This is a genomic window from Bradyrhizobium sp. 179 (assembly GCF_023073535.1).
Lineage (GTDB): Bacteria > Pseudomonadota > Alphaproteobacteria > Rhizobiales > Xanthobacteraceae > Bradyrhizobium.
The window spans coordinates 1-46851 of sequence record NZ_JADPJR010000161.1; the positions used below are offsets into that span (position 1 = coordinate 1).

General features: G+C 64.8%; 52 protein-coding genes. 21 read left to right on the plus strand and 31 right to left on the minus strand.

Features of this window, described 5'->3' with window-relative positions; genetic code table 11:
* Window positions 1–117: 117 nt before the first annotated feature.
* The 10 genes from serA to IVB12_RS37710 form a co-directional block, all read right to left on the minus strand.
* On the minus strand, window positions 118–1707 hold the full coding sequence (gene serA / locus IVB12_RS37665) for a phosphoglycerate dehydrogenase (RefSeq protein WP_247308167.1): 1590 nt from the start codon (window positions 1705–1707) through the stop codon (window positions 118–120).
* A 140-nt stretch (window positions 1708–1847) separates the two neighbouring features.
* Complete coding sequence (locus IVB12_RS37670; RefSeq protein ID WP_247308170.1) at window positions 1848–3020, minus strand: phosphoserine transaminase; 1173 nt, start codon at window positions 3018–3020, stop codon at window positions 1848–1850.
* 79 nt (window positions 3021–3099) lie between these two features.
* Window positions 3100–3291, minus strand: a complete 192-nt coding sequence (locus IVB12_RS37675; RefSeq protein WP_247308172.1) for a hypothetical protein — start codon at window positions 3289–3291, stop codon at window positions 3100–3102.
* A 173-nt stretch (window positions 3292–3464) separates the two neighbouring features.
* On the minus strand, window positions 3465–3929 hold the full coding sequence (locus IVB12_RS37680; RefSeq protein ID WP_247308174.1) for a GNAT family N-acetyltransferase: 465 nt from the start codon (window positions 3927–3929) through the stop codon (window positions 3465–3467).
* A 16-nt stretch (window positions 3930–3945) separates the two neighbouring features.
* Window positions 3946–4536 carry a glutathione S-transferase family protein gene (locus IVB12_RS37685; RefSeq protein ID WP_247308176.1) on the minus strand — a complete coding sequence of 197 codons (591 nt, stop codon included), beginning with the start codon at window positions 4534–4536 and terminating at the stop codon, window positions 3946–3948.
* A 69-nt stretch (window positions 4537–4605) separates the two neighbouring features.
* Window positions 4606–5421: an outer membrane beta-barrel protein gene (locus tag IVB12_RS37690; RefSeq protein WP_247308178.1), complete on the minus strand. Its 816-nt coding sequence runs from the start codon at window positions 5419–5421 to the stop codon at window positions 4606–4608.
* Between the two features lie 231 nt (window positions 5422–5652).
* Window positions 5653–6495 carry an outer membrane beta-barrel protein gene (locus IVB12_RS37695; protein WP_247308200.1) on the minus strand — a complete coding sequence of 281 codons (843 nt, stop codon included), beginning with the start codon at window positions 6493–6495 and terminating at the stop codon, window positions 5653–5655.
* Window positions 6496–6733: 238 nt separating this feature from the next.
* The gene (locus tag IVB12_RS37700; RefSeq protein WP_247308202.1) at window positions 6734–7978 is read right to left on the minus strand and encodes an MFS transporter; all 1245 of its coding nucleotides are present in this window, start codon (window positions 7976–7978) and stop codon (window positions 6734–6736) included.
* Window positions 7979–8247: 269 nt separating this feature from the next.
* On the minus strand, window positions 8248–9591 hold the full coding sequence (gene glmM, locus IVB12_RS37705; RefSeq protein ID WP_247308207.1) for a phosphoglucosamine mutase: 1344 nt from the start codon (window positions 9589–9591) through the stop codon (window positions 8248–8250).
* A 221-nt stretch (window positions 9592–9812) separates the two neighbouring features.
* The gene (locus IVB12_RS37710; protein WP_247308210.1) at window positions 9813–9980 is read right to left on the minus strand and encodes a hypothetical protein; all 168 of its coding nucleotides are present in this window, start codon (window positions 9978–9980) and stop codon (window positions 9813–9815) included.
* Window positions 9981–10083: 103 nt separating this feature from the next.
* Here IVB12_RS37710 and IVB12_RS37715 point away from each other — a divergent pair, with 103 nt between their 5' ends.
* On the plus strand, window positions 10084–11226 hold the full coding sequence (locus IVB12_RS37715; protein ID WP_247308213.1) for an alpha-hydroxy acid oxidase: 1143 nt from the start codon (window positions 10084–10086) through the stop codon (window positions 11224–11226).
* 183 nt (window positions 11227–11409) lie between these two features.
* Here the strand turns inward: IVB12_RS37715 and IVB12_RS37720 are convergent, their stop codons facing one another.
* The 7 genes from IVB12_RS37720 to IVB12_RS37750 all read right to left on the minus strand — a co-directional run bounded on the left by IVB12_RS37720 (window position 11410) and on the right by IVB12_RS37750 (window position 19439).
* Window positions 11410–12036, minus strand: coding sequence for a hypothetical protein (locus tag IVB12_RS37720; protein ID WP_247308215.1), 627 nt, complete (start codon window positions 12034–12036; stop codon window positions 11410–11412).
* Between the two features lie 56 nt (window positions 12037–12092).
* Complete coding sequence (locus IVB12_RS37725; protein ID WP_247308218.1) at window positions 12093–12926, minus strand: shikimate dehydrogenase; 834 nt, start codon at window positions 12924–12926, stop codon at window positions 12093–12095.
* A gap of 92 nt (window positions 12927–13018) precedes the next feature.
* Window positions 13019–14761, minus strand: coding sequence for a SulP family inorganic anion transporter (locus IVB12_RS37730; protein ID WP_247308220.1), 1743 nt, complete (start codon window positions 14759–14761; stop codon window positions 13019–13021).
* 93 nt (window positions 14762–14854) lie between these two features.
* Window positions 14855–15127, minus strand: coding sequence for a helix-turn-helix transcriptional regulator (locus IVB12_RS37735; protein ID WP_247277510.1), 273 nt, complete (start codon window positions 15125–15127; stop codon window positions 14855–14857).
* Window positions 15128–15325: 198 nt separating this feature from the next.
* Complete coding sequence (locus IVB12_RS37740; protein WP_247308224.1) at window positions 15326–17374, minus strand: elongation factor G; 2049 nt, start codon at window positions 17372–17374, stop codon at window positions 15326–15328.
* Window positions 17375–17597: 223 nt separating this feature from the next.
* On the minus strand, window positions 17598–18077 hold the full coding sequence (locus IVB12_RS37745) for a DUF992 domain-containing protein (RefSeq protein WP_247308227.1): 480 nt from the start codon (window positions 18075–18077) through the stop codon (window positions 17598–17600).
* Between the two features lie 159 nt (window positions 18078–18236).
* On the minus strand, window positions 18237–19439 hold the full coding sequence (locus IVB12_RS37750) for a pyridoxal phosphate-dependent aminotransferase (protein ID WP_247308230.1): 1203 nt from the start codon (window positions 19437–19439) through the stop codon (window positions 18237–18239).
* A 625-nt stretch (window positions 19440–20064) separates the two neighbouring features.
* Here IVB12_RS37750 and IVB12_RS37755 point away from each other — a divergent pair.
* The 5 genes from IVB12_RS37755 to IVB12_RS37775 all read left to right on the plus strand — a co-directional run bounded on the left by IVB12_RS37755 (window position 20065) and on the right by IVB12_RS37775 (window position 22766).
* A complete protein-coding gene (locus IVB12_RS37755) occupies window positions 20065–20715 on the plus strand; it encodes a glutathione S-transferase family protein (RefSeq protein WP_247277514.1) in 651 nt (216 codons plus the stop codon).
* A 156-nt stretch (window positions 20716–20871) separates the two neighbouring features.
* A complete protein-coding gene (locus tag IVB12_RS37760; RefSeq protein ID WP_247308233.1) occupies window positions 20872–21048 on the plus strand; it encodes a hypothetical protein in 177 nt (58 codons plus the stop codon).
* Between the two features lie 73 nt (window positions 21049–21121).
* A complete protein-coding gene (locus IVB12_RS37765; protein WP_247277516.1) occupies window positions 21122–21280 on the plus strand; it encodes a hypothetical protein in 159 nt (52 codons plus the stop codon).
* A 128-nt stretch (window positions 21281–21408) separates the two neighbouring features.
* Window positions 21409–22221 carry a PAS-domain containing protein gene (locus tag IVB12_RS37770; RefSeq protein ID WP_247308237.1) on the plus strand — a complete coding sequence of 271 codons (813 nt, stop codon included), beginning with the start codon at window positions 21409–21411 and terminating at the stop codon, window positions 22219–22221.
* An 89-nt stretch (window positions 22222–22310) separates the two neighbouring features.
* On the plus strand, window positions 22311–22766 hold the full coding sequence (locus IVB12_RS37775) for a GNAT family N-acetyltransferase (protein ID WP_247308239.1): 456 nt from the start codon (window positions 22311–22313) through the stop codon (window positions 22764–22766).
* Between the two features lie 168 nt (window positions 22767–22934).
* On the opposite strand, the gene IVB12_RS37780 is transcribed toward IVB12_RS37775, so the two are convergent.
* From IVB12_RS37780 to IVB12_RS37790, 3 genes are all read right to left on the minus strand, one after another.
* Window positions 22935–23258, minus strand: a complete 324-nt coding sequence (locus IVB12_RS37780; protein ID WP_247308328.1) for an antibiotic biosynthesis monooxygenase — start codon at window positions 23256–23258, stop codon at window positions 22935–22937.
* Window positions 23259–23383: 125 nt separating this feature from the next.
* Window positions 23384–24601: a DUF1501 domain-containing protein gene (locus IVB12_RS37785; protein WP_247308331.1), complete on the minus strand. Its 1218-nt coding sequence runs from the start codon at window positions 24599–24601 to the stop codon at window positions 23384–23386.
* 2 nt (window positions 24602–24603) lie between these two features.
* Window positions 24604–26160 (minus strand): DUF1800 family protein, encoded by a 1557-nt coding sequence (locus tag IVB12_RS37790; RefSeq protein WP_247308241.1) that lies wholly within the window; start codon window positions 26158–26160, stop codon window positions 24604–24606.
* 114 nt (window positions 26161–26274) lie between these two features.
* Between IVB12_RS37790 and IVB12_RS37795 the strand changes: the two genes are divergently transcribed.
* Window positions 26275–26475, plus strand: coding sequence for a cysteine-rich CWC family protein (locus tag IVB12_RS37795; protein ID WP_247308244.1), 201 nt, complete (start codon window positions 26275–26277; stop codon window positions 26473–26475).
* A gap of 164 nt (window positions 26476–26639) precedes the next feature.
* Here IVB12_RS37795 and IVB12_RS37800 read toward each other — a convergent pair whose 3' ends face one another.
* The 3 genes from IVB12_RS37800 to IVB12_RS37810 all read right to left on the minus strand — a co-directional run bounded on the left by IVB12_RS37800 (window position 26640) and on the right by IVB12_RS37810 (window position 28533).
* Window positions 26640–27338: a glutathione S-transferase family protein gene (locus tag IVB12_RS37800; RefSeq protein WP_247308248.1), complete on the minus strand. Its 699-nt coding sequence runs from the start codon at window positions 27336–27338 to the stop codon at window positions 26640–26642.
* A gap of 188 nt (window positions 27339–27526) precedes the next feature.
* Window positions 27527–27757, minus strand: a complete 231-nt coding sequence (locus IVB12_RS37805; protein ID WP_247308251.1) for a hypothetical protein — start codon at window positions 27755–27757, stop codon at window positions 27527–27529.
* Window positions 27754–28533, minus strand: a complete 780-nt coding sequence (locus IVB12_RS37810; protein ID WP_247308255.1) for a sulfite exporter TauE/SafE family protein — start codon at window positions 28531–28533, stop codon at window positions 27754–27756. Before IVB12_RS37810 ends, IVB12_RS37805 begins: the two co-directional genes overlap by 4 nt.
* A 192-nt stretch (window positions 28534–28725) precedes the next feature.
* Here IVB12_RS37810 and IVB12_RS37815 point away from each other — a divergent pair, with 192 nt between their 5' ends.
* The 4 genes from IVB12_RS37815 (at window position 28726) to uvrB (ending at window position 33302) form a co-directional block, all read left to right on the plus strand.
* The gene (locus IVB12_RS37815; protein ID WP_247308258.1) at window positions 28726–29643 is read left to right on the plus strand and encodes a LysR substrate-binding domain-containing protein; all 918 of its coding nucleotides are present in this window, start codon (window positions 28726–28728) and stop codon (window positions 29641–29643) included.
* 103 nt (window positions 29644–29746) lie between these two features.
* Complete coding sequence (locus IVB12_RS37820) at window positions 29747–29971, plus strand: hypothetical protein (RefSeq protein ID WP_247308260.1); 225 nt, start codon at window positions 29747–29749, stop codon at window positions 29969–29971.
* Window positions 29972–30018: 47 nt separating this feature from the next.
* Window positions 30019–30231: a hypothetical protein gene (locus IVB12_RS37825; protein WP_247308276.1), complete on the plus strand. Its 213-nt coding sequence runs from the start codon at window positions 30019–30021 to the stop codon at window positions 30229–30231.
* 92 nt (window positions 30232–30323) lie between these two features.
* Entirely contained in the window at window positions 30324–33302 is a 2979-nt protein-coding gene (gene uvrB, locus IVB12_RS37830) for an excinuclease ABC subunit UvrB (protein WP_247308279.1), read from the plus strand.
* Between the two features lie 86 nt (window positions 33303–33388).
* On the opposite strand, the gene IVB12_RS37835 is transcribed toward uvrB, so the two are convergent.
* Window positions 33389–33775, minus strand: a complete 387-nt coding sequence (locus IVB12_RS37835; protein WP_247308281.1) for a hypothetical protein — start codon at window positions 33773–33775, stop codon at window positions 33389–33391.
* 322 nt (window positions 33776–34097) lie between these two features.
* Between IVB12_RS37835 and IVB12_RS37840 the strand changes: the two genes are divergently transcribed.
* From IVB12_RS37840 to IVB12_RS37855, 4 genes are all read left to right on the plus strand, one after another.
* A complete protein-coding gene (locus tag IVB12_RS37840; protein WP_247308284.1) occupies window positions 34098–34538 on the plus strand; it encodes a nuclear transport factor 2 family protein in 441 nt (146 codons plus the stop codon).
* 254 nt (window positions 34539–34792) lie between these two features.
* On the plus strand, window positions 34793–35704 hold the full coding sequence (locus IVB12_RS37845) for a hypothetical protein (protein ID WP_247308287.1): 912 nt from the start codon (window positions 34793–34795) through the stop codon (window positions 35702–35704).
* 321 nt (window positions 35705–36025) lie between these two features.
* On the plus strand, window positions 36026–36448 hold the full coding sequence (locus IVB12_RS37850) for a hypothetical protein (RefSeq protein WP_247277532.1): 423 nt from the start codon (window positions 36026–36028) through the stop codon (window positions 36446–36448).
* A 320-nt stretch (window positions 36449–36768) separates the two neighbouring features.
* Window positions 36769–36906 (plus strand): hypothetical protein, encoded by a 138-nt coding sequence (locus IVB12_RS37855; RefSeq protein ID WP_247277533.1) that lies wholly within the window; start codon window positions 36769–36771, stop codon window positions 36904–36906.
* Window positions 36907–36943: 37 nt separating this feature from the next.
* Here IVB12_RS37855 and IVB12_RS37860 read toward each other — a convergent pair whose 3' ends face one another.
* From IVB12_RS37860 to IVB12_RS37870, 3 genes are all read right to left on the minus strand, one after another.
* Complete coding sequence (locus IVB12_RS37860) at window positions 36944–37090, minus strand: hypothetical protein (RefSeq protein ID WP_027545961.1); 147 nt, start codon at window positions 37088–37090, stop codon at window positions 36944–36946.
* A 198-nt stretch (window positions 37091–37288) separates the two neighbouring features.
* Entirely contained in the window at window positions 37289–37771 is a 483-nt protein-coding gene (locus IVB12_RS37865; protein ID WP_247308292.1) for a MaoC family dehydratase, read from the minus strand.
* The gene (locus IVB12_RS37870; protein WP_247308294.1) at window positions 37771–38223 is read right to left on the minus strand and encodes a MaoC family dehydratase; all 453 of its coding nucleotides are present in this window, start codon (window positions 38221–38223) and stop codon (window positions 37771–37773) included. Before IVB12_RS37870 ends, IVB12_RS37865 begins: the two co-directional genes overlap by 1 nt.
* 183 nt (window positions 38224–38406) lie before the next feature.
* Here IVB12_RS37870 and IVB12_RS37875 point away from each other — a divergent pair, with 183 nt between their 5' ends.
* Window positions 38407–38703 carry a DUF4282 domain-containing protein gene (locus IVB12_RS37875; protein ID WP_247308298.1) on the plus strand — a complete coding sequence of 99 codons (297 nt, stop codon included), beginning with the start codon at window positions 38407–38409 and terminating at the stop codon, window positions 38701–38703.
* 123 nt (window positions 38704–38826) lie between these two features.
* Here IVB12_RS37875 and ychF read toward each other — a convergent pair whose 3' ends face one another.
* From ychF to IVB12_RS37895, 4 genes are all read right to left on the minus strand, one after another.
* Window positions 38827–39924 carry a redox-regulated ATPase YchF gene (gene ychF / locus IVB12_RS37880; protein ID WP_247308301.1) on the minus strand — a complete coding sequence of 366 codons (1098 nt, stop codon included), beginning with the start codon at window positions 39922–39924 and terminating at the stop codon, window positions 38827–38829.
* A 5-nt stretch (window positions 39925–39929) separates the two neighbouring features.
* A complete protein-coding gene (gene pth / locus IVB12_RS37885; protein WP_247308304.1) occupies window positions 39930–40535 on the minus strand; it encodes an aminoacyl-tRNA hydrolase in 606 nt (201 codons plus the stop codon).
* 58 nt (window positions 40536–40593) lie between these two features.
* Window positions 40594–41316 (minus strand): 50S ribosomal protein L25/general stress protein Ctc, encoded by a 723-nt coding sequence (locus IVB12_RS37890; protein WP_247308307.1) that lies wholly within the window; start codon window positions 41314–41316, stop codon window positions 40594–40596.
* Between the two features lie 181 nt (window positions 41317–41497).
* Window positions 41498–41758 carry an accessory factor UbiK family protein gene (locus IVB12_RS37895; protein WP_247308310.1) on the minus strand — a complete coding sequence of 87 codons (261 nt, stop codon included), beginning with the start codon at window positions 41756–41758 and terminating at the stop codon, window positions 41498–41500.
* Between the two features lie 198 nt (window positions 41759–41956).
* Between IVB12_RS37895 and lgt the strand changes: the two genes are divergently transcribed.
* The 5 genes from lgt (at window position 41957) to IVB12_RS37920 (ending at window position 46569) form a co-directional block, all read left to right on the plus strand.
* Window positions 41957–42802 carry a prolipoprotein diacylglyceryl transferase gene (lgt, locus tag IVB12_RS37900; RefSeq protein ID WP_247308313.1) on the plus strand — a complete coding sequence of 282 codons (846 nt, stop codon included), beginning with the start codon at window positions 41957–41959 and terminating at the stop codon, window positions 42800–42802.
* A 21-nt stretch (window positions 42803–42823) separates the two neighbouring features.
* Window positions 42824–43942, plus strand: coding sequence for an SAM-dependent methyltransferase (locus IVB12_RS37905; RefSeq protein WP_247308316.1), 1119 nt, complete (start codon window positions 42824–42826; stop codon window positions 43940–43942).
* Window positions 43939–44706 (plus strand): peptidoglycan editing factor PgeF, encoded by a 768-nt coding sequence (pgeF, locus tag IVB12_RS37910; RefSeq protein WP_247308319.1) that lies wholly within the window; start codon window positions 43939–43941, stop codon window positions 44704–44706. The genes IVB12_RS37905 and pgeF overlap by 4 nt, the downstream gene beginning before the upstream one ends.
* Before the next feature lie 99 nt (window positions 44707–44805).
* Complete coding sequence (locus tag IVB12_RS37915; RefSeq protein ID WP_247308322.1) at window positions 44806–45420, plus strand: hypothetical protein; 615 nt, start codon at window positions 44806–44808, stop codon at window positions 45418–45420.
* A gap of 195 nt (window positions 45421–45615) precedes the next feature.
* Entirely contained in the window at window positions 45616–46569 is a 954-nt protein-coding gene (locus IVB12_RS37920; RefSeq protein ID WP_247308325.1) for a ribose-phosphate pyrophosphokinase, read from the plus strand.
* Window positions 46570–46851: the final 282 nt, after the last annotated feature.

Genomic DNA, 46851 nt, shown 5'->3' on the forward strand with positions numbered 1-46851 from the left:
GATATCGCCGAATGACATTCAAAGCTCCTACCGCACCGGTCAAAGCTTTGAATCACATCCAGAAATCGCTGGGAATCACTTTCGGGCATCCCGTAGCCCTACGGGAGAGGTGAAGGATCAGAACGTCAGCGCCTTGGCCTGCTTGACCTGCGGCAGCGCCTGCACCTTGGCGAGCAAATCGGCCGGCACGGCGCCGTCGACCTCGACCAGGGCAATGGCATCGCTGCCGGGCGCGACGCGGCCGAGATGGAACGTGGCGATGTTGATCTTGGCGTCGCCGAGCAGGCTCGCGAACTTGCCGATGAAGCCCGGCTTGTCCTCGTTGGTGACGTAGATCATCGACTTGCCGAACTCGGCATCGACGCGGATGCCCTTGATGTCGACGAGGCGCGGCTTGCCATCGGCATAGACGGTGCCCGAGACCGACCGCTCCTGCCGCTCGGTGGTGACGGTGACGGTGATCAGGCTCTCATAGTCGCTCTGCGCTGCGCGCACGATCTCGTCCACCACCATGCCGCGCTCCTTGGCGACGACCGGCGCGGACACCACGTTGACCTCGCCCAGCATCGGTCGCAGCAGACCCGAAAGCACCGCGGAGGTGATCGCCTTGATCTTCATCTCGGCGACGTGGCCTTCATAGGTGATCTCGACCTTGAGGATGCCGCTCTCGGTGAGCTGGCCCGCGAACGAGCCGAGCTTCTCGGCGAGCGCGATGAACGGCTTCAGCTTCGGCGCTTCTTCCGCGGTGATCGAGGGGAAGTTGACCGCGTTCGAGATCGCACCGGTGAGCAGATAGTCCGACATTTGCTCGGCGACCTGGAGCGCAACGTTCTCCTGCGCTTCCGTGGTGGAGGCGCCGAGATGCGGCGTGCAGATTACGTTAGGATGGCCGAACAGCACGTTCTTGGTTGCGGGCTCCTCGACGAAGACGTCGAAGGCGGCGCCGGCGATGTGCTTGGAATTGAGCGCATCGACCACCGCCTGCTCGTCGACGAGGCCGCCGCGGGCGCAGTTGATCAGGCGCACGCCCTTCTTCATCTTGGCGATCGCGGCCGCGTCGATGATGTTCCTGGTCTTCTCGGTGAGCGGGGTGTGCAGGGTGATGAAGTCGGCGCGCTTGAGGAGATCGTCGAGCTCGACCTTCTCGACGCCGATGTCCTTGGCGCGCTCCGGCGACAGGAACGGATCGAAGGCGATCACCTTCATGCGCAGGCCGAGCGCGCGATCGGCCACGATCGAGCCGATATTGCCGCAGCCGACGACGCCTAACACCTTGCCGGTGATCTCGACGCCCATGAAGCGGTTCTTCTCCCACTTGCCGGCCTGGGTCGAGGCGTCGGCCTGCGGGATCTCGCGGGCGAGCGCCAGCATCAGGGTGATGGCGTGCTCGGCGGTCGTGATCGAATTACCGAACGGCGTGTTCATCACGATGATGCCCTTGGCCGTGGCGGCGGGAATCTCGACATTGTCGACGCCGATGCCGGCGCGGCCGATCACTTTCAGCCTCGTCGCCTTCTCGATGATCTTGGCGGTCGCCTTGGTCGCGGAGCGGATCGCAAGGCCGTCGTAATTGCCAATGATCTCGGCGAGCTTGTCCTTGTCCTTGCCGAGGTTGGGCTGGAAGTCGACGTCGACGCCGCGGTCCTTGAAGATCTGCACGGCGGCGGGAGAGAGCGCGTCGGAAATGAGAACTTTGGGTTTAGTCATGGGTGTGATCCGTGGGTGCGGGCTGCATTTACGGAACGTCATCCGCGGGCTTGACCGGCGGAGCCATCTCTCTTGATCGATGGATGGCCGGGTCAAGCCCGGCCATGACGAGTTGAGATAACGCGACGAGTGAAACCTGCTCACGCCGCCTTGGGCAGAGCGGCCTTGGTCTCGGCAAAGGCCCAGTCGATCCACTGCGTCAGCAGCTCGACGTCCTTGGCTTCGACGGTGGCGCCACACCAGATGCGCAGGCCGGCCGGCGCATCGCGGTAATAGGCGAAGTCGTAGCCTGCGCCTTCCTTCTCGACCAGCGCGACCAGCTTCTTAGAGAACTCGGCCTGCGCGTCCTCGGAGAGCGAGGTGATCGCGGGATCGGTGAACTTGAGGCACACCGAAGTGTTGGAGCGGATCGAAGGATCCTTCGCCAGGAAGTCGATCCAGGGCGTCTTCGCCTTCCAGTCGGCGAGCACCTTGGTGTTGGCGTCGGCACGCGCGATCAGCGCCTTGAGGCCGCCGATCGACTTGGCCCAGTTCAGCGCGTCGAGATAATCCTCGACGCAGAGCATCGAGGGCGTGTTGATGGTCTCGCCGACGAAAATGCCTTCGTTGATCTTGCCGCCCTTGGTCATGCGAAAGATCTTCGGCAGCGGCCAGGCCGGCTTGTAGGTCTCGAGCCGCTCCACCGCACGCGGCGACAGGATCAGCATGCCGTGGGCGGCTTCGCCGCCGAGTGCCTTCTGCCAGGAGAAGGTGACGACGTCGAGTTTTGCGAAATCGAGCGGCTGCGCGAATGCGGCCGAGGTCGCGTCGCAGATCGTGAGTCCTTCGCGAGTGGCGCTGATCCAGTCCGCGTTCGGCACGCGCACGCCTGACGTGGTCCCATTCCAGGTGAAGACGACGTCGCTCTTGGGATCCACCTTGGAGAGATCGGGGATCTCACCATAGGCTGCGTTCAGCTTGGTGACGTCCTTGAGCTTCAATTCCTTGACGATATCGCTGACCCAGCCCTCGCCGAAGGATTCCCAGGCAAGCGTGGTGACGGGCCGCGCACCAAGCAGCGACCACAGCGCCATCTCGACCGCGCCGGTATCCGAGGCCGGCACGATGCCGATGCGGTAATCGGCGGGGACCTCGAGCACTTCGCGCGTCAGATCGATCGCGAGCTTGAGCTTGGCCTTGCCCACCTTCGCGCGATGCGAGCGGCCGAGGGCTGCGTCCTTGAGATTTTGGGCGTTCCATCCGGGGCGCTTGGCGCAGGGGCCGGAGGAGAAATGCGGCACGTTCGGCCGCGAAGCGGGCTTCGCTACAGTCATAATCTACCCTTCCAGATAGTAAGCCTCCCGTTGGGGGGAGGTGTCCCGCCGCGGCTGATACGGGAATCGGGCAGACCAGTCAAGGAAGTTCCGGCGTCTCACGGCGGAGTGAAGGCGCCTCCGGCGCAAGATCAGGGGATTCGACGGCAGCGAGCGCATTCAGCAAGTCCGTGGCTTCGCTGATCAATTGCGCGGCTCTGCGGCGGCTGCCGACCTTCAAAATGCATTTGTCATTGGCCTGCACGACATAGTCGTTGCCGACCTTGATCATCGAATAGCTTGTCATCGAAATCCCCGAACCGACCGAGCTCGGTGTCTGACGCTGCCGTAGCACCGTTCGTTCCTTCATCAATGTGAACGACGAACGCGTAGTTTACCGGCTCTTAACACGAACGAATGCGCGATCCGATTCCGCTGATCGCGCAACGCCTGCGTCACGCTGCGTCAAAAGCGGACAGTCATACCGACATGACTCGCCGTGAAGCCGAGCCGCTTGTAGAAGCGCTGCGCATCGACGCGCGTCTGATGCGTCAGCAGTTCGACGAGATTGCAGCCGCGTGCTTTTGCTTCCGCAACCGCCCATTGCACCAACCGCTCGCCGATACCGCGGCTGCGACAATCGGAAGCAACGCGGACGTCTTCGAGCAAACCGCGCACGCCGCCTTGCGAGCTGATGCCGGGCAGGATCGCGAGTTGCAGGCAGCCGACCACCCTGCCCTCGCTCTCGGCGACCACAAGCGTCAGATTGGGATCGCGCTCGACCCGCGCGAATGCTGCGTAATAGGCGGCGGGCAGCGGATCCTCCACGCGCTCGCGCGCGCGTCCGAGATGATCATCGGCGAGCATTGCAACGATCACGGCGACGTCGTCGCGGCGCGCGCGGCGAATGGAGACGGCTTCGGCGTTCATGCGCGATACTCCAGACTCAGCGCGCCGGCGCAAGGCCGAGAAAGGCCTCAGTCTGGTCGATCCAGCGGCGGACGGCCGCAAAGCGGCCGAGATCGAAGCCGCCCTCATGCGCAACGCGGGTATAGGCGAGCAGCGAGACATCCGCGAGCGAAACCGCCTCACCGGCGAGGAAGCGGCTGGCCGCTAGATGCTGCTCCATGCGGTCGAGCGCCGCATAACCGCGCTTGACCTTCTCAGGATCGAGCTCGGACGCCTGCTTGCCGAGATAGACCAGGAGGAAGCGGCACACAGCGATATAGGGCTCGTGGCTGTACTGCTCCCAGAACAGCCATTCGTCCATCTTGGCCGCGATGAAGGCGTCGCGCGGAACGAGGGCGCTGTCGCGTGCGAGATAGCGGATGATGGCATTGGATTGCGCCAGCGTGCGGCCGTCGTCGAACGCGACGGTGGGCACCTGGCCGGCGCCGTTCATCTTCAGGAATTGCGGCGTGCGCGTCTCGCCCTTGCGCGTGTCGATCTCGATCCACTGATAGGGCAATGCGAGATGATCGCAGACCCACTTCACCTTCAGACAATTTCCGGAATTGCTATCGCCATAGATCTTCATCGCTGCCGCCCTGCTCTGGAGCCACAGAGCATCAGGAGGCGAGAAAGTTGTCAACCGAAGGCGCGAGGATCAGAACTTGTAGCCGGCACCCACGCGGAAGTTGTTCAGGCCGACGGAAATGTCCTTCACGTTCGAGAAGCCGACGTGCTCCCATTCGGCGCGAAGGAGGAAGTTGCTGTAGATCGCGTATTCGACGCCTATACCGGCGGTCCATCCGTACATGAATGCGTTCACGCGCTGCTCAGCGCTCAACCAGGCGCCCGTATCAATCGTGTCCTGATGATGCGTCGTGGCGGTGACACCGCCCACTGTGACGGACGTATCGTAGTCGTCATGCTTGATGTAGGACACAGTCGCGAATCGCGAAACTTCGGCGCGCCCGATTGCCAGACCGGCAAAGGCATAGGGCATGAAGTCACCACCATCCCATCCGATTCGGCCGCGGAATGTGGCATAATCCTTCAGCTTCAGCGAAGCGCCACCACCGAGCGAGGTGACATAGGTATAGGTATGGCCCGCCGGAGCTGTCTCACCGTCGAGAATGCGCGTCATGGAGTCGCTGGCCGAACTCGATATTTTGTTCATATAGCTGTAATTGGCTTCGATGCCCATCAGGGCATCATAAATCTGCCAGTTGCGACCCACATATGCGCCGAACCCGGTCGACTGCACGTGGTTCTTCGGCAGCAGCGACCATCCGCCGACCGGCGCTTGAAGGATGCTGTTGCGCAGCATGAAGTCGGTCATCGATTTCGGCGCGTGGCTGAAATCGATGTCGGTCGTGGCGAAACCGAACTGGCCGCCGACATAAAAGCCATCCCAATGATAAGATGACTTCGACAGGCCATCGGTGAAGCCGCCGCGCAGGATCGGCAGGTCCGGCATGTCGGCCGCCTGCGCGGCAGACACCGTCCCCAACATCACCGCTGCCCACAAAAGCCCACGCATTGCAACGCTCCATCGAACTCGAACTTTCACCGGTGATCATGGCTTGTTAACCTTAACCAATGGTTGCGGCCGGGGCGCCCGCCTCCGTCAGCAATGAAAAAAACGCAAAGCAAAACGGCGCGGGATGATCCCGCGCCGTTAAGAGACTTTAAGCGATGAGGCTGCCGATCAGCCCTTGGTGATGAGCGGCGGCGGCGCGTAGACCGGCGGACTGTTGAGATCCCAGCGCACGCCGAGCTTAACGTCGTGCGAGGTGAGCTCCCTGATCTTGATAGAGGTCGGACCGGAGGCACTGTTGTCGAACAAGCGGTAGTTGCCAGGCGCCGCGTCGCCGAGGTTCATGTAGCTGTAGGCCAGTTCGACGGTGAACCCGGGATTGACCTTGTAGGCGAGACCGGCATGAGCGGCCCAGGCGAAGTTCCACTTTCCGCTGTCTGCGAAGTAGGCGACGCTGTTGCTCGGAGTCGGGGTCAGCGCGGCGCTATAAGAAACGCCGTCGTCACGGAAGCCACTGATCTTGTTGTAGGAGCCGCCGACGCCGGCGCCGATGAACGGGGTGATGCACCACCAGGTGCCGAGATCGACATAGGCATTCGCCATGACGACCCACTCGGACTTGCTCCCGCTGTAATTGTTTGTGCCGACGAAGCCGGGTCCAATGACGTTGTCCGCACCGTGCAGGTTAGCCTTGCCCCGGTACTGGCCGATCACGTCCGCACGGAACCAATTGTTGAAGCGATAGCCGACGCCGAGATCGAACAGTGGCGAAGAGTCGAAGCCGAGTCCCTCAGTCGACTTCTGATACCCAGCCGGCAGGGCGCTGTCGATGCGCTTGGCACTCTGGTTGGTCATGCCAATATCACCGCGCAGATACCAGCCGCCGAAATCGGCGGGCGGGGCCGGCGGCGCGTACATCGGAGGGGGCGCCGCGATCGGCATATCGGCGGCGAATGCCATCGACGAGATCAGGGTTGCCGCACCCGCGGTGAGGAGAGACTTAACGCTACGCATTGGCTTCGTCCTTATGGCCGGTGAGGCAAAATGCAGCCGCCTCACGTTCTGGAAACTCACGGGAGGACGATGGCACCAAATGTTTAAGCGCCACTTAACCCTAATTTTTAAGGTTGATTTTTTCTGACCGTACACGCGCGCGCCGCGCCAGCGTTGCAAAAATGCAGCGCCAAATGCGACTGTCTTCGCCGCATTCCCTAACGATGTGTGAACCGCAACGCGGGGAAAAGAGGATGTGTTAACGCGCGTGCCGAGGCAGCCTGGGCAGGAACACCGCAAGCAGGCCGATCGCCGGCAGAAAAGCGCAGACCTGATAGACGAAAGCGATCGAGGTGTGGTCGGCGAGCTTGCCGAGCACTGCCGCGCCCAGCCCACCGATGCCGAAGGCGACACCGAAGAACACGCCGGAGATCATGCCGAAGCGATGCGGCACCAGCTCCTGCGCGAACACGATAATCGACGACGTCGTCGAGGAGATGATCAGGCCGATGACGACGCTGAGCACCGCGCTCGCATAGAGGCCGGCATAGGGCAGCGCCAGCGTGAACGGCAGCGCGCCGAGGATCGAGATCCAGATCACGATCTTGCGGCCGAAGCGGTCGCCCAAGGGACCACCGAGAAACGCACCCACGGCGTTCGCCGCGAGGAAGATGAAAAGATAGATCTGCGCAGCCTGCGTCGACACGCCGAAGCGGTCGATCAAGTAGAAAATGTAGTAGCTCGACAGGCTCGACACGTAGAGCTGCTTGGAGAACAAGAGCGCGACCAGGACGAGCAGCGCGACCGCGACACGGCGCGAGCTCGGACCGCCCGGCTGGCTGTGAACGGGGGCTGCCTTCTTCGCCGTGATCTGCGGCGCGTACCAGCGGCCGATGCGCCACAGGATGAGGATCGCGAGGAAGGCGATCGAAGAGAACCAGGCGATGCTGCCCTGCCCGAACGGCACGACGATGAGCGCGGCGAGCACCGGCCCCATCGAGGTGCCGAAACTGCCGCCGAGCTGGAACACCGATTGCGCAAAGCCGTAGCGGCCGCCGGAGGCGAGCCGCGCGATGCGCGCGGACTCCGGGTGAAACACCGCCGAGCCGAGACCCACCAGCGCAGCAGCGATGAGAATGACGAGGTATTGATGCGCGGCGCTGAGCAGCAAGAGGCCGAAGAAGGTCGAGGCCATGCCGATCGCCAGCGAATAGGGCTGCGCCTTCTTGTCAGTGTAGTGCCCGACCACCGGCTGGAGCAGCGAGGCCGTGAACTGGAAGGCCAGCGTGATCATGCCGATCTGCGCGAAATCGAGCGCATAGGTGTCCTTCAGGATCGGATAGACCGAGGCGATCAGCGACTGCATGGTGTCGTTGAGGAAGTGCGAGACGCTGATGCCGGCGAGCACCACGTAGACCGGCCCTGGCGCTTTGGCGGGTGCCACGTCGTTGACGACAACGGGCTCGGTCAGTGTTTCCTCTGAGACGACGACAGGCTTGTTCAATGCAGCAATCCCGGCAGGCGCAGCGAAGCATCCGCTCATTACGATGCAAGCTGCAGCCGATCCACCGCCAATCGCCCATGGCTGGAATGCGCGGGACTTACCCTCTCCCGTTGTGGGACCCCTTGTGGGAGAGGGTGGATCGCCGCGTCAGCGGCGAGACGGGTGAGGGGTCTGCCTCCGCGAGTCTCTCTGGCAGTTGGGGGCGGCGATAGAACCCCTCATCCGGCGCTTCGCGCCACCTTCTCCCGCAAGGGGAGAACGAAGAGCCCTCATGCCGCCGCCTGGCCCAGCGCGGAGACGATGGTATCGACGACGTCCTCGACCAGGATGCGGTCCTCGCCTTCGCCCATGACGCGGATCACAGGCTCCGTGCCGGAGGAGCGGATCAGGAGGCGGCCGTGGCCGTTGAGGCGCTTCTCGCCGTCGGAGATCGCCGACTTGACGTCGGAATCGTCGAGCGGCTTGCCGCCCTTGTGGCGCACGTTCTTCAGGATCTGCGGCAGCGGATCGAAGCGGTGGCAGACTTCGGAGACGGGGCGGCGCAGCTTCTGCACCACCGCCAGCACCTGCAGGGCCGCAACGAAGCCGTCGCCGGTGGTCGCGTAGTCGGACAGGATGATGTGGCCGGACTGCTCGCCGCCGAGATTGTAGCCGCCGCTGAGCATCTGCTCGAGCACGTAGCGGTCGCCGACCGGCGTGCGGACGAGATCGAGCCCCTGCCCGTTGAGGAAGCGCTCGAGGCCGAGATTGGACATCACGGTGGCGACGATGCCCGGCCGCGACAGCCGGCCGTCCTCCTTCCAGCTTTGCGCGATCACCGCGAGCAGCTGGTCGCCGTCGACCAGATGGCCGCGCTCGTCGACCAGAATGACGCGATCGGCGTCACCGTCGAGCGCAATGCCGATGTCGGCGCGCATCTCGCGCACTTTCTTCGACAAGGCTTCCGGCGAGGTGGAGCCGCATTCCTTGTTGATGTTGAAGCCGTCGGGCTCGACGCCGATCGGCACCACATCCGCACCCAATTCCCATAGCGCCTCCGGCACCACCTTGTAGGCGGCGCCATTGGCGCAATCGATCACGACGCGCAGCCCGTCGAGCGACAGATCGCGCGGCAGCGTGCGCTTGGCGAATTCGATGTAGCGGTCATGCACGCCGTCGATGCGGCGGGCGCGACCCAGGCTCGCGCTCTGTGCGAGACGCTTGTCGAGGGATTCGTCGAGCAGCTGCTCGATCTGCCTCTCGACGTCGTCGGAGAGCTTGAAGCCCTGCGGGCCGAACAGCTTGATGCCGTTGTCCTCGAACAGATTGTGCGAAGCCGAGATCATGACGCCGAGATCGGCGCGCATGGATTTGGTCAGCATCGCGACCGCCGGTGTCGGCATCGGGCCGACCAGCAGCACGTCCATGCCGACCGAAGTGAAGCCCGCGACCATCGCGTATTCGATCATGTAGCCGGACAGGCGGGTGTCCTTGCCGATCACGACTCGATGGCGATGGTCACCGCGCTGAAACGCAAGCCCTGCGGCTTGGCCGACCTTGAGCGCGAGCTCCGGCGTGATCAGTCCGTTGGCGCGGCCCCGAATCCCGTCCGTCCCGAAATATTTGCGGCTCATATCGTCCCCCAGGCAACAACCAGGGACCCCTCTACAACCACGGGCTGCCCGAAAGGGCCCCGCATCCCTGATTTGCCGAGTACTTATAAAGCCATCGCGGCTAAGTTGGCTTCAAAAAATATGATAAATCATTACGGAACCGGGCACGCCGCTGCCCCGATAACACATTGTTAACATTATATTTCCGCACTGGGAAGCCGGAACGGGAACGGAACCTGTCCCTAGCCGGTGCGCTTCACATGCCCGTCCCCGCGGCTCGGCGGCGGCTGGGTGACATTGACGGGATCTGACGCTGGAAAGGTCTCTTCCAGACCTTCTTCCAGCGCTTCCTCGAGGGCGCGCTTCTCCTTGATCTCTTCCGGCGAAGGTCCGGCGTGCGGCCTCGTCATGGCGCCCTCCTGCAAAACGGTCTGGCAAACGATTTGGCTGTGCATCCAACCATGCTAGATGACCCCGAAATCATCCGATGCAAGACGGGCCGGGGAAACGATCATGAAGCACATCACCTGTATCGACGATCTCCGTGCGCTGCATAAGCGCCGCGTGCCGAAGGCGTTCTTCGACTATTGCGACCGCGGCTCCTATGCCGAGGAGACGCTGCGCGCTAACCGCGAGGACATGCAGGCGATCAAGTTCCGCCAGCGCATCCTGGTCGACGTCTCCAAACGCGACACCTCGACCACAATCCTCGGCGAGCCCTCGACCATGCCGCTGATCCTCGCGCCTGTCGGCCTGCTCGGCATGCAGCATGGAGACGGCGAGATCCATGCCTGCCGCGCCGCGCAGGCCGCCGGTATCCCGTTCACGCAATCGACGATGTCGATCTGCTCGATCGAGGACATCGCCGCCAATGTCGAGAAGCCGTTCTGGTTCCAGCTCTACGTGATGAAGGACCGCGGCTTCATCAAGGAATTGATCCAGCGCGCCGTCGCAGCGAAGTGCAGCGCGCTGGTCCTGACCGTCGACCTTCAGGTGATCGGCCAGCGCCACGCCGACATCAAGAACGGCATGACGGTGCCGCCGGAATGGTCGCTCTCGAAATTGCTGGATTTCGCCAGCAAGCCGGCCTGGGTTTCCGGTGTCCTGCAAGGCAAGCGCCGCACCTTCGGCAACATCGCCGGCCACGTGAAGAACACTGAGGATCTCAACCGCCTCGCCGAATGGACCGCGTCGCAGTTCGACACCTCGCTGAACTGGAAGGACGTCGAGTGGGTCCGCAGCATCTGGCCGGGCAAGCTCATCCTCAAGGGCATTTTGGACGTCGAGGATGCCGAGGAAGCCGCCAAGACCGGCGCGCAGGCCCTGGTCGTCTCCAACCATGGCGGCCGGCAGCTCGACGGCGCGCCGTCATCGATCGAGGTGCTGCCCGAGATTGCGGACGCGGTCGGCGAGAAGATGGAGATCATGTTCGACGGCGGCATCCGCTCCGGCCAGGACGTGATGCGCGCGCTCGCGCTCGGCGCCAAATCCTGCATGATCGGCCGCGCCTATGCCTATGGCCTGGGGGCTGGCGGCCAGGCCGGCGTCGCCAAAGCGATCGATATCATCCAGAACGAGCTGCTCACGACCATGGGCCTGTGCGGCGTCAACCGGATCGACGAGATCGACGATCATATCATTGCAGCAGCACCGTAGCGTCGTAGGGTGGCAGGGCGCTTGTCCACCGTAGCTCGACGCGCAAGGCGGAAGCGTGCCCTCCTTCGTTCCAAGTTGAGAGACGACGTGGGCACGGCGCGAGCCCGCCTTTGCCCCCTGCCCGGCGAGATGCAGCAGCACTCACAACCGTCGTCCCGGCGGAGATCTGGCGACCGCTCCCCCTCACATTGGCGGCGTCAGGCCGTCGCGGCCGACGCTGACGCGGTTGGTCTCGAAGGAGCCGTCCGGCAATTGCTTCATGAAGGCGATGACCTTGGCACCGGTCTTCAGATCGGATTTGTCGCCGGGCACCAAGGTCACTACCGGCGTGTTGTCGGGAACGAACACCTTCTTCTCGCCTTCCTTGTACTTGACCAGCAGCGTGTGGCCGTCATTGCCGACCACGCTCTCGGCGACCGTCGCATTGGTCATGCTGGAGTTGGGCTTAAGGTCCCAGGGCCGCGAGCCCTCGCCGGTGCCGCGCATGCTCTCCGGAAACACGTGGACCTCGACCGCGTTCTGGCTGCCGTCCGGCCCCGGCACGGTGGTGGCGCCGATGAACGAACCCGGCTTGATGTCGGCGAGTGAGATCTTGGTGATGCCTGAGACGTTCACATCAGCGGCGATGTGAAGCTTGAAGTCTTCGCCGCTGCGCGACTTGACCTGCATGGTGTCGCCATTGACGCTCTCGATCGTGCCGCGGACACGCGTCGGCACCGGCGCTTTCTGGGCGACGGCGCAGTAGGTCGAGAGGGCCACCATCGCGATGGCGAGAAGTGGACGTGTGAAAGTTGCGCGTTGAACAGACATGACGGTCTCCGGTTGTCCCCACGGAGATAGAACTCCGGAACAGCCGCGCCATTCTCTCAAGTCTTTGTGAGATCGGCCTCGACCAGCGCGCGCAGCTCGGCGGTGACTTGAGGACGCCGGCCGAACCACAGCTCGAAGCCGCGCACCGCCTGGTGCAGCAACATGCCGAGCCCGTCGGCGGTCTTCAGGCCGTGCGCTTTGGCTGCCGCAAGCAGCGGCGTCACCAGCGGGACATAAACGAGATCGGCGACCACCGCCGCCTGCGGCAGGCGCGCCACATCGAGATGGAGCGGAGGCTGGCCGTGCATGCCGAGCGAGGTCGTGTTCACGAGAAGTTTTGCACGCGGCAGCACGTCGTTGATGCTGTCCCATGTCACAGGATGCACCTTTGGCCCAAACAGACTTGCCAGCGCCTCCGCCCGCGCGATGGTACGATTGGCAAGATGGATGCGCTTGATGCCTTGCTCGCGCAGTCCGAACACGACCGCGCGCGAGGAGCCGCCGGCCCCGAGGACCAGCGCCTCCTCAGCCGCATTCCAGCCGGGCGCGCTGGCATCGAGGTTGCCGATGAAGCCTTCGACGTCGGTATTGGTCGAGTGCAGCTCGCCGTCTTCGAACCACAGCGTATTGGCGGCACCCACCTCCGTTGCGCGCGCATCGGGTTTCGACAGCGCCAGCACGTCCTCCTTGTGCGGGATGGTGACGTTGGCGCCGACGAAGCCGCGCAGCGACAGCCGCAGCACGAAGTCGCGCAAATCCTCGGGCGGGACGGCCTCGATGACGTAGCCGCCCTCGATCCCGAGCGTGCGCAGCCAGTAATGATGAATCAGCGGCGAGCGCGAATGCGCCGCCGGCCATCCGATCAGACAAGCGGCGGGAGCCCTGGTCACGGTCGTCCTTCCCTCAAGCGATATGGAAGGCGATCCATTTCGCGTCCCGAAGGCTCTGTCAAGCGCACGAGCGCCGCATCGCCACGGCGCCGTCAGCTCGCGGCAGCCTCATCGGCTGCAGAGCTCTTGATGTCAGCAATCGCGCGCGCGAGGCTCTGGCGATAGCGCGCACGCGGCGGCGTCACGCCATGGGTGAGCAGAGCGCGGCGAACCGCTGGCGAGGCCCCCGTGATGAACAGCCTGATGCCCTGGCGATGAGCCCTCGCAGCGACGCGCCCGAGCACGTTGGCCGCGGTGGAGTCCAGGAACGGCACCGCGGCGAAATCGACCACGAAGGCTTTGCGCCGGTCGGCGATGCCGTCGAGCACGCTTCCGATCGCAGAGGCGGCGCCGAAGAAGAACGCGCCGGTGATGCGATAGACCAGCACGTCGCGGTCCACCGCAAGCGCGGGATCGTAGGGAACGCGCGAACCGTTGCCGTCGTCGGGGCGATCGGCGGCCACGAGCGGCGTGCGCTCCTCGATGCCCGTCATCTCCGCCATGCGATGGATGAACAGCACCGCGCCGAGCGCGAAGCCGACCAGGATGCCTTCGGTGAGATCGCGGAAGATCGTGAGCAGGAAGGTCGCGAGCAGCACGACGGCATCGCCCCATGACGAGCGCAGCAGCGTCGCGAATTCGTGCTTCTCCGCCATGGTCCAGGCCACGACGACGAGCACGGAGGCGAGCGCAGCCAGCGGAATGTAGCTTGCGAGCGGCGCCGCGATCAGCATGAACAACAGCAGGAAGAGCGCGTGCAGCATCCCCGCGAGCGGCCCGCGCGCGCCAGCGCGGATATTGGTCGCGGTGCGCGCGATCAGGCCGGTGACACAGATTCCGCCGAACAGCGCCGAGCCGATATTGGCGGCGCCTTGCGCCACCAGCTCGCAATTGGAACGGTGGCGGCGTCCGGTCATGCCGTCGGCCACCACTGCCGATAGCAGCGATTCGATCGCCGCCAACAGCGCGAACGCAATCGCATCCGGCAGCACCGCCCTTGCCTTCTCAAGCGAGAAGGCGGGCAGCGCCGGCGACGGCAATTCCCGCGGAATGCCGCCGAAGCGCGAGCCGATGGTCTCGACCGGCAGCGACAATACGGCAGTTGCGATCGCCGCAAACACGACCGCGATCAGGATGCCGGGCCAGGACGGCCGCCAGCGACGCAACACGCCAATGATGACGATGCTGACGATCGCGACCGCGACGGCGGCTGGATTGACGGTGGTGAGGCCGCCGGCGAGTGCAACGAGTTTCGGGACGAATTCGCTGGGCTCTTTCCCCGCAAGCGTGATGCCGCCGAGATCGCGGAGCTGGCTCGCAAAGATGATGACGGCGATGCCGGCAGTGAAGCCGACGGTCACGGGATAGGGAATGAACTTGATGTAGGTGCCGATCCGCAACAGGCCCGCCGCCACCAGGAACAGCCCCGCCATCAGCGTGGCGAGGATCACGCCCTCGACGCCGTGCCGCTCGGCCGTCACCGCAACCAGGACGATGAAAGCGCCCGCGGGTCCGCCGATCTGGAAACGGCTGCCGCCGAGCATCGACACGATGAAGCCGCCGATAACGGCGGTGTAGAGGCCGCGGTCCGGTGTCACGCCCGATGCGATCGCGATCGCCATCGACAGCGGCAACGCCACGATCGCGACCGTGAGGCCGGCGAAGACGTCGGCGCGAAAGTCCGCGGCGCCGTATCCCTCACGCCAGACGGTGACGAGCTTTGGCAAATACAATTCGGCAAAAGTCGGCCGGCGAAGCTGATGCAGTCTGCCCGCGTGATCGCTTGTGATGCTCATGCCCCACGATGCTCCGAAGCATCGTGCGTCCCGTGTTGCCGAGGTGCGACGATGCGCTAGCCCATCCTGATCCCGAGCATGATCAACGCCCGATCATGCCCCCACCCGCCGCGGCGGCCCCGGCTGCTTGAGGCGAACGCCGCGCCCGCCGCTGTCGCTGCGGGCCTGCTCGCCGATCAGCTCGACGCCCGCCCGATCGAACGCCTCGACCACCTTGATCAGGGTCTCGACCACGCCGCGAACATTGCCGGTGCTGGCTTCCATCCGCTGGATGGTCGGCAGCGAAACGCCGGCGAGCTCGGCCAGGGTTTTCTGGTCAATGCCGAGCAGCGCCCGCGCTGCCCGCATCTGGAACGACGTGATCACCGTGGCCTCACGTATCAGAACCTATAAATAACATCTGGAACATACACAATGATGTAAAATACATCACACGAGGCCGACCGCAAGGGCTTTATGCGCTCGCTGTCTCTCTCTTTGCAATAAAGGGTGGCAAGCCAGCGTCTCACCCTCTCCACGCAAGGGCGGGGAGAGGGAGTGAGAGGACTGTGCTTCCCGAATAGATCACGCCGCGTGCTGATGAGCGGCAATGATCTGATCGGCGGCGCGGCCAGTCACTTCGGCCATGTGGTCGAACTGGCGGGTGAAGCTGCCGGCGCCGGCGGTGGCCGAGCGCAGCTCGACGATCAGCTCACCGATCTCGGCTTCCGGCATCATGGCGCGAACGCAGTCCCAGCCGCTCCAGCCGTCGCGGGTGTCGAAGCCGAGGATCTGGCCACGCCGCGCCGACAGGATCGCGTTGATCTTGGCGGTGGCATCGGTCGGGCAGACGATCTCGACCATGTGGATCGGCTCGAGCAAGACCGGCTGGCATTGCGGCAGGCCCTCGTTGAGCCCGATCCGTGCCGCCGTGCGGAAGGCGAGGTCCGACGAATCGACGCTGTGATAGGAGCCGTCGGTCAGCGTCACCTGCACGTCGGTGACGGGGAAGCCGAGCGGGCCGCGCGCCAAGCCGTCGACGACGCCTTCCTCCACCGCGGGGATGTAGTTGCGCGGCACCGCGCCGCCCACCACCTTTTCGGCGAACTTGAAGCCATCGCCGCGCGGCAGCGGCCGGATTTCGAGCACGACGTCGCCAAACTGGCCGTGACCGCCGGACTGCTTCTTGTGGCGGCCACGCTGGACGATCGGCTTGCGGATGGTCTCCTGATAGCCGATCGCGGGCGGGTGCGAGGTGACCTTGACGCCGAAGCGGTCGCGCAGCCGCTCGCCGGCGACTCGCAGATGCATTTCGCCCTGGCCCCACAGCACGGTGTCGTGGGTCCGGGCGTTCTGGACAACAACCAGCGAGGGATCCTCCTCGTGCAGGCGGGCCATCGCCTGGCCGAGCTTCACGTCGTCCTTGCGATCGGTCGCCGCGATCGAGATCGCGAGCACCGGCGGCGTCGGCTCCACGGTGACGAGCGCCGCCGGCGGGGTCTTGCCGCTCGAGACAGTGTCGCCGGTCTTCACGGGATCGAGCTTGGCAAGCGCGACGGTGTCGCCGGCTTCGGCCGAGGCACGTTTGGTGTCGTAGGCGCCATTGACGGCGAGGATGCCGGAGATGCGTCCCGCGCCGCCGGAAGAGGATTGCAGCGTGGCGCCGTCGTCGAGATGGCCGGCGAGCAGCCGCGTCAGCGACAATTTTCCGCCATGCTGCGAATGCAACGTCTTGAAGACGTAGCCGAGCGCATCCCTGGTCTCGGGAACGCCGAGACGTTTTGCGGTCTCCGCGACACCCGGCGCCTCATGGCGCAGCGCCTTCATCAGGCGCAGCACGCCGTTTTCGCGCGCGGCGGCGCCCAGCAGCACCGGACAGATCAGCCCTTCGCGCAATTCGCGGGCGAGATCGTCGAACACGGCATCGCGCGGCGGCTGGATGTCCTCGAGAAGCTGCTCCATCAGCGCATCGTCGTGATCAGCGAGCTTCTCCAGCATCGAGAAGCGGGCCTCTTTCTCGCGGTCGAGATTGCCGCCTTCGAGCGCGATCACCTCGGAGGCCTTGTGTTCGCGATAGATGAAGGCGCGCTCGAGCGCGAGATCGACGAAGCCCTCGATCAGCTCGCCATTCCAGATCGGGATCTGGCGCAGTACCAGCGGCACGCGCGAGGCGGGCTGTAGCGTTGCGAGGCTCTCGCGCACGCGCTCGGTGGCGCGGTCGATCTTGTTGAGGAACAGGAAACGCGGGATCTTCAGCTCTTCCAGCTCGCGCAGGATGATCTGAAGCTGCGGCAGCTTCTTCTCGTCGGCCTCGCAGACCACGACCGCGGCGTCGACCGCAGGCAGCACGGCGCGCATGTCATAGGCGAATTCAACGGAACCGGGACAGTCGAGGAAGGTGTAACTGTCGCCCATGAAGGTCGTGGTGGCGGCAGTCAGGCCGACGGTCATCTTGTGATGACGGGCCTCGGGCGTGGCGTCACCGACAGAAGTTCCGGCATCGACGCTGCCGGCGCGTGGGATTGCGCCCGTTCGCGCCAGGATTGCTTCGAGAAGCGTGGTTTTACCGCTTTGGAATGGGCCCACCAGCGCAATGCACCGTGGACCTCGGGGACTTCTGACGTCCTGTCCCATTCGCCGTCTCCTTTTTTGTGGAGCTCGGCCCATGATTGGGTCGGCAGCGCAGATGCTCTGCCCGTCCCCGAGATTTGGCAAGCATCAAACGTCGCTGCGGTGCGTCGTCGGCTGGATTAAGACTTCAACTCTTGACGATTGGTACAATTATCGGTCCGAGCGTTCCACCTCGCCGCGACGGGGAGAGGCGAGCCGCCGCCGGTGCAGTTAGAATTGACGGCAATCAGCGGCCCGGACGGAGTTCCAGACTCTCCAAACCAGCGGCGATGTTGAGGCCGACCTGGCCCTGCAGGCTGAGCGGCTGAAGCGCGATCGAATTGTTGGAGCCGCCGACCAGCACGTTGCCCCCTAGGCCGACGCCAACTGAGGCGCTGCCCTGCGCGCCGGCGTAATTGCCGGAGAGATCGCCGGGGCCGAGCCGGTCGACCGGCGCGAACACGCCCCAGGCGAGCGCCGTCTCCTGGGTGATGCCGATGTCGAGACCGACTTTGCGGATGGTCGCGACGTAGCGGTCGTCGGGCAGCCCATCGGCGCGCAGCACGCAGCCGAGATGGGTCACCGATCCCACGATGAAGCCGACGCTGGCGCCGCCGCGGCACTCGAGCACGCCGACCCGCGCCATCCGCTGCTGCGCGCCGGCGGCAGCGACGGAGACAACAAGGCTTGCGGCGGCGAGCCCGGAGAGGAGGAACGAACGGCGCATGAAACGTCTCCGGCGATGATGGTGCGAGCAGGAAGGCGCGGCACACGCCGCATGATGGTCTATGCCACAATAGTTGTGGTGGGGCCAGATCGCGCGCAGGCGACAGAAAAAAGGGCCCACTAACCGCGGGCCCTTTGATGTCACGTCCTTGCTGCGCGCTTACCGCAGATTGCCGCAGAAGCGCTGGATGCGCTTGCAGGCGTCTTCGAGGTCCGAAGTCTTGGTCGCATAGGAGATGCGGAACGCCGGTCCCAGGCCGAAAGCCGACCCCTGCACCACGGCGACGCCTTCGGTTTCCAGCAGCTCGGTGACGAACGTCTCGTCATTGTCGATCACCTTGCCCGACGGCGCGGTCTTGCCGATCGTGCCGGCGCAGGACGGATAGACGTAGAACGCCCCTTCCGGCCGCGGGCACTCGATGCCTTTGGCCTGATTGAGCATGGAGACGACGAGGTCGCGGCGCTCCTTGAATACCTTGTTGTTGGCGGGGATGAAGTCCTGCGGACCGTTCAGCGCTTCGACCGCAGCCCATTGCGCAATAGACGAAGGATTGGAGGTCGACTGCGACTGGATCGTCGACATCGCCTTGATCAGCTGCGCCGGACCGCCGGCATAGCCGATGCGCCAGCCGGTCATGCAATAGGCCTTCGACACGCCGTTCACGGTGAGCGTGCGGTCGTAGAGTTTCGGCTCGACCTGCGCGACCGTGGTGAACTGGAAGTCGTCATAGACGAGATGCTCGTACATGTCGTCGGTCATCACCCAGACGTGGGGATGCCTGAGCAGCACGTCGGTGAGCGCCTTCAGCTCGGACTTGGTGTAGGCAGCTCCCGTCGGGTTCGACGGCGAGCACAGGATCACCCATTTGGTCTTGGGCGTGATCGCGCGCTCCAGCGCTTCGGCTTGAAGCTTGAAGCCTGTCGCAGCGGTGCAGACCACCGGCACTGGCTCGCCACCGGCGAGCGCCACCATCTCAGGATAGCTGACCCAATAGGGCGCGGGAATGATCACCTCGTCGCCCGGATTGATGGTCGCCATCAGCGCGTTGTAGAGCACCTGCTTGCCGCCGGTGCCGACGATGACCTGGTTCGGCTTGTAGGTGACGCCGTTCTCGCGCTGAAACTTGGCGATGATGGCTTCCTTCAACTCGGGAATGCCGTCGACCGCGGTGTACTTGGTCTTGCCGGCTTCGATAGCGCGGATCGCCGCCAGCTTAATGTTGGCGGGCGTGTCGAAATCGGGCTCGCCGGCGCCGAGGCCGATGACATTGCGGCCCGCCGCTTTCAGCGCGCGTGCTTTATCCGTGACCGCGATGGTCGCGGACGGCTTCACACGGTCGAGCGCAGCGGCAAGGAAGGACATCGTCATCTCCTGACAAGCGTCGTGAAGCCCTTCGCCTCACGACTCCGATTGTGGGAATGAGCCACCCTAAAACGGGAGCCGCTGCACCGCAAGAAACTTCGGCCCGATCTCGCAGAAGTTTACGGATTTCCAGCGTTTCGAGCAGCGATTACCGCAATGTTCCGCAACTTTGCCCGCCGAATCCCTCATATCCGGCAAGGCTTGTCCTCGGAGCAATTTGTCGCTTCCTCTCATGGCCGGGCTTGCCGTCTTTGCTGAAGTTTCGCCGGCCCAAACGGCGAAGCCTTGGCGTAGCCGGGTCCCGGCCATCCACGCCTAGCCGCGCGCACGACGAACGTGGATGCCTCAGGACAAGCCTGGGCATGACGGCGCGCTGCATCCAAATCGCATGCGATCGTCGCCGAGTTCACGAATAGCCGACGCAACGCGCCCGTGCTCTAACGCAAGCGTGATCTCGTTTGCGCGGTCGCGCGGAAATGATCTTCCGCACCGTTGCAGTGCGGTAGGGATTTCGAGTTTTTCTATTGGCTGGCTCTTGCGGCGGATTCGCATCGGCATCATTGTTTAGCCGCGCTGCAGGGCAGCCAGCGCCGCGCCTTCCCATCCTCGGAAACGAACTCCCAGAATGTACAAGCTCTATTCGATGCAGCGCTCCGGCAACAGCTACAAGGTCCGCCTTGCGCTGGCGCTGCTCAACGTGCCCTACGAAGCCATCGAGGTCGACATTCTGCGCGGCGAGAGCCGCACGCCGGACTTTCTGGCGAAGAACCCGTCCGGCCAGGTGCCGCTGCTCGAGGTTGGCGGCGACCGCTATCTCGCCGAGTCCAACGCCATCCTCTGGTACGTCGCTGTCGGCACGCCGCTCGCGCCGGAGAACCGCATCGACCGCGCCGAGGCGCTGCAATGGATGTTCTTCGAACAGCACGCGCTCGAGCCCAACATCGGCGCGGCCTATTTCTGGCTGTCGCTGGTCAAGGGCGGCCGCGATCTCCAGACCCATTCGCTCGAGGACTGGATGGAGCGCGGCTATGGCGCGCTCCAGGTCATGGAGAACCATCTCAAGACCAACGCCTATTTCGCCGCGCGCCAGCTGACGGTCGCCGACATCGCGCTCTACGGCTACACCCACCTCGCCGATCGCTGCGATTTCGACCTTTCGACCTTTCCGGCGATCCGGGACTGGCTGAAGCGCGTCGAATCTGCGCCCGGCTTCGTCACGATGGACTGGCGCCCGGCCGACGTCGACGACCCCGCCAGCATCGCCGTGGGCGCCTGACAGGCTAGTCCCCGCTGGCGAATAGCGGGCACAAGGGTCGTCTTTGCCGCAATCTCGCCGTTTTCGGCGCGACGGCCGCCGCAATGTTGCCCGTTGAAACGGTGAAATTGTCCCGCGTTGCGGGTGATTCGCTCGCGTGTTGAAGGATTTAGACCCATGATTCGGGCGTCCGGCACGGCAGGCTTCCAGGGCCGATCCGCCACCGTCGCGTCTTCCCGGCTGACCAATGCGGTCGCGGCCTCGCTCGCCGTCGCCGCGCTCTCGCTGTGCCTGATCGTCACGCTGACGGTCATGTCGACCAAGGCGACCATGGCGATGGGCCTGCCGATCTGATTCCCGTTTCATCCTGGACCAGCCTTCAAGGCGCCGTGCGGCCCTTGCCGACCGGCATTGCGACAGGACCTCGATGAAGTCACCTGTGGTAGTCGTTGCAATCACGCTGACTGCGGCCATCCTGGTCGCGGCGTCGCTGTTGATTTTCACCGGCATGCGCAAGAGCTCGGGCACCTCGACGCTGAATGCACCGTCGCTGCAACAGCGCCTCAGGCACTCGCACTTGGTCTAAAATCATCCGAAAGATTTGCGCTTCGCGGCAAGGGTCTCTTAAGCGCGCCGCGCGAAATCGCATCGCATCTGCGCAACGATGAGCCAGTGTTGCTGCGTTGCCTCGTTCAGGAGGAGCGAGACTGGCCCATGCGGCTCGGGTGGCGTGCGATCTCCGGTCCGGTGCTGACGGCAGCGACGCTGCTCCTGTCGACGCTGTTCGATCACTTCATCCCCGCTCCCTCCGCTGCGCCGCTGCTGGTCTGCATCGTGGCGCTGGCCGGCACGCTGTCGGGTCTCGCCTCCGCCGTGACCAGCGCAGCCATCGCGGTCACCGGCGCGGCGCTGCTCTTCCTCAACCAGCATGGCGTCTCCGGATATGGCATCGCGGACCTGGTCCGGCTCGGCCTGCTGGCAATCGCGGCCGCCGGCACCGCAGCCGTCACCGTCCTGATGCGCGAGCGGCTGCTCGGCACGTTCGCGGGCGAGCGCCAGAGCCACGCGACCGCCGCGCGCCTGTCGGCCGCGCTCGACCAGATCGATATCGGCGTCGTGCTGCTCGATGCCGAGACCCGAGCCGAATTCATCAACCGCGCGTTCCGCGATTATTTTGCGGTGCCTGACCAGATCGCCGACGGCAAGCCGCCCTTCATCGCGCTGATGTATCACGGCCGCGATACCGGGGCGTTCGAGCTGCCCGAGGACGAGCTCGGCACCTTCATCGCGCAACGCATGGAGATGGTGCGGATCGGCGATGCCAGGCCGATCAACATCGCCTTGCGCAACGGCGAGGTGCTGCGTTTCGTCTGCACCGCGCTGCCCGACGGCGGCCGCATGCTGAGCTACACGCCGGTGACCGACCTCGTGCGCCACACCGACGCGCCCGCGCGTGCCGACTACTACCGCTCGCTGCGCGATCCGGCGAACCGAAGGCTGATCCGCTCTTTGCGCGTTGCAGAGTGATGCGACAGCAGGATTGATCGGCAGCGCGATAATCTCGTATCAAGGATGCCTCACCGGCCGTTCGCATCCTCCGAGCCCAGGAATATCAGATGTCCCTCACCATTCGCTCCGTCACGAAGCAGGATTACGAACAATGGCTGCCGCTGTGGGACGGCTACAACGCCTTCTACGGCCGTTCGGGCCCGACCGCGCTCGCGCCCGAGATCACGCGCATGACGTGGCAGCGTTTCTTCGACGCCTATGAGCCGGTGCATGCGCTGGTCGCCGAGAGCGACGGCCAATTGCTCGGACTGACGCATTATCTCTTCCATCGCAGCACCACCGCGATCGAGCCGTCCTGCTATTTGCAGGATTTGTTCACGCGCGAGGCAGCGCGCGGCAAGGGGGTTGCCTCGGCGCTGATCTATGGTGTGTATGAGCGGGCGAAATTGGCGGGGTCGCCGCGCGTCTATTGGCAAACGCACGAGACCAATGTCACCGCGCAGCGACTGTACGACAAGGTCGCGGAGCGCTCCGGCTTCATCGTCTATCGCAAGATCTTCTAATCTTCGCAGGCAGATCCTGTGGATAATTCCTGCCTGTCACCCGCGCGTAACACAGCGGAACTACGCTGCACCTGCGTCTGGTCAGGCTCCCCCGTCACCGATCAAGCGCCCCAAGCGGTCCCCGTCAGTCGCCGCGTCTGACAGGGGCCGCATTTTTTTATGGCAGCGTCACTTCGCGCCCCCGCCGACCGTCTGCATCACCTCAAAACCTTCGAACTGAGGATGGCCGAGATAGAGCGGCTTGTTGTCGCCAGCCCGGTGATGCGCGGCGCGAAATGCTTCCGACTTGGTCCACGCCTCGAACGCCGCGTAATTCGCCCACACCGTGTGCGAGGCGTAGAGCGTATGGTCTTCGAGCTCGGGGCCCTTCAACAGATGGAATTCGACGAAGCCCGGCACCTTGTCCAGATGAGTGTCGCGCGTGAGCCAGACCTGCTCGAAAGCGGCCTCGGAGCCCTTGGCGACGCGGAACCGGTTCATGGCGATGTACATTGCGGTGATCTCCTGATGTCGCATCATTATCGCGTCATTCCCCGGCGCGCGGCAAGCGCGGGCCCGGAATCCATTTTGCGATTCCGGGTTCGCGCTACGCGCGCCCCGGAAATGACGGGCTGATATTACGCCACCAGCCCCTTCATCGGCTTTGCGGCGGCGCTATCTGGAAACACCGTCTCCGCCAGCACGCGATCCGAAAGGCCGAACTGGTCCTGCAGCACGCCCTTGATCACGGAGCGCAGATCGGTGGTCGGCTTGAGGTCGCGCCCTTCGTGGAGGTTGGCAAGCTTGAGGCCGGGCCAATCGGCGATGACGCGGCCGCCCATCACCGCGCCGCCGGCGAGCAGCGCGATCGTTCCCGTGCCGTGATCGGTGCCATCAGTACCGTTGATGCGCGCGGTGCGGCCGAACTCAGTGGCGACGACGACCACGGCGTCGCGCCAGCGTTCGCCGAGCCCGCTTTCGAATTCGGCGAGCGCGCCGTCGAGGCCGCCAAGCAGGAAGGCGAGACGCCCCACAGGCCCGCCTTCGTTGGCATGCGTGTCCCAGCCGTCGAAGGCGAGCGCCGCGATGCGCGGACCATCGTCGGCCGCCATCAATCTTGCCGCGCCGCGCGCCACCTGGCGCATCTGCACGGCTGCGTTGCCGCCCTTCGGCTTCATGTTGTCGCCGCTTGCGGCCTTGTCGAGCTGAAGGCCTTGCGCCAAGGCCGTCGCCAGCACGGGATCGCGATGGCGGTAGAGCTCGACGAGCCGCATTGCAGTGTCGTCGTCGGCCTGCGGCAGCGCGACCGGCGCCCAGCCGACGGTCGGCGCATTGCCGCGCAGCACCAGCGGCGTGGTCGGGCCGACAGCGAGGCCGCTCGATACCCGCTCGCCGCGCGGTAGCACTTCCAGCGCGCGATTGAGCCAACCGGACTGCACCCGGCCCGGGCCGGCATAGCCGCTTTCGAGCACGTCCTGGCCGTCGAAATGCGAGCGATCGCGATACGGTGTTGCGACCGCGTGGATCACGGCGGCGTGCTTGTCGCGGTACATGCGTGCGAACTCCGGCATGGCGGGATGCAGCGCGAAGAAGCTATCGAGCATGGTCGCGGGGTGCGCGCCGTCAGCCGTGAGCGCGATCGAGCCGTGCAGGCCGGCGTAATCGGGGTCGCCGATCGGGGCAACGGTCGAAAGCCCGTCGAGCGCGCCGCGCAGGATCACCACGACCAGGCGCGGATCGCGCCCGTCGGCGGCGCGTGCGAATTTCGGCAGGTAGGCCCAGGCGGCGAAGGAGGCGCCGCCGAGCAGGAGCCCGCGGCGCGAGGTCAGGAGCCGGTTCTCGACGCAGTCGATCATCATCATCTCCGCTGCATTTCCGGCGACATCAGCAGCAGCGCCAGCGCCTGCTGCCGCGACTCCGCGCGCTCGATGGTTCGCCGCGTCTCGATGGAGGCCGCATCGGCCGCGGCGAATTCCAGCAGGTCGAGCGGATCGATGTTATTGCCGAGCCGCGAGCCAATTTGCGCCGCGATATCGAGCCTGAGCTTCATGCCCTCGGGTGCGGCCCAGGCTGCATTGGTGTCGGGAAAGCCGTTGGGCCCGGCCGGCGACCATAGCGGCTGCCCGAGCAGGTTGAGGCCATTGAGATAACGGCTCGGATCCTCCGGCACGCGCGCGAGCAGCCGCCCGCTCGCGACCAGGAAATCGTAAGGCGAGCGCATCTTGGTCAGCGGCGCTGTCCACGCCTCGTCGGAATCGACCAACGCCATGGCAAGCGCCTTGAGGTCGCCATCGGTCCTGAGGAAGATGTCGCGCAACCGCGCAACGAGAGATGGCGGCGGATCATCGGCAACGAAGTGGCGGACGAACTTGGCGGCGATGAAATTCGCGGTCGAGGGATGGCGCGCGAGGTCGGCGAGCGCGGCCTCGCCTTGCGCGAGGCCCGCCTGGCCGTAGGTCTTGCCGAGCAGGATCTGCGGCCCCGGCTGATGCGCATTGACGTTGAACACGAAGGAGCCGGGCGCCCCCAGCTGCCCCTGGCGGCCGGCAAAGGTCCAGCCGGTGATGATGCGCGCGAGCGAGGTGACATCGTGCTGCGTGTAGCCGCCGTCGACGCCGAGCGTATGCAGCTCCATGATTTCGCGCGCCAGATTCTCGTTCAGCCCGCGCTTGCGGTTTTGCCCCGCACGCGAATCCGGTCCGAGCGATTGCTGGTTGTCGAGAAAGAATAGCATCGCCGGATGCTGCTCGACCGCCTTGAGCATGTCGGCGAAGCGCCCGAGTACGTGGGGCCTGATCGCCTCGCGCTCGAACGCGCCGGCCCAGATGCGCGCCAGCTCGCCCTTGCTCGCGGAGATGCAGAAATGGTTGGACCAGAACACGACGAGGCGCTCGGTGAAGCCGCACTCGACGAGGGTGGCCCGCTGCAACCGCGCCAGCGCCTCGGTGCGAAATGTCTTCTGGATGACATTGAGCGGCTGCGGCGCGGGCTTTGCGGCGGGCGGCGCGCCGGGGCTGGGCTGCATGGCCTCCGGCTTCGCCGCATTGTCCGCTGGTCTCGCATCCGCCATCTGGCCGGCGACCTCGCTCGCGGCTGCGTTCAGCGAGAGATTGCGGCGCAGGGCGGGCTTCTGATCGGCAGGCGCTTGTGTCGGCATTTCAGCGGCCGCCGTGGCCTTGGCGGCGTCGCGCGCCTGCTTGACCTCGTCCTGATAGGCGAACACCGCCTGCCCGAGCTGCGGCGTCGATTGCAGACCCGGCGCTTCCAGCAGCACGCCATTGGGACGCGCAAGCTCTGCCTTGACGAAACCGCGCGGGTCGGAGGCGGCATTGATGAGATCGCCGGACGCGCCGCCGCGGGCGCCGAAGCCGAAGCGGTTGAGCGCAACGAGGGCGGCTTGCGAATCACGGGCCATCGGTCTGTCCTTCGCGCGCCTGGAGCCGCTTTCCGAGTCCGTGCGCAAGGCATAATATACCGCGGCGGCCAATGAACCCGACATGAAAATGACGGCCTAGCTTCGACGTAAATCATGACAAATCAGCAAGAATCTGCGTTGCCGGAACCCCGCCGCCTCGCCTGCTCCCGCTGCGGCGCCGAGTTCGGCTGCGAGCTCTCGGGCAGCTGCTGGTGCGCGGAGGAGACGGCAAGACTGCCAATGCCAGTCGACGGCGAGGATTGTTTGTGCCGGTCGTGTTTGCGGCAGGCGGCGGGGGCGAGTGCTGCTCGTTAGGCACGAGAGCCGACCACGCTTTCCGTGTCGTGAGCCAGGAGGACCCATTACCCTGGCGAGCATGTGACGAAGATTCCTCGTTCGGTACTCGCACTGCCCACGATTGATAGATCACGCGGGATGGGCCCTGGCTTCGCTAGGACGACGATGGGAGCGAGCCTACCCTACACCGCGAATCCGGGCGACTTGCGCGCCATGCCGTCGAACGCGTCGAGCAATTTTTCCCGCCACGCATAAACCGGATCATTGGCTTCCAGCAGCTTGAACGGGCTCACCACCCGCGCCCATTGAAAACCGCCGAACACGATATAGTCGGCGTAGTTGGGCGCGGCGCCGCCGAGATAGGGCTGCTTCTTCAATGTCTGCCGCATCACCTCCAGCGACTTGCGGAACGCGACAACGCCGGTGTCGCGGCTGGCCATGACCTGTTCCAGTGACTTGCCGCCGAAGCGCGCCTCGCGCGACTGGCGGAAATAGGCGGCGTCGACCTCGGCGAGGTTCTTCGGGATGTCGGCGACGATCAACGGAAAGATGCCGCCGACGATGGCGATATCGCCGAAGGCATTGATCATGCGCGCCATGGCGCGACCGCCCTCGCCGCCGAACAACGATGCACGATCCGGAAAATTGTCTTCGAGATAATTCGCGATGGTCCAAGAATCGACCACGGGCTTGCCGTGATGCAGCAGCACCGGAACTTTCTCGGAGCCATGCGGCGCAAGCGCGCTCTTCTCGGTGAAGCGCCAGGGCAGCGATTCCGCCATCAGCCCCTTATGCGCGAGCGCCATCCGCGTGCGCCAGCAATACGGGCTGAACGGGCGCGCTGCGTCGATGCCGACGAGTTCGTAGAGTTTGAGTGACATGCAAAGCAACTCCCTGCCAGATCCTCATCCTAAGGAGCGCGGAACGCGCGTCTCGAAGGATGAAGGCCCGATCTCGGCCTCGCTCTTTCGAGACGCGCGCAAGATGCACGCTCCTCAGGGTGAGGGTCTCCCATTCTGGATTTGCTTCGCTGACGCTCGCAATGGCGATGTCGAGACGGAGGTGCGCATCACCGCCGGTTCATCCGCAGCAGCTTCTCGCCGCCTTCCGTCACTGCGATGATCAGCCCGATTCCGGGCACCGTCTTCCGCGCGACATAGCCGCGCTCAGTGGCGTCTTCCCAGATGGTGAGGCGCGGGCACGAGGTCTTCCAGGTCGCGATCACCTCGGCATAGGCGCGCGGCTCGCGTGCGACCCATTCGACGAAATCCAGCACCAGCGGATCGGCGGTCTCGCTCATTGCAAACCTCCCTTATCGAAGGCGACCGCGACCTCCGTACGCAGCAGGAGCCAGCCGCCATAGGCGATGTAGTAGCAGGCGATGGTGGTGATCAGCTTGTTCGACCAGGCCACGAATTGCTGGTCGGTCATGGCTTCGAGGATGCGGCGCGCCAGTGTGGTGCCGAGCATCGAAGCTGCGATCGCGACGCCGGCGAGGACGGGATCGAGGCTCGCCGCCTGGTCGATGATGCCGCCGAAATAGACCAGCTTGGTGAAATGGCTGACCAGCTGGCACATCGCCTTGGTCGCCACCTTCTCGCGCCGGCCGAAATCGCCGCCGAGGAAGAAGGTGTCGAGCAGCGGGCCGGAGACGCCGGTCATCAGCATCAAGCCCATGCAGATCGAGCCGTAGACCGAGCCCTGCCAGACGCTGTCGGGGTTGGGCTTGATGTTTGACGGCAGCAGCCGCGCCATGAACGGCGTGATGCCGAGCAGCAGCAGCGCGACCGCCTTGTCCGGAACGTAGCGCGTGAGGGACCAGGCCGCGAGCGCGACCGCGCAGCCGGCGAGATAGTTCGCGACCGGCCGCCAGCGGATATGCGCGCGCCACAAAAACGCACGCCAGCCGTTCGAGGCCATCTGCGTGATCGCATGCAGCACCATGGCCGCCGGCAGCGGCATCAATGCCAGCAACACGCCGATCAGGATCAGCCCGCCCGCCATGCCGAACAGCCCGGACAGGAACGCGGTGGCGACCATCAGCATGCCAAGGGCAGCGATCACGATGGGCGTCACGAAAGGATTCTCCTCAACATAGGCAAGGCACGCAAGCTGCTTGCGCTGCCTCGCCCCGCTTGCAGGGAGAAGCGAAGAGCGCTGCGCTGCCGGAATCAACCTAGAATTACACTCGTTCTTGTGCCTCGCTTGCTCGCCACGCGCAAACTGAGTTATCTTGGCCTGGCATCAGCTTTCCTGAGGGTCGGGCATTTGCGGCGGCTGCTGTTTCTTAACGGCATCAAGGCATTCGAGGCGGCGGCGCGGACCGGCAGCTTTGCCGCGGCCGGGCTCGAGCTGAACGTGTCGGCGGCCGCCGTCAGCCGCATGGTGCATCTGCTGGAGGAGCGCCTCGGCCTCGCGCTGTTCGAGCGCAAGGCCAACAAGCTCGTGCTGACGCAGGCCGGCCGCGCCTATCAAAGCGGGCTGACGCCGATCTTCGATGCGCTGGCGAGCCTCACCGCGCAGGTGACGGCGCCCTCCAGCATGCGCGTGCTCACCATCGGCGTCGGCCACACTTTTGCGATGCGCTGGCTGATCCCGCGCCTGTCGGAGTTTCGCAGCGAGGAGCCCGACATCGAGGTGCGCTTCACCACCGGCGGTGCCTCGGTGCCGTTCGGCGAGGACTGGAGCTGCGGCATCAAGCTCGGCACCGGCGACTGGCCCGGCCTCGTCGCCGAGCCGCTGTTCGCGGGTGACCTCACGCCGGTCTGCGTGCCGCGCCTTGCGAGCGGCCTGAAGCGGCCGGCCGATCTCAGGGGACCGAGCCTGATCCGCGTCGCGCATTCGCCGCAGGACTGGCCGCTCTGGCTCAAGGCCGCGAACCTGGCGCGCATCAACGCGCGCGGGCCCGAGTTCCAGTTCTACGGTCAGGCGCTGCAGGCCGCCGCGGACGGACTCGGCGTCGCCATGGGCATTCGACCCTATATCGACGACGATCTCGCGGCCGGACGACTGGTGGCGCCATTCGACCTCTCGGTGCCCAAAGGCATGCGCTGGTACCTGCTCTATCGCAGCTTCCAGACCGAGCAACGCGACTTCGCTGCGTTTCGCCGCTGGATCATGCGCGCGGCGTCGGAACCGGCAACGCGTCCGGCGCGGCGAATCGGCCGTGCTGCGGCGCGGAACTGACGCGCTCGGCAAAAAAGCCTCGCAGCTTGTGAACGGCTTCACATCCCGAGATTCGCAAATGTGGTCCCCTGACCCTCTGACAAGAAACGTGGGACCGACAAGAATGACGACCCTCTACGACGGCTTTGACATCGAATCCTTCGAAGCTGGAAAAGGACTGTGGCACGCCCGCATCCGGCGCGCCGATTTCAGCCCGCTTGCAATCGACGGCGTGCTGTTTCCCGCCATGGAAGTCGGCTTCGCCTGGCCCGACCGCGACGCCGCGATTGCCGATGCCAAGCAACACATCGATCGCTTCCGCCGGCGGGCCGGCAGCGACGACGAATAGCGTCCGCGGACGGACCAGCGGCGGGGCGCCGCAAGGGGGAACCGGTCATGTCTATCACCGAAATCGGCTCAGTGCGGCCGCGGATCTATGCGCGCGCCGTGGAATGCGACGGCGATCTCATGGTGCTCCGTGTGATCGGCGGTCGCGCGGGATGCGAGTACTGGACCATGCGCTGCACCGATTGCGGCGGCATCCATCTGGACGTCCTCGAGCCGAATATCGCGGCTGAGGATGACGAGGGGCCGCTGCCGGCGGGGTGACGCCAGGCCTGCTGCCAACCTGCTGTCAGCAGGCTGCATAGCGGCGGGCATTCGCCCTTTCCTGAGAGGCGGACTCGTCCCATATTCGCCCCATGGCGAAGAAACCTGCATCGTCCGAAAAATCCGGCAAATCCCCGAAGCCCAAGGCTCCGAACTCGAAGGCGCATCGCCCCGATGTGCAGCCGATCGGGCCGGCACTGGCCGAGTTGCTCAATCCTGCAATCAATCGCGGCGATGCGGGCCTAGGATCGGGCACCGGGCTCCAGCCGCCGCCGGACAATTCGCGCGATCGCCGCGCCGGGGGCGAGGCCGCCGCGCATCGCGCGCGCGCCTCGACGCCGAAGGAGTTTCCGCAGGATACGGCCAAGGATATTACAAAGCCGATGCCGCTGCGTCCCAATCCGCAGCCAGCTGGAGCGCGCGCACCCACCGAAGGATTCGACGAGGCGCCGCAGGCCAATTACGGAACCTCGGCCACGATCCCGACACTCGATCCGGAACTGGCGCGGCAACTCGGGCTGCCAACAGAAGAGGACGATGCCGAGGCGCTGGCGCGGCCGCCGCGCTCCAAAATGGAGGCGCTGGGTGTCAAGGCCACCGCGGATGCGCTGGAGTCGCTGATCCGCGAGGGCCGTCCGGAATTCCGCAAGGATGACGGCTCGATGCGGGTTTGGACGCCGCACCGGCCGCCGCGCCCGGAAAAGTCCGAAGGCGGCGTGCGCTTCGAGATCAAATCGGCCTATGAGCCCAAGGGCGACCAGCCGACCGCGATTGCCGAGTTGGTCGAGGGCATCAATCGCAACGACCGTTCGCAGGTGCTGCTGGGCGTCACCGGCTCGGGCAAGACCTACACCATGGCCAAGGTGATCGAGGCGACGCAGCGCCCCGCCCTGATCCTGGCCCCGAACAAGACCCTCGCCGCCCAGCTCTATGGCGAGTTCAAGAATTTCTTCCCTGACAACGCGGTCGAGTACTTCGTCAGCTACTACGACTATTACCAGCCGGAAGCCTACGTCCCGCGCACCGACACCTATATCGAGAAGGATTCCTCGATCAACGAGCAGATCGACCGCATGCGCCACTCGGCGACGCGCGCGCTGCTCGAACGCGACGACGTCATCATCGTCGCCTCGGTGTCCTGCATCTACGGTATCGGCTCGGTCGAGACCTACACCGCGATGACATTCGCGCTGAAGAAGGGCGAGCGCATCGACCAGCGCCAGCTCATCGCCGACCTCGTCGCGCTCCAGTACAAGCGCACCCAGGCCGATTTCACCCGCGGCACCTTCCGTGTCCGCGGCGACGTCATCGACATCTTCCCCGCGCACTACGAGGACCGCGCCTGGCGCGTGAACCTGTTCGGCGACACCATCGAGACCATCGAGGAGTTCGATCCGCTCACCGGCCACAAGCAGGACGAGCTCGAGTTCATCAAGATGTACGCCAACTCGCACTATGTGACGCCGCGGCCGACGCTGGTGCAGGCGATCAAGTCGATCAAATCAGAATTGAAGCAGCGGCTCGACCAGCTGCACGATCAGGGCCGCCTGCTCGAAGCGCAGCGGCTGGAGCAGCGCACCACCTTCGACCTCGAGATGATGGAGGCGACCGGAAGCTGCGCGGGCATCGAGAACTATTCGCGCTATCTCACGGGGCGCCGCCCCGGCGAGCCGCCGCCGACGCTGTTCGAATACGTGCCCGACAACGCGCTGATCTTCGCCGACGAGAGCCACGTCACCATCCCGCAGATCGGCGCCATGTTCCGCGGCGACTTCCGCCGCAAGGCGACGCTGGCCGAATACGGCTTCCGCCTGCCCTCCTGCATGGACAACCGCCCCTTGCGCTTCGAGGAGTGGGACATGATGCGGCCGCAGACCATCGCGGTGTCGGCGACGCCGGGCGGCTGGGAGCTGAACGAGAGCGGCGGCGTGTTCGTCGAGCAGGTGATCCGCCCCACGGGCCTGATCGATCCTCCCGTCGACATCCGCCCCGCCCGCACGCAAGTGGACGATCTCGTCGGCGAGGTCCGAGCCACTGCGCAGGCCGGCTATCGCTCGCTGATCACCGTGCTGACCAAACGCATGGCGGAGGACCTCACCGAATATCTGCACGAGCAGGGCATCCGAGTCCGCTACATGCATTCCGACATCGACACCATCGAGCGCATCGAGATCATCCGGGATCTCCGCCTCGGTGCGTTCGACGCGCTGGTCGGCATCAACCTCTTGCGCGAAGGTCTCGACATCCCCGAATGCGCGCTGGTTGCGATTCTCGACGCCGACAAGGAAGGCTTTCTGCGCAGCGAGACCTCGCTGATCCAGACCATCGGCCGCGCCGCGCGCAATGTCGACGGCAAGGTGATCCTCTACGCCGACCAGATGACCGGTTCGATGGAGCGCGCCATCGCCGAGACCAACCGCCGCCGCGAAAAACAGGTCGAGTACAACACTGCCAACGGCATCACGCCGGAGAGCGTGAAGAAGCAGATCGGCGACATCCTCAACTCCGTCTACGAGCGCGACCACGTGCTGGTCGAGGTCGGCGGCCACGACATGACCGATGACGTCATCTCGATCGGCCACAACTTCGAAGCCGTGCTCGCCGATCTCGAAACAAGGATGCGCGAGGCCGCCGCCGATTTGAACTTCGAGGAAGCCGCGCGTCTGCGCGACGAAGTCAAGCGCCTGCGCGCCACCGAGCTCGCCGTGGTCGACGACCCTACCGCCAAGCAGCGCACCGTGCAGGGCAAGGCCGGCGCTTATGCGGGCACGAAGAAGTACGGCGATGCTGCGAACTTGCCGGTCAGTGCCATGAAGAACAAGAGCGCCGCAACGGCGCTCAAGGCCGGCAGCGGCAAAGGCTCCCGCGTGCACAAGCCGCATCTCGACGAGATGCACGGCCCGGAATCGCTGCCCTATCGCGAAAGCCCGAGCCTGCCGTCAAAGCCGTTCGGCAGCACCAGCCGGATCATCCAGCCGACTGACTCGCGGCAGTCGGGACCGGAGTTCGGGCCGGCGCCAAAATCGACGGGCGGGATGCCGGGACGACGGGGCGGGTGGAAGAAGAGGTAGGCGGCGCATCCGCGCCGCTGATCGCAATGGATTCCGGCCTCGCCCGGTTTGCGGGCTCCGGAATGACGGGAGCGATAGCCCGCTCCTCACCCGACGCTCGACGTCACCACCGCCATTACCGACAGCAGCAGCACAATGGTCACGAGCTGGAGCGAGGCCACGGGCTGGGTGCGCCAGGCCGTGATCTTGCCGGCAAGCGACAGATGGGCCTCGAAGAATTTCGGCTCGTAGACGGTTTTGAAGAAGGCGGGGAAGCTCGGGCCGAAGGTCACTGCGAGCAGCGCGTGGACGAGCGAGGCGACAGCGACGAAGATGGCGACGCCGGGGTCGCCGACGAGATCGTGGTCGCCGACGAGTTTGAGCAGGAAAGCGGCGGCGGCGAAGGTCGGGAAGCTCTGGAGCGTCGCGGTCAGCGCGAGCCCTTCGATCGCGTTGTGCAGGCGGGACTTTCTGGCGGTGGCGATGGCGGCCATGACACGTCTCCCTGATGATATGGGATGACGTTAGGCGCGATGGTGGAGGGGTGATGTGAGACGGGTCACGCGGCCCTTCCCCCGCTATTGTCCGCTGAAGCGGGCGTCCGCGATCCCAGGAACCTCACCGGCAAGCACCGGGAAATTGCGGAACTCTATTGCAAATCTCACAAGTCGCGTTCAATGGTGCATTGCGAAAACGTGAATTGCGTTTTGGCCGAAATCCCGTAGTTTATTTGTATACGAACGAGCTGAGCCCCGGCACCTTACTGTGCATGGGGTTGTTTTCCGTTTTTTGCAAGCCAGCTTCAGGACAGCCCAAATGACAGAGCACAGCCTCTGGCGTTTCTCGCGCGCGTTGCACCGCGCGATCAACGACCGGCAGTTCAGGGATATCGAGACCCTGATCGACGAGGACGTCGAGTGGGCCCTGTACGGCCCGATCGACATGTTTCCGTTCCTTGGCGCGCGCCAGGGCAAGGACGCCGTGCTCGACGTCATCCGCCAGCTCGCCGACAATTTCCACGTTCGCCGCTTCGACCGCGAGAGCATCATGCTCGGCGTTGATTCAGCCGCCTCGATGCTGCGCTATTCGCTGACGGCGCTCGATTCCAACAAGCCGATCAGCTTGCGCGTCGCGCAGTTCGCCCAGTTCAGGGCGGGAAAGCTCACCAGCATGCGGGTGCTGATCGACACGTTCGACCTGGTCGAGCAGGCACTCGGCCGCGCCATTCATCTGCCGAAGATGAGCCGCGCCGGCTGAGGGGGACGCCAACGGGTCCCGCTGCTCGGGACCGATGACGACGCTCACATGACGCCCTGGCCTCCAGCCCCGCCGGATGCCGTCGTGAGTTCGTCGTCGGGCGCGCGCCTTTCGCGCGGCCCGTTGGTTCGTTATTCGAGGCGAGCCGCCACAATTTCGCGACGATGGATCACCATCTGTCGCGCGGAATGGCGCACGGCCGAAGGCCGATATATGTTATTGGAAAGCGTGCGCTGGGGTTCGCGGGCAGGGCGATGGAATTCTCGATAGGGTTTGGCCGGACTAGGCTGCCGTTGCTGGCGGCCGCATTCATTCTGGGCTCGGTGCTGACGGTCTCGGCACAGACCATTCCATCCGCGACGATCGCGCCTGACGATGAGGCCGAGACCGAGGCGGCGCGGGCCCCCGACATCGATGACCCCGACGTGCTCAAAGGCATCGACGTCGACAAGCTCGACTGGAGCCAGCTCGCGGTCGATGCCGGCACTGGCATTGACTCCATGGCCGCCAAGAAGCGCGCCCAGGCCGCGGCCAAGGACGGCCTGGCCTGGTCGTCGAACCCCAATGCAAACGGCTCCTCGGCGGTAACGGTGAAGCAATCGGTGTTCTCGTTCTGGGACACGCGGATCGGCGCCGACATGACGCTGACGAGCGAGCCGCGGACGATGTCCGAGCTGCTGGCGCAGAAGGCCACCAATGGCGGCAGCCTGCCGCAATCCTCCGGCAGCGCCTGGGCGGCGGCGACAGCGCCGGGCGCGGCCTCGATCTGGGACAAGACCGCGGTGGAAGCCCGGGTCGATCCCGGCAGCGAACACAGCAAGATCGGGGCCTCGTTGACCAAGTCGATGCCGCTGTCGGGCGACACCTCGCTGACGCTCCAGAACGGCTACAGCGTCAACCAGCAGGGCACAACCGCCGTCCCCGGCATCGGCGGCCACGTTACGCGAAATTACGAGACCGATCAGACCGCGAAGATCACCCTCACCGACACGGGCACCAGCATTACCGCCGGCCAGACGCTGTCGACCACCGACGACAAATGGCTGCGCAAGTTCGGCGCCGAGCAAAAGCTGTTCGACAACGTCACCGTCTCCGGCTCGGTCGGCGAGACCTCGCAAGGCGCGATCAACAAGAGCCTGACGGCCGGTTTCAAGAAGAGCTGGTAGGGCGAGCCTCCACTCTCCCCCTCATCCTGAGGGCGCTCCGAAGGAGCGCGTCTCGAAGGATCGAGGCCTCGCTGCTACAGCGGGGCCTGCATGATTCGAGACGCGCGCGAAGGGCGCGCTCCTCACCATGAGGGGATGGTCTGCCGTCGCGGTTCCCTATTCACACTCTCGTAACCATACGCCACGGCAAAACCCCCGAATGGTCCGCCCTTGCCGCATCTCGGCCAATATGCGGTCAAAATCGGACGCCCTAGTCGCCAAAATAGACGTCGTCGTGCGGGGGACACTCGCGCCGCGCTCAACGCGAACAGGGGAATAACGATGAACGCCATGCGTCCGGAAAAGACCGAAACCACCGAGACCGAGACGGTCGACACCAACCTCGCCGCCGTGACCGAGGTCGAGGCCGGCATCCGCGATTTCGTCCGCAACGACATCGCCTATCTGCGCCGTCCGGCATCGACGACCACCGACGCGCCGCCGCTCGACCCGAGCGCCGAAGCCACCGTCAACAACGTCAACTCGCTGATCCAGCGCGTCGCCGGCACCTCGCTGGCCGAGATCGAGAACCTGATCTCCGAGCTCGAGAGCCTGCGCGACCTGCTCCATGCCGAAGGCCAACGCGTCCAGCGCGAGATCTCCGGCTACGCCCAGCTCAGCCAGGCCGCGATGAAGTCGACCCGCATGATCGCCGACAACGTCGCGCAGTGGAAGCGCGCCGCCGACGGCCTGCGCAACAGCTGACCAGTTAGCCTTAGGCCTCACCGGCCGCCGCGTTCCCGGAAGGGAGCGCGGCGGTTTTGGTTCATGGGGCATGTGATAGGTGCGCACACGCGCCCACACGATAGGTGTCATCGCCCGCGAAGGCAGGCGATCCAGTACTCCGAGACAGTGCCAGGATACGTAGGGGCCGCGGCGTACTGGATGCCCCGCCTTCGCGGGGCACGACAGGGAGGATGTGGCAGCACGGGCGTGACAGCGTAGGTGTTTGAACCCTCGATCCTTCCCCAGCGACCAATGCCAAGCGTCGATGGCCGTCTTACGGCCTAGCGGGGGGACATGTCATGGAAAGCATTCGGCCCGATAACACGGACCCTATATCGCTGCGGCCCGCACCGAATCAGCTCGGCACGATCATGCTGCGTTTCGTCGGATTGCTGGTGGTTGCGGTCGCGGTGCTGGCGTTCGTCTACAGCCGCTGACGCGGGGCCGGAGGCGGCCCCGACAATTAACGAACTCTTACCGAGCGGCTTCCACGGTCGAGGCTTCCAGGGTGTAGGCGCCATCGGCATAGCCCTTCACCACCATGCCGGCGACCAGCATCACGGCCAGCGTCGCGGTCGCGAAGATGAATCCGACAAACTTGAGTGCGCCGCGATCTGCCATGGTCCTCGTCCCCTGTCCTCTGCCCATTCGTTTCAAATAGACAGCGACAGGTTCATAATTAGTTAGCAACTCACTGGTTCCGCCAAACTGCTTCACGGTAACCATGTTGCGGAGGCTTATGACAGCCACTCCGAATCGCGTCCATAGCGCGCGGGCAACACTCGCGCACTCAATTGGACCGTTCATCCTGGAACAGATCTAGCCACGGTTCGCGCGCATCGGCACAAAGGCCGAGGCGGTGATGGAATAGACCTCCTGGCCGCGCTGGTTGGTGCCGGTGGTGCGGGCCGTCAGAATGCCCCAGCCGGGACGCGAGGCGGAGGTGCGCTTGTCGATGACGACGGTGACGTAGGCGACCGTGTCGCCGGCAAGCACCGGCCTGATCCAGCGCAGGTCGCGAAAGCCCGGCGACGGACCCCACACCGCAACTTCTTCGCCGCGCGAGGCGGCTTCCCGCGCCAAGCGCTGGCCGTCGGCGACCAGCAGGCTCATGCAGGCCGAGCCGACATGCCAGCCGGAGGCGGCGAGCCCGCCGAACAGCGAGTTCTTGCCTTCCTCCTCGTCGAGGTGGAAGCGCTGCGGGTCGAACTTGGCGGCGAAGCTCTTGATGGACTCCGCCGTGAACGTATAGGTGCCGATCTCGCGGCGCTGGCCGATCTCGATGTCCTCGAAGAATCGCATCACGCCGTCCCCTCGCGCCGCTTGATCAGGATCGGCGAGGTCATCTCGGCGAGCGCCTGCCCCGCCGCGTTGCGCACGGTGCATTTGAACTTGACGATGCCGAGCTCCGGGCGAGTTTTCGAGGTGCGCGCCTCCACGACGTCGACGTCGAGCATGAGGTCGTCGCCAGGCCGGAGCGGAGACAACCAGCGCACCTCGTCGACGCCGGGCGAGCCGAGCGAAGCCGCGCGCGTAATAAAACCATCGGCCATCATCCGCATCATCAGCGAACAGAGATGCCAGCCCGAACCGGACAGGCCGCGCAGCATGCTTCTCGCCGCGGCCTCCTCATCGAGGTGCATCGGCTGCGGATCGAACTCGGCAGCAAAGGCCAAAATCTCGTCGCGAGTGACATGGCGCGGGCCGAACGTTCCGAACCGCCCGGGCGGGAAATCTTCGAAGGTCAGGGTCATCTTGGGACTGGTTCGCGGAAATGACAGATTGTGGCCGCACTTTGCGGCAATCTCAACCCGCGGGCCCGCATGGCTCGTGCTACATTCGATGCAGCGGGGTTGGTCGTGAGTCGGATCAGCCGAAAGTCAGGATCATTTAGCAAGGCCGGATCTAGCAAAAGCCGCGTTGCCCTGGGGAGAGCGATGTTTTCATTCAGCGACCTGTTTCAGTGGGACCGCTTCATCACACCGACGATCATCAAGACCTTCTACTGGCTGGTAATCGCGCTGATCTGCCTGTTCGGCCTCTCCGGCGTCTTCTCCGGTTTGGCTGCGATGGCGATCAGTCCGTTCGGCGGCTTCCTGGTGCTGCTGTCCTCGATCGCGAGCGTCGTCGTCGGCGTGGTGTTCTCGCGCATCCTCGCCGAGCTGATCCTGATCGTCTTCCGCATCAACGAGCATCTCGGCGCGATCAGGGACCAGGGCGGCGGGATGCGGTGAGGCGTGCGCAAGATGCCGTAGGGTGGGCAAAGCGAAGCGTGCCCACCACTTCCATCGCGATCTTGGATAGATGGTGAGCACGGCGCGTCGCGCCTTTGCCCGCCCTACGAGACCGTCGAAGCCCTACGTATTAAACCTGAAATGCATCACGTCGCCGTCGGCGACGACGTATTCCTTGCCTTCGAGCCGAAGCTTGCCGGCATCGCGCGCGCCGGCTTCGCCGCCGAGGGCGACGTAATCCTCATACGCGATGGTCTCGGCGCGAATGAAACCCTTTTCGAAATCGGTGTGGATCACGCCGGCCGCCGCCGGCGCCTTGGTGCCGCGATGGATGGTCCAGGCGCGCGCTTCCTTCGGCCCCACGGTGAAATAGGTGATGAGGTCGAGAAGCCGGTAGCCGGCGCGGATCAGGCGGTCGAGACCGGCTTCTTCGAGACCCAACGTCTCCAGGAAGTCGGCGCGTTCGTCCCGCGAGATGGTCGCGATCTCCGACTCGATCTTGGCGGAAATGACGACGGCGACGGCGCCCTCCTTGGCGGCCTGCTCCTCGACTGCCTTGGAGAACGAATTGCCCGTTGCGGCCGAGCCTTCCTCGACGTTGCAGACGTAGAGCACCGGCTTTGATGAGAGCAGCCCCAGCATGGAGAAGGCGCGCTCCTCCTCGGCCTTGCGCTCGACGAGGCGGGCGGGCTTGCCGTCGCGCAGCAGCACCAGGGTGCGGTTGACGAGGTCGAGCTGCTCCTTGGCGTCCTTGTCGTTGCCCTTGGCTTTCTTGGAGAGGTTGTCGACACGCTTCTCCAGGCTGTCGAGGTCGGCGAGCATCAGCTCGGTCTCGATGGTCTCGATGTCGGCGAGCGGGGCGATCTTGCCCTCGACGTGGGTGATGTCGGAATCCTCAAAGCAGCGCACCACATGCGCGATGGCGTCGACCTCGCGGATGTTGGCGAGGAACTGGTTGCCGAGGCCCTCGCCCTTAGACGCGCCTCGCACGAGGCCCGCGATGTCGACGAAGGTCAGCCGGGTCGGAATGATCTGACCCGATTTGGCGATGGCGGCGAGCTTCTCAAGCCGCGGATCGGGCACGGCAACCTCGCCGACATTCGGCTCGATGGTGCAGAACGGATAGTTCGCGGCCTGCGCCGCGGCCGTCTCGGTCAGCGCATTGAACAAGGTCGACTTGCCGACATTCGGCAATCCGACGATCCCGCATTTGAATCCCACGAGCGTTATTCCTTGCCGTTGTCGTCCTTGGTCAAAAATCCCTTTGCCTGCATGGCAAGGTGCACCCTGTTGGCGAAGGTCGCGTCGGTGCCCTCGGCAAGCAGCGGGGCGTGCTCGGCGACTGCTTCGCAGAGCGTCGCCACCCATTCGTTGTCGCTCTTGGCGAAGTCCGACAGCACGTGGCCGTGCACCAGCTCCTTGACGCCGGGATGTCCGATGCCGAGCCGCACCCTGCGATACTCGTTGCCGATATGCGCCGAGATCGAACGCAGGCCGTTGTGCCCGGCAATGCCGCCCCCGATCTTCACCCGCACCTTGCCCGGCGGCAATTCGAGCTCGTCATGGAACACGGTGACGTCGCGCAGCGCGATCTTGAAGAAGCCTGCCGCCTCCTGCACGCTGCGGCCGGAATCGTTCATGTAGGTCGTGGGCTTGAGCAGGATCACGCGCTCTGGTCCGAGCGTGCCTTCCGAGGTCTCGCCCTGAAAGCGGCGGCGCCATGGCGCAAAGCCATGACGCCGCGCGATCTCGTCCACGGCCATGAAGCCGATATTGTGCCGGTTACGTGCGTATTTCGCGCCGGGATTGCCGAGCCCAACAAAGAGTCGCATGACGCGGCGCGCCCCTCGCTCGGCGCGCGATCAAAGACCGCGCGCCAGCTTTGAGAGATTACTTCTTCTTGTCGCCGCCGGCCGGAGCCTTGGCAGCCGCTGCCGGAGCAGGAGCACCCGCAGCCGGCGCAGCCGCCGCCGGAGCAGCAGCACCCGCGGCCGGAGCCGCACCACCCGCCGCAGCCGCAGCTGCCGCCTTCTGCTCTTCGGCGTAGCCCGACGGCGGCACGATGGTGACGAGGGTCGCGTCCTCGCGGGTCAGCGCCTTCACGCCGGCCGGCAGCTTGACGTCCGACAGATGCAGCGAGTGACCGATTTCAAGCGAACCGACGTCAGCCTCGATATATTGCGGGATGCTCTCGACACCGCATTCGAGCTCGATCGCATGGGCGACGATGTTGACGGTGCCGCCGCGCTTCACGCCGGGCGAGCCTTCTGCCTTCACCACGTGCAGCGGAACGCTGATGCGGATGGTGGCGCCTTCGCCCAGCCGCATGAAATCGACATGGACCGGGAAGTCCTTGACCGGGTCGAGGTGATAGTCGCGCGGAATCACGCGGTGCTTCTTGCCCTCGAGGTCGATGTCGACCAGCGTGGTCAGGAACCGGCCCGCGAGGATGCGCTGACGCAATTCGCGATCTTCGATCGAGATCGTCACCGGGGGCTGGTTGTTGCCGTAGATCACTCCGGGCACTCTGCCGGCGCGACGCTCAGCCCGGGCGGCCCCCTTGCCGCTCTTCGGACGTGCGGTCGCCTTCAATTCCTTGACGGTCGTCGCCATGTCATTAAGTCCTTGTTTTTGCAAAAGTTAATGGGCCGCAGCGCGGCCCATGGCAGCATCCGCAGCAAGCCTCCAGGGGTGCGGGGGCTGCAGACGTGGCGGGCTTTTACCCGGAAGATGCGGAAATGACAAGGAGAATGGGGTGCCATCCTCCCTGGAGGGGAGGGTAAGAGCGCGTGCCTTACGTCGGCGTTCCGCCGAACTTGGCCTCCAGCGCCGCGATCCTAGCCTTCAGCGCTTCGTTCTCCTCGCGGGCGAGGCGGGCCATCTCCTTGACCGCCTCGAACTCCTCGCGCTTGACCAGATCCATGTCGCGCAGGAATTTTTCCGCCTGGGTGCGCACCACCGTGTCGAACTCGCGCTTGACGCCCTGGGCGGCACCGGCAGCGTCATTCATCAGGCGGCCGATCTCGTCGAAAAACCGGTTGCTGGTCTGGGTCATGGCTGCCTCCGATGAACTTGGCGCGAACTCTGCGAAACACAATGGCAATCCGATGGGGCCGGTTCAAGGGCCGAGCGGGGGCATCCTTGTCATGCCCCGGTTTCCTTGCAATCGTATTCAACGTCCCTGCATAACAAGAATCACTGGGCGTCTGCTGGCGCTCGATCGCCGCAATCTCGTTCAGCCATAGAAGGCGCGATGCCCTTTCTGCTCATCGACTTTCCCGCCTTCAAGCCGATCGCCCTCGAGATCGGTCCGTTCGCGATCCGCTGGTATGCGCTGGCCTATATCTGCGGCATCGTGTTCGGCTGGCTCTATGCGAGGTCGCTCCTCAAAAACCAGCGTCTGTGGGGCGGACCCGCACCGATCTCGCTACTCCAGATCGACGATTTCATCCTCTGGGTCACGCTCGGCATCATCCTGGGCGGCCGCACCGGCTACGTGCTGTTCTATAATCTGCCCTTCTTCATCGACCATCCCGCCGCGATCTTCAAATTGTGGGAGGGCGGCATGTCCTTCCATGGCGGCTTCCTCGGCTGCGTCGTCGCGGTCATGTTGTTTGCTTATCGCAACGGCATCTCGATCCTGTCGCTCGGCGACATCACCACCGCGGTCGCCCCGGTCGGGCTGCTGCTCGGACGCATCGCCAATTTCATCAATGGCGAATTGTGGGGCCGCGCTACGGATGCGAGCCTGCCTTGGGCGATGATCTTCCCCAACGATCCCACACAGCTGCCGCGCCATCCGAGCCAGCTCTACGAGGCCGGCATGGAAGGCATCCTGTTGTTCGCGGTGCTCGCGATCATGATCCGCTTCGGTGCCCTGAAGCGGCCCGGCATGATCCTCGGCGCCTTTATCCTGATCTATGGTCTGACCCGGATCGCCGGCGAACATTTTCGCGAGCCGGACGCCCAGCTCGGCTTCCTCTGGGGCGGGTTAACCATGGGCATGCTGTTGTCGATCCCGATGCTTATCGTCGGCACCATACTTATTGTATGGGCAGTCAGGCGCGGCGCGCCGAAGCCCATCGAGGCCATTCGTTAATTCATTCCGAGAACATGGATCGTGACCGACTCGCCGCTACTCAACGAGATCAAGGCGCTGATCAAATCCTCAGGCCCGATGCCGGTCTGGCGCTACATGGAATTGTGCCTGATGCATCCGCGCTACGGCTATTACGTCTCGCGCGATCCGCTCGGGCGTGAGGGCGATTTCACCACCGCCCCCGAGGTCAGCCAGATGTTCGGCGAGCTCTTGGGACTGTGGGCCGCCTCGGTGTGGAAGCAGATGGGCTCGCCGCAATTTTTGCGGCTGATCGAGCTCGGCCCCGGCCGCGGCACCATGATGGCGGACGCGCTGCGCGCATTGCGCGTGCTACCGCCGCTCTACCAGGCGCTCCACATCCACATGATCGAGGTCAATCCGGTGCTGCGCGAGCGGCAGAGTGCGACGCTGGCGAACGTGCGCAACATCGCCTGGCACGACAGCATCGACGAGGTGCCGGAAGGCCCCAGCATCATCCTCGCCAACGAATATTTCGACGTGCTGCCGATCCATCAGATGGTCCGCTACGAGAACGGCTGGCACGAGCGCGTGATCGAGATCGATCCCAATGGAAAACTTCAGTTCGGCGCCGCGCCCGAGCCGACGCCGCGCTTCAACGTGCTGCTGCCGCCCTTGGTGCGCGCCGCGCCGGTCGGCGCCGTGTTCGAATGGCGGCCCGACAGCGAGATCATGAAGCTCGCCACGCGCGTGCGCGACCAGGACGGCGCGGCGCTGATCATCGACTACGGCCATTTGCGCAGCGATGCCGGCGATACGTTTCAGGCGATCGCGCGCCACAGCTTCACCGATCCCTTGAAGGCCCCGGGCCAAGCCGACGTCACCGCCCACGTCGACTTCCAGGCGCTGGCGCGTGCGGCCGAGGATGTCGGGGCCCGCGTGCACGGGCCGGTGACGCAGGGCGACTTCCTCAAGCGCATCGGCATTGAGACCCGCGCGGCGGCGCTGATGCAGAAGGCTACGCCCGACGTCGCAACCGACATTTCGGTGGCGCTCAAGCGCCTGACCGATACGGGGCGCGGCGGCATGGGCTCGATGTTCAAGGTGCTCGGCATCTCCGAGCCAGGTTTGACCGGTCTTGCCGGTCTCAGCGATCTCGAACGCGCCGGAGAAGCCTCATGACGCTCGCCTCGTCGCTGCTGTCAGCCGTGCCCGGCCTGCGTCATGCCTTCTTCACCCGCGAGGGCGGCGTCTCCAGCGGCATCTATTCCGCGCTGAACGGCGGGCTCGGCTCCAACGACGATCAGGCCCACGTCGCCGAAAACCGCCGTCGCATGGCCGAGCATGTCGGCGTCGCACCGGAACGTTTTCTCAGCCTGCACCAGATCCATTCGCCCGATGTGCTCGTCGTAGATCGCGCGTGGCCAAACGGGCCGCGGCCGAAGGGCGATGCGCTTGTCACCAAGACACCCGGGATTGCGCTCGGCATCTCCACCGCCGATTGCGGGCCGGTGCTATTCGTCGACCCCAATGCGCGCGTGATCGGCGGTGCGCATGCCGGCTGGAAGGGCGCGCTATCAGGCGTGCTGGAAGCAACGATCTCGGCGATGGAGAAACTCGGCGCCACGCGCGACGGCATCATCGCGGCGATCGGCCCCTTGATCCGGCAGGAGAGCTACGAAGTCGGCAACGAGTTCGTGGCGCGTTTTATCGAGGCGGATGCGGACAATGCGATGTTCTTCATCCCGTCGGCACGCGAGGGCCACGCGATGTTCGATCTCGCCGGCTTCATCCGGACGCGGCTGGAAGCCGCCGGCATCCTGATGGTCGACGATCTCGGTCTCGACACCTATGCCGATGAGCGCTTCTTCAGCTACCGCCGCTCGGTGCATCGCAAGGAGCCGGACTACGGCCGCCACATTCACGCCATCGCGCTCGAAGCGTGAACACAAGAGCAACACGCTGTATCCCGGGAATGACGGCGCTGTTTGTGGGTAGCCTGCCCTAGACCTTAATCGATTTTAACGATATCGCTGCCCTCCATAATGAGGGAAGCGTCATCTTTTCTGCGTCGCGCGGGCTCGCGCGTGCTGGCGGTCATGCTGCTGGCGGTTGCGACCATGCTTGCCGGCTGCGCCGGCGGGAACGCGCCGAGCAATTCCTATGCGATGGCGCCGAACGGTGGCTCCGGCGCAACGGTCGCCTTCGAATCGATCGACGGGCCGCCGCCGCAGGTGTTCGACCGCATGGTCGGTGTGCTCGACAGCGAATCCAAGCTGCGCAGCCTGTCCGTCGTATCCCGCGAGGGCACGGCGGCCTATCGCGTGCGCAGCTATCTCTCGGCTCAAATCGTGCGCGGCAAGACCATGATTGCATGGGTCTGGGACGTCTACGACGCCAACCAGCAGCGGGCGCTGCGCCTCTCCGGCGAGGAACCCACGTCCGCCAAGGCCGGTCGCGACCCCTGGGGCGCTGCCGACGACCTGGTGCTGCGAAAGATCGCCCAGGCCGGATTCAGCGGACTTTCCAACATGATCAACGGGACGCAGGACGCCCCAAGCGCAGCTCCAGGCCTGCGGGGACCGGCCGTGGCGACCATCATTCCGGTCGCGCCCGCGCCGGACATGGCGGCCACGGCGCTCGGCTATGCCGAGCCATAACCCCCGCTAAACCACGGGCCCAAGTTACGGCCAAACCGTTGGCCCGACTCAGGATTTTCGAAGGGAAAACGTAGCGTCCCGGGTTGCCATTCGAGCCCCCGGCCTGATATTTCCTCGCCCGTCGTAACCGTGCTTCCAATGGGTATTCGTAGGATGTTGAAGGTCGTATCCAGCAAAGCGCGGGAGGAAGCGTCCATGTCGGCCAAAAACGGCTCCATCAAGCTCGTCGCCGGCAACTCCAATCCGGCTCTGGCGCAGGCCATTGCGCAGGGCCTCGACCTGCCGCTGACCAAGGCGGTGGTGCGGCGCTTCGCCGACATGGAGATCTTCGTCGAGATCCAGGAGAACGTCCGCGGCTCGGATGCCTTCGTCATCCAGTCGACCTCGTTCCCAGCGAACGACCATCTGATGGAGCTCCTGATCATCACCGACGCGCTGCGCCGCTCCTCGGCGCGCCGCATCACCGCGGTGCTGCCCTATTTCGGCTACGCCCGGCAGGACCGCAAATCGGGTTCGCGCACGCCGATCTCGGCCAAGCTCGTGGCCAATCTGATTACGCAGGCGGGCGTCGACCGCGTCATGACGCTCGACCTGCATGCCGGCCAGATTCAGGGCTTCTTCGACATCCCGACAGACAACCTTTACGCGGCGCCGCTGATGGTGCGCGACATCAAGGAGAAGTTCGATCTCTCCAAGGTGATGGTGATCTCGCCCGACGTCGGCGGCGTGGCCCGCGCGCGCGGCCTCGCCAAGCGCATCAACACCCCGCTCGCGATCGTCGACAAGCGCCGCGAGCGTCCGGGCGAGTCCGAGGTCATGAACGTGATCGGCGACGTCGCCGGCCACACCTGTATCTTGGTCGACGACATCGTCGATTCCGGCGGCACGCTGGTGAATGCGGCCGACGCGCTGATCGCCAAGGGCGCCAAGGACGTCTACGCCTACATCACCCACGGCGTGCTCTCCGGCGGCGCGGCCGCCCGCATCTCCGGCTCCAGGCTGAAGGAGTTGGTGATCACCGACTCGATCCTGCCGACCGAGGCGGTGACCAAGGCGCCGAACATCCGCACGCTGCCGATCGCCAGCCTGATCTCCGACGCGATCGCGCGCACGGCCGCCGAAGAGTCGGTGTCGAGCCTGTTCGACTGAGTCTTTATTGTCATTCCGAGGCGGCGCGTCAGCGCCGAACCCGGAATCTCGAGATTCTCAGGTGCGCAATTGCGCACCGTAGTTCTCGCTTCGCGAGCCCCGGAATGACTTCAGTCTCGTAGCAACCATTAAGTGGCGGCAGTTTTTTGCTCCGCCCGGATGGTCTGCGCCTGCCATGATGACGCCGTGCTCGCGTCCGTCAAGGCGTGGCCTGGCAACAGACCACGTGAGGTTCGAGCGAGCGACGGCCATCCTTGACGGACGCTGCGCGCGACGTCATGA

Bases quoted from the DNA above. Each gene is read 5' to 3' on its own strand.
- IVB12_RS37760 (WP_247308233.1), top strand. From the start codon at position 20,872: ATGATTCGGGCGTCCGGCACGGCAGGCTTCCAGGGCCGATCCGCCACC.
- IVB12_RS37870 (WP_247308294.1), bottom strand. From the start codon at position 38,223: ATGACCCTGACCTTCGAAGATTTCCCGCCCGGGCGGTTCGGAACGTTC.
- glmM (WP_247308207.1), bottom strand. From the start codon at position 9,591: ATGAGCCGCAAATATTTCGGGACGGACGGGATTCGGGGCCGCGCCAAC.
- IVB12_RS37765 (WP_247277516.1), top strand. From the start codon at position 21,122: ATGAAGTCACCTGTGGTAGTCGTTGCAATCACGCTGACTGCGGCCATC.
- pth (WP_247308304.1), bottom strand. From the start codon at position 40,535: ATGCGACTCTTTGTTGGGCTCGGCAATCCCGGCGCGAAATACGCACGT.
- IVB12_RS37895 (WP_247308310.1), bottom strand. From the start codon at position 41,758: ATGACCCAGACCAGCAACCGGTTTTTCGACGAGATCGGCCGCCTGATG.
- IVB12_RS37825 (WP_247308276.1), top strand. From the start codon at position 30,019: ATGTCTATCACCGAAATCGGCTCAGTGCGGCCGCGGATCTATGCGCGC.
- pgeF (WP_247308319.1), top strand. From the start codon at position 43,939: ATGACGCTCGCCTCGTCGCTGCTGTCAGCCGTGCCCGGCCTGCGTCAT.
- IVB12_RS37860 (WP_027545961.1), bottom strand. From the start codon at position 37,090: ATGGCAGATCGCGGCGCACTCAAGTTTGTCGGATTCATCTTCGCGACC.
- IVB12_RS37820 (WP_247308260.1), top strand. From the start codon at position 29,747: ATGACGACCCTCTACGACGGCTTTGACATCGAATCCTTCGAAGCTGGA.
- IVB12_RS37710 (WP_247308210.1), bottom strand. From the start codon at position 9,980: ATGACGAGGCCGCACGCCGGACCTTCGCCGGAAGAGATCAAGGAGAAG.
- IVB12_RS37790 (WP_247308241.1), bottom strand. From the start codon at position 26,160: ATGGCCCGTGATTCGCAAGCCGCCCTCGTTGCGCTCAACCGCTTCGGC.
- IVB12_RS37890 (WP_247308307.1), bottom strand. From the start codon at position 41,316: ATGGCGACGACCGTCAAGGAATTGAAGGCGACCGCACGTCCGAAGAGC.
- IVB12_RS37840 (WP_247308284.1), top strand. From the start codon at position 34,098: ATGACAGAGCACAGCCTCTGGCGTTTCTCGCGCGCGTTGCACCGCGCG.
- IVB12_RS37690 (WP_247308178.1), bottom strand. From the start codon at position 5,421: ATGCCGGACCTGCCGATCCTGCGCGGCGGCTTCACCGATGGCCTGTCG.
- uvrB (WP_247308279.1), top strand. From the start codon at position 30,324: ATGGCGAAGAAACCTGCATCGTCCGAAAAATCCGGCAAATCCCCGAAG.
- IVB12_RS37730 (WP_247308220.1), bottom strand. From the start codon at position 14,761: ATGAGCATCACAAGCGATCACGCGGGCAGACTGCATCAGCTTCGCCGG.
- IVB12_RS37675 (WP_247308172.1), bottom strand. From the start codon at position 3,291: ATGATCAAGGTCGGCAACGACTATGTCGTGCAGGCCAATGACAAATGC.
- IVB12_RS37850 (WP_247277532.1), top strand. From the start codon at position 36,026: ATGAACGCCATGCGTCCGGAAAAGACCGAAACCACCGAGACCGAGACG.
- IVB12_RS37800 (WP_247308248.1), bottom strand. From the start codon at position 27,338: ATGTCACTCAAACTCTACGAACTCGTCGGCATCGACGCAGCGCGCCCG.
- serA (WP_247308167.1), bottom strand. From the start codon at position 1,707: ATGACTAAACCCAAAGTTCTCATTTCCGACGCGCTCTCTCCCGCCGCC.
- lgt (WP_247308313.1), top strand. From the start codon at position 41,957: ATGCCCTTTCTGCTCATCGACTTTCCCGCCTTCAAGCCGATCGCCCTC.
- IVB12_RS37805 (WP_247308251.1), bottom strand. From the start codon at position 27,757: ATGAGCGAGACCGCCGATCCGCTGGTGCTGGATTTCGTCGAATGGGTC.
- IVB12_RS37750 (WP_247308230.1), bottom strand. From the start codon at position 19,439: ATGTCCTTCCTTGCCGCTGCGCTCGACCGTGTGAAGCCGTCCGCGACC.
- IVB12_RS37715 (WP_247308213.1), top strand. From the start codon at position 10,084: ATGAAGCACATCACCTGTATCGACGATCTCCGTGCGCTGCATAAGCGC.
- IVB12_RS37795 (WP_247308244.1), top strand. From the start codon at position 26,275: ATGACAAATCAGCAAGAATCTGCGTTGCCGGAACCCCGCCGCCTCGCC.
- IVB12_RS37845 (WP_247308287.1), top strand. From the start codon at position 34,793: ATGGAATTCTCGATAGGGTTTGGCCGGACTAGGCTGCCGTTGCTGGCG.
- IVB12_RS37740 (WP_247308224.1), bottom strand. From the start codon at position 17,374: ATGGGACAGGACGTCAGAAGTCCCCGAGGTCCACGGTGCATTGCGCTG.
- IVB12_RS37875 (WP_247308298.1), top strand. From the start codon at position 38,407: ATGTTTTCATTCAGCGACCTGTTTCAGTGGGACCGCTTCATCACACCG.
- IVB12_RS37865 (WP_247308292.1), bottom strand. From the start codon at position 37,771: ATGCGATTCTTCGAGGACATCGAGATCGGCCAGCGCCGCGAGATCGGC.
- IVB12_RS37680 (WP_247308174.1), bottom strand. From the start codon at position 3,929: ATGAACGCCGAAGCCGTCTCCATTCGCCGCGCGCGCCGCGACGACGTC.
- IVB12_RS37695 (WP_247308200.1), bottom strand. From the start codon at position 6,495: ATGCGTAGCGTTAAGTCTCTCCTCACCGCGGGTGCGGCAACCCTGATC.
- IVB12_RS37920 (WP_247308325.1), top strand. From the start codon at position 45,616: ATGTCGGCCAAAAACGGCTCCATCAAGCTCGTCGCCGGCAACTCCAAT.
- IVB12_RS37670 (WP_247308170.1), bottom strand. From the start codon at position 3,020: ATGACTGTAGCGAAGCCCGCTTCGCGGCCGAACGTGCCGCATTTCTCC.
- IVB12_RS37780 (WP_247308328.1), bottom strand. From the start codon at position 23,258: ATGTACATCGCCATGAACCGGTTCCGCGTCGCCAAGGGCTCCGAGGCC.
- IVB12_RS37755 (WP_247277514.1), top strand. From the start codon at position 20,065: ATGTACAAGCTCTATTCGATGCAGCGCTCCGGCAACAGCTACAAGGTC.
- IVB12_RS37745 (WP_247308227.1), bottom strand. From the start codon at position 18,077: ATGCGCCGTTCGTTCCTCCTCTCCGGGCTCGCCGCCGCAAGCCTTGTT.
- IVB12_RS37915 (WP_247308322.1), top strand. From the start codon at position 44,806: ATGAGGGAAGCGTCATCTTTTCTGCGTCGCGCGGGCTCGCGCGTGCTG.
- IVB12_RS37775 (WP_247308239.1), top strand. From the start codon at position 22,311: ATGTCCCTCACCATTCGCTCCGTCACGAAGCAGGATTACGAACAATGG.
- IVB12_RS37785 (WP_247308331.1), bottom strand. From the start codon at position 24,601: ATGATCGACTGCGTCGAGAACCGGCTCCTGACCTCGCGCCGCGGGCTC.
- IVB12_RS37770 (WP_247308237.1), top strand. From the start codon at position 21,409: ATGCGGCTCGGGTGGCGTGCGATCTCCGGTCCGGTGCTGACGGCAGCG.
- IVB12_RS37835 (WP_247308281.1), bottom strand. From the start codon at position 33,775: ATGGCCGCCATCGCCACCGCCAGAAAGTCCCGCCTGCACAACGCGATC.
- IVB12_RS37855 (WP_247277533.1), top strand. From the start codon at position 36,769: ATGGAAAGCATTCGGCCCGATAACACGGACCCTATATCGCTGCGGCCC.
- IVB12_RS37720 (WP_247308215.1), bottom strand. From the start codon at position 12,036: ATGTCTGTTCAACGCGCAACTTTCACACGTCCACTTCTCGCCATCGCG.
- IVB12_RS37685 (WP_247308176.1), bottom strand. From the start codon at position 4,536: ATGAAGATCTATGGCGATAGCAATTCCGGAAATTGTCTGAAGGTGAAG.